This is a genomic window from Microbispora sp. KK1-11 (assembly GCF_006874435.1).
In the GTDB taxonomy this organism is placed as follows: domain Bacteria; phylum Actinomycetota; class Actinomycetes; order Streptosporangiales; family Streptosporangiaceae; genus Microbispora; species Microbispora catharanthi.
Map to the genome: position 1 here is coordinate 1 of NZ_VIRJ01000026.1, position 55571 is coordinate 55571.

The 55571-nt window shown below is 70.6% G+C and carries 56 protein-coding genes, 1 pseudogene and 1 riboswitch (1 of these 58 running past the window's edge); of the genes and pseudogenes, 34 read left to right on the forward strand and 23 right to left on the reverse strand.

Annotated features, from left to right (window positions below):
* Positions 1 to 123: 123 nt before the first annotated feature.
* From FLW16_RS30245 to FLW16_RS30260, 4 genes are all read right to left on the reverse strand, one after another.
* Positions 124 to 303: a hypothetical protein gene (locus FLW16_RS30245; RefSeq protein ID WP_142563545.1), complete on the reverse strand. Its 180-nt coding sequence runs from the start codon at positions 301 to 303 to the stop codon at positions 124 to 126.
* A 61-nt stretch (positions 304 to 364) separates the two neighbouring features.
* Complete coding sequence (locus tag FLW16_RS30250) at positions 365 to 901, reverse strand: YbhB/YbcL family Raf kinase inhibitor-like protein (protein WP_142563659.1); 537 nt, start codon at positions 899 to 901, stop codon at positions 365 to 367.
* Between the two features lie 19 nt (positions 902 to 920).
* Positions 921 to 1727 (reverse strand): ABC transporter ATP-binding protein, encoded by an 807-nt coding sequence (locus FLW16_RS30255; protein WP_396686879.1) that lies wholly within the window; start codon positions 1725 to 1727, stop codon positions 921 to 923.
* A 22-nt stretch (positions 1728 to 1749) separates the two neighbouring features.
* Entirely contained in the window at positions 1750 to 2655 is a 906-nt protein-coding gene (locus FLW16_RS30260; RefSeq protein ID WP_142563547.1) for an ABC transporter permease, read from the reverse strand.
* Positions 2656 to 3047: 392 nt separating this feature from the next.
* On the opposite strand from FLW16_RS30260, the gene FLW16_RS30265 reads away from it, so the two are divergent.
* From FLW16_RS30265 to FLW16_RS30285, 5 genes are all read left to right on the forward strand, one after another.
* Positions 3048 to 4733, forward strand: a complete 1686-nt coding sequence (locus FLW16_RS30265) for an ABC transporter substrate-binding protein (RefSeq protein WP_142563548.1) — start codon at positions 3048 to 3050, stop codon at positions 4731 to 4733.
* Positions 4734 to 4867: 134 nt separating this feature from the next.
* On the forward strand, positions 4868 to 5794 hold the full coding sequence (locus tag FLW16_RS30270; protein ID WP_142563549.1) for an ABC transporter permease: 927 nt from the start codon (positions 4868 to 4870) through the stop codon (positions 5792 to 5794).
* Positions 5787 to 6734, forward strand: a complete 948-nt coding sequence (locus FLW16_RS30275) for an ABC transporter permease (protein WP_142563550.1) — start codon at positions 5787 to 5789, stop codon at positions 6732 to 6734. The genes FLW16_RS30270 and FLW16_RS30275 overlap by 8 nt, the downstream gene beginning before the upstream one ends.
* A 13-nt stretch (positions 6735 to 6747) precedes the next feature.
* Positions 6748 to 7779: an ABC transporter ATP-binding protein gene (locus FLW16_RS30280; protein ID WP_185949654.1), complete on the forward strand. Its 1032-nt coding sequence runs from the start codon at positions 6748 to 6750 to the stop codon at positions 7777 to 7779.
* On the forward strand, positions 7763 to 8779 hold the full coding sequence (locus tag FLW16_RS30285; protein ID WP_142563551.1) for an ABC transporter ATP-binding protein: 1017 nt from the start codon (positions 7763 to 7765) through the stop codon (positions 8777 to 8779). The genes FLW16_RS30280 and FLW16_RS30285 overlap by 17 nt, the downstream gene beginning before the upstream one ends.
* A gap of 11 nt (positions 8780 to 8790) precedes the next feature.
* On the opposite strand, the gene FLW16_RS30290 is transcribed toward FLW16_RS30285, so the two are convergent.
* Positions 8791 to 9597, reverse strand: coding sequence for an S-adenosyl-l-methionine hydroxide adenosyltransferase family protein (locus tag FLW16_RS30290; RefSeq protein WP_260615724.1), 807 nt, complete (start codon positions 9595 to 9597; stop codon positions 8791 to 8793).
* Between the two features lie 106 nt (positions 9598 to 9703).
* On the opposite strand from FLW16_RS30290, the gene FLW16_RS30295 reads away from it, so the two are divergent.
* The 4 genes from FLW16_RS30295 to FLW16_RS30310 all read left to right on the forward strand — a co-directional run bounded on the left by FLW16_RS30295 (position 9704) and on the right by FLW16_RS30310 (position 12188).
* Positions 9704 to 9985: a DUF3263 domain-containing protein gene (locus FLW16_RS30295; protein ID WP_079319307.1), complete on the forward strand. Its 282-nt coding sequence runs from the start codon at positions 9704 to 9706 to the stop codon at positions 9983 to 9985.
* Positions 9986 to 10084: 99 nt separating this feature from the next.
* Entirely contained in the window at positions 10085 to 10906 is an 822-nt protein-coding gene (otsB, locus tag FLW16_RS30300) for a trehalose-phosphatase (RefSeq protein ID WP_142563661.1), read from the forward strand.
* A 10-nt stretch (positions 10907 to 10916) separates the two neighbouring features.
* Positions 10917 to 11516, forward strand: coding sequence for a hypothetical protein (locus FLW16_RS30305; RefSeq protein WP_142563554.1), 600 nt, complete (start codon positions 10917 to 10919; stop codon positions 11514 to 11516).
* A gap of 72 nt (positions 11517 to 11588) precedes the next feature.
* Positions 11589 to 12188 carry a hypothetical protein gene (locus FLW16_RS30310; RefSeq protein WP_142563555.1) on the forward strand — a complete coding sequence of 200 codons (600 nt, stop codon included), beginning with the start codon at positions 11589 to 11591 and terminating at the stop codon, positions 12186 to 12188.
* A 37-nt stretch (positions 12189 to 12225) separates the two neighbouring features.
* On the opposite strand, the gene FLW16_RS30315 is transcribed toward FLW16_RS30310, so the two are convergent.
* Together FLW16_RS30315 and FLW16_RS30320 are read right to left on the reverse strand one after the other, a co-directional pair.
* Complete coding sequence (locus FLW16_RS30315) at positions 12226 to 13386, reverse strand: sugar MFS transporter (RefSeq protein ID WP_185949655.1); 1161 nt, start codon at positions 13384 to 13386, stop codon at positions 12226 to 12228.
* Between the two features lie 152 nt (positions 13387 to 13538).
* Positions 13539 to 14963 carry a trehalose-6-phosphate synthase gene (locus FLW16_RS30320; RefSeq protein ID WP_142563557.1) on the reverse strand — a complete coding sequence of 475 codons (1425 nt, stop codon included), beginning with the start codon at positions 14961 to 14963 and terminating at the stop codon, positions 13539 to 13541.
* A 103-nt stretch (positions 14964 to 15066) separates the two neighbouring features.
* Between FLW16_RS30320 and FLW16_RS30325 the strand changes: the two genes are divergently transcribed.
* From FLW16_RS30325 to groL, 5 genes are all read left to right on the forward strand, one after another.
* Positions 15067 to 15618 carry an RNA polymerase sigma factor gene (locus tag FLW16_RS30325; protein ID WP_142563558.1) on the forward strand — a complete coding sequence of 184 codons (552 nt, stop codon included), beginning with the start codon at positions 15067 to 15069 and terminating at the stop codon, positions 15616 to 15618.
* Between the two features lie 96 nt (positions 15619 to 15714).
* Positions 15715 to 15854, forward strand: a riboswitch (SAM riboswitch).
* Entirely contained in the window at positions 15848 to 17131 is a 1284-nt protein-coding gene (gene thrC / locus FLW16_RS30330) for a threonine synthase (RefSeq protein WP_396686860.1), read from the forward strand. Its footprint overlaps the riboswitch before it by 7 nt.
* 45 nt (positions 17132 to 17176) lie before the next feature.
* Positions 17177 to 17452, forward strand: a complete 276-nt coding sequence (locus FLW16_RS30335; RefSeq protein WP_030509193.1) for a MoaD/ThiS family protein — start codon at positions 17177 to 17179, stop codon at positions 17450 to 17452.
* Positions 17453 to 17708: 256 nt separating this feature from the next.
* The gene (locus FLW16_RS30340) at positions 17709 to 17909 is read left to right on the forward strand and encodes a cold-shock protein (RefSeq protein WP_030509192.1); all 201 of its coding nucleotides are present in this window, start codon (positions 17709 to 17711) and stop codon (positions 17907 to 17909) included.
* 448 nt (positions 17910 to 18357) lie between these two features.
* Positions 18358 to 19980: a chaperonin GroEL gene (groL, locus tag FLW16_RS30345; protein WP_079319299.1), complete on the forward strand. Its 1623-nt coding sequence runs from the start codon at positions 18358 to 18360 to the stop codon at positions 19978 to 19980.
* A gap of 78 nt (positions 19981 to 20058) precedes the next feature.
* Here groL and FLW16_RS30350 read toward each other — a convergent pair whose 3' ends face one another.
* Entirely contained in the window at positions 20059 to 20487 is a 429-nt protein-coding gene (locus FLW16_RS30350) for a GNAT family N-acetyltransferase (protein ID WP_142563559.1), read from the reverse strand.
* Positions 20484 to 22469, reverse strand: a complete 1986-nt coding sequence (locus FLW16_RS30355; protein ID WP_142563560.1) for an AAA family ATPase — start codon at positions 22467 to 22469, stop codon at positions 20484 to 20486. Before FLW16_RS30355 ends, FLW16_RS30350 begins: the two co-directional genes overlap by 4 nt.
* A 137-nt stretch (positions 22470 to 22606) precedes the next feature.
* Here FLW16_RS30355 and FLW16_RS30360 point away from each other — a divergent pair, with 137 nt between their 5' ends.
* Positions 22607 to 22915, forward strand: a complete 309-nt coding sequence (locus FLW16_RS30360) for a hypothetical protein (protein ID WP_142563561.1) — start codon at positions 22607 to 22609, stop codon at positions 22913 to 22915.
* A 554-nt stretch (positions 22916 to 23469) separates the two neighbouring features.
* On the opposite strand, the gene FLW16_RS30365 is transcribed toward FLW16_RS30360, so the two are convergent.
* Positions 23470 to 24339 (reverse strand): SCO6745 family protein, encoded by an 870-nt coding sequence (locus FLW16_RS30365; protein WP_142563562.1) that lies wholly within the window; start codon positions 24337 to 24339, stop codon positions 23470 to 23472.
* Positions 24340 to 24436: 97 nt separating this feature from the next.
* Here FLW16_RS30365 and FLW16_RS30370 point away from each other — a divergent pair, with 97 nt between their 5' ends.
* Positions 24437 to 24976 (forward strand): CGNR zinc finger domain-containing protein, encoded by a 540-nt coding sequence (locus FLW16_RS30370; protein ID WP_142563563.1) that lies wholly within the window; start codon positions 24437 to 24439, stop codon positions 24974 to 24976.
* Positions 24977 to 24986: 10 nt separating this feature from the next.
* On the opposite strand, the gene FLW16_RS30375 is transcribed toward FLW16_RS30370, so the two are convergent.
* The 3 genes from FLW16_RS30375 to FLW16_RS30385 all read right to left on the reverse strand — a co-directional run bounded on the left by FLW16_RS30375 (position 24987) and on the right by FLW16_RS30385 (position 29707).
* Positions 24987 to 26642, reverse strand: coding sequence for a DNA repair helicase XPB (locus FLW16_RS30375; protein ID WP_142563564.1), 1656 nt, complete (start codon positions 26640 to 26642; stop codon positions 24987 to 24989).
* 72 nt (positions 26643 to 26714) lie between these two features.
* Complete coding sequence (locus FLW16_RS30380) at positions 26715 to 27272, reverse strand: MgtC/SapB family protein (protein ID WP_142563565.1); 558 nt, start codon at positions 27270 to 27272, stop codon at positions 26715 to 26717.
* A gap of 47 nt (positions 27273 to 27319) precedes the next feature.
* Positions 27320 to 29707, reverse strand: coding sequence for a helicase-associated domain-containing protein (locus FLW16_RS30385; protein WP_142563566.1), 2388 nt, complete (start codon positions 29705 to 29707; stop codon positions 27320 to 27322).
* Positions 29708 to 29913: 206 nt separating this feature from the next.
* Here FLW16_RS30385 and FLW16_RS30390 point away from each other — a divergent pair, with 206 nt between their 5' ends.
* On the forward strand, positions 29914 to 30312 hold the full coding sequence (locus tag FLW16_RS30390; protein ID WP_142563567.1) for a cold-shock protein: 399 nt from the start codon (positions 29914 to 29916) through the stop codon (positions 30310 to 30312).
* Between the two features lie 63 nt (positions 30313 to 30375).
* Here FLW16_RS30390 and FLW16_RS30395 read toward each other — a convergent pair whose 3' ends face one another.
* Positions 30376 to 31635, reverse strand: a complete 1260-nt coding sequence (locus FLW16_RS30395) for an MFS transporter (protein WP_260615727.1) — start codon at positions 31633 to 31635, stop codon at positions 30376 to 30378.
* A gap of 107 nt (positions 31636 to 31742) precedes the next feature.
* On the opposite strand from FLW16_RS30395, the gene FLW16_RS30400 reads away from it, so the two are divergent.
* Together FLW16_RS30400 and FLW16_RS30405 are read left to right on the forward strand one after the other, a co-directional pair.
* Positions 31743 to 32540 carry a DUF3027 domain-containing protein gene (locus FLW16_RS30400; RefSeq protein ID WP_142563569.1) on the forward strand — a complete coding sequence of 266 codons (798 nt, stop codon included), beginning with the start codon at positions 31743 to 31745 and terminating at the stop codon, positions 32538 to 32540.
* 2 nt (positions 32541 to 32542) lie between these two features.
* Entirely contained in the window at positions 32543 to 35503 is a 2961-nt protein-coding gene (locus FLW16_RS30405; RefSeq protein ID WP_142563570.1) for a sacsin N-terminal ATP-binding-like domain-containing protein, read from the forward strand.
* Between the two features lie 130 nt (positions 35504 to 35633).
* Here FLW16_RS30405 and FLW16_RS46280 read toward each other — a convergent pair.
* A pseudogene (locus FLW16_RS46280) lies at positions 35634 to 35702 on the reverse strand (hypothetical protein); the annotation flags it as partial.
* On the opposite strand from FLW16_RS46280, the gene FLW16_RS45485 reads away from it, so the two are divergent.
* Positions 35670 to 36014 carry a hypothetical protein gene (locus FLW16_RS45485; protein WP_260615728.1) on the forward strand — a complete coding sequence of 115 codons (345 nt, stop codon included), beginning with the start codon at positions 35670 to 35672 and terminating at the stop codon, positions 36012 to 36014. The pseudogene FLW16_RS46280 and the gene FLW16_RS45485 sit on opposite strands and share 33 nt — an antisense overlap.
* Before the next feature lie 61 nt (positions 36015 to 36075).
* On the opposite strand, the gene FLW16_RS30420 is transcribed toward FLW16_RS45485, so the two are convergent.
* On the reverse strand, positions 36076 to 36339 hold the full coding sequence (locus FLW16_RS30420; RefSeq protein ID WP_260615729.1) for a DUF2530 domain-containing protein: 264 nt from the start codon (positions 36337 to 36339) through the stop codon (positions 36076 to 36078).
* Positions 36340 to 36433: 94 nt separating this feature from the next.
* Between FLW16_RS30420 and FLW16_RS30425 the strand changes: the two genes are divergently transcribed.
* The 6 genes from FLW16_RS30425 (at position 36434) to thpR (ending at position 41355) form a co-directional block, all read left to right on the forward strand.
* Positions 36434 to 37939 (forward strand): NCS2 family permease, encoded by a 1506-nt coding sequence (locus tag FLW16_RS30425; protein ID WP_142563572.1) that lies wholly within the window; start codon positions 36434 to 36436, stop codon positions 37937 to 37939.
* 94 nt (positions 37940 to 38033) lie between these two features.
* Positions 38034 to 38516, forward strand: a complete 483-nt coding sequence (locus FLW16_RS30430; RefSeq protein WP_260615730.1) for a helix-turn-helix transcriptional regulator — start codon at positions 38034 to 38036, stop codon at positions 38514 to 38516.
* A gap of 9 nt (positions 38517 to 38525) precedes the next feature.
* Complete coding sequence (locus FLW16_RS30435) at positions 38526 to 38951, forward strand: VOC family protein (protein ID WP_142563573.1); 426 nt, start codon at positions 38526 to 38528, stop codon at positions 38949 to 38951.
* 169 nt (positions 38952 to 39120) lie between these two features.
* On the forward strand, positions 39121 to 39564 hold the full coding sequence (locus FLW16_RS30440; protein ID WP_139578712.1) for a MarR family winged helix-turn-helix transcriptional regulator: 444 nt from the start codon (positions 39121 to 39123) through the stop codon (positions 39562 to 39564).
* A gap of 5 nt (positions 39565 to 39569) precedes the next feature.
* On the forward strand, positions 39570 to 40823 hold the full coding sequence (locus tag FLW16_RS30445; protein ID WP_142563574.1) for an MFS transporter: 1254 nt from the start codon (positions 39570 to 39572) through the stop codon (positions 40821 to 40823).
* A complete protein-coding gene (thpR, locus tag FLW16_RS30450; RefSeq protein ID WP_142563575.1) occupies positions 40786 to 41355 on the forward strand; it encodes an RNA 2',3'-cyclic phosphodiesterase in 570 nt (189 codons plus the stop codon). Before FLW16_RS30445 ends, thpR begins: the two co-directional genes overlap by 38 nt.
* A 100-nt stretch (positions 41356 to 41455) precedes the next feature.
* Here thpR and FLW16_RS30455 read toward each other — a convergent pair whose 3' ends face one another.
* Together FLW16_RS30455 and FLW16_RS30460 are read right to left on the reverse strand one after the other, a co-directional pair.
* A complete protein-coding gene (locus tag FLW16_RS30455; protein WP_142563576.1) occupies positions 41456 to 42424 on the reverse strand; it encodes an aldo/keto reductase in 969 nt (322 codons plus the stop codon).
* Positions 42425 to 42557: 133 nt separating this feature from the next.
* Positions 42558 to 43127 (reverse strand): PadR family transcriptional regulator, encoded by a 570-nt coding sequence (locus FLW16_RS30460; protein ID WP_260615733.1) that lies wholly within the window; start codon positions 43125 to 43127, stop codon positions 42558 to 42560.
* Between the two features lie 55 nt (positions 43128 to 43182).
* On the opposite strand from FLW16_RS30460, the gene FLW16_RS30465 reads away from it, so the two are divergent.
* From FLW16_RS30465 to FLW16_RS30480, 4 genes are read left to right on the forward strand one after another with little or no spacing between them, the layout of a single operon-like run.
* Complete coding sequence (locus FLW16_RS30465; RefSeq protein ID WP_142563577.1) at positions 43183 to 44355, forward strand: NAD(P)/FAD-dependent oxidoreductase; 1173 nt, start codon at positions 43183 to 43185, stop codon at positions 44353 to 44355.
* 37 nt (positions 44356 to 44392) lie between these two features.
* The gene (locus FLW16_RS30470; RefSeq protein WP_142563578.1) at positions 44393 to 44974 is read left to right on the forward strand and encodes a TetR/AcrR family transcriptional regulator; all 582 of its coding nucleotides are present in this window, start codon (positions 44393 to 44395) and stop codon (positions 44972 to 44974) included.
* A gap of 43 nt (positions 44975 to 45017) precedes the next feature.
* The gene (locus FLW16_RS30475; protein WP_260615735.1) at positions 45018 to 46364 is read left to right on the forward strand and encodes an MFS transporter; all 1347 of its coding nucleotides are present in this window, start codon (positions 45018 to 45020) and stop codon (positions 46362 to 46364) included.
* Positions 46361 to 47113 carry an SDR family NAD(P)-dependent oxidoreductase gene (locus tag FLW16_RS30480; protein ID WP_142563580.1) on the forward strand — a complete coding sequence of 251 codons (753 nt, stop codon included), beginning with the start codon at positions 46361 to 46363 and terminating at the stop codon, positions 47111 to 47113. Before FLW16_RS30475 ends, FLW16_RS30480 begins: the two co-directional genes overlap by 4 nt.
* Here FLW16_RS30480 and FLW16_RS30485 read toward each other — a convergent pair.
* The gene (locus FLW16_RS30485; RefSeq protein ID WP_142563581.1) at positions 47105 to 48079 is read right to left on the reverse strand and encodes a YafY family protein; all 975 of its coding nucleotides are present in this window, start codon (positions 48077 to 48079) and stop codon (positions 47105 to 47107) included. The two genes, FLW16_RS30480 and FLW16_RS30485, sit on opposite strands and share 9 nt — an antisense overlap.
* A 62-nt stretch (positions 48080 to 48141) precedes the next feature.
* Here FLW16_RS30485 and FLW16_RS30490 point away from each other — a divergent pair, with 62 nt between their 5' ends.
* The 3 genes from FLW16_RS30490 (at position 48142) to FLW16_RS30500 (ending at position 51571) form a co-directional block, all read left to right on the forward strand.
* Positions 48142 to 49251, forward strand: a complete 1110-nt coding sequence (locus FLW16_RS30490; RefSeq protein WP_142563582.1) for an epoxide hydrolase family protein — start codon at positions 48142 to 48144, stop codon at positions 49249 to 49251.
* Between the two features lie 94 nt (positions 49252 to 49345).
* A complete protein-coding gene (locus FLW16_RS30495; protein WP_142563583.1) occupies positions 49346 to 50407 on the forward strand; it encodes a hypothetical protein in 1062 nt (353 codons plus the stop codon).
* Between the two features lie 240 nt (positions 50408 to 50647).
* Complete coding sequence (locus tag FLW16_RS30500) at positions 50648 to 51571, forward strand: pentapeptide repeat-containing protein (RefSeq protein WP_185949656.1); 924 nt, start codon at positions 50648 to 50650, stop codon at positions 51569 to 51571.
* On the opposite strand, the gene FLW16_RS30505 is transcribed toward FLW16_RS30500, so the two are convergent.
* The 4 genes from FLW16_RS30505 to FLW16_RS30520 all read right to left on the reverse strand — a co-directional run bounded on the left by FLW16_RS30505 (position 51555) and on the right by FLW16_RS30520 (position 55263).
* Positions 51555 to 53354: a tetratricopeptide repeat protein gene (locus tag FLW16_RS30505; RefSeq protein ID WP_142563584.1), complete on the reverse strand. Its 1800-nt coding sequence runs from the start codon at positions 53352 to 53354 to the stop codon at positions 51555 to 51557. The genes FLW16_RS30500 and FLW16_RS30505 overlap by 17 nt on opposite strands.
* A 6-nt stretch (positions 53355 to 53360) precedes the next feature.
* Positions 53361 to 54227: an SIR2 family protein gene (locus tag FLW16_RS30510; protein ID WP_142563585.1), complete on the reverse strand. Its 867-nt coding sequence runs from the start codon at positions 54225 to 54227 to the stop codon at positions 53361 to 53363.
* A gap of 175 nt (positions 54228 to 54402) precedes the next feature.
* Complete coding sequence (locus FLW16_RS30515; RefSeq protein ID WP_142563586.1) at positions 54403 to 54837, reverse strand: CBS domain-containing protein; 435 nt, start codon at positions 54835 to 54837, stop codon at positions 54403 to 54405.
* A gap of 63 nt (positions 54838 to 54900) precedes the next feature.
* Positions 54901 to 55263: a hypothetical protein gene (locus FLW16_RS30520; RefSeq protein WP_139578732.1), complete on the reverse strand. Its 363-nt coding sequence runs from the start codon at positions 55261 to 55263 to the stop codon at positions 54901 to 54903.
* 88 nt (positions 55264 to 55351) lie between these two features.
* Here FLW16_RS30520 and lhgO point away from each other — a divergent pair, with 88 nt between their 5' ends.
* A protein-coding gene (lhgO, locus tag FLW16_RS30525; RefSeq protein WP_142563587.1) for an L-2-hydroxyglutarate oxidase crosses the window boundary here: on the forward strand, positions 55352 to 55571 show its beginning. Its footprint extends 965 nt past the window's final position; only the first 220 of its 1185 coding nucleotides appear in the window; it begins with the start codon at positions 55352 to 55354; its stop codon lies off the right edge, out of view.

Below are 55571 nucleotides of genomic sequence, written 5' to 3' on the forward strand. Positions count from 1 at the left end.
CAGTCATCGATCTTGACGTACAGTGCGGTGAGAAGGGTGTTGATGTCTGTCGTCACAAACGGATCATCGACACCCTTCGCCCTTTCCCACAGCCCGCCTCACAGCGACTTAGGACTTACTCGTCTAGTTGGGCGAGGCCGGCGAGTCGAATCCGGCGCGCAGGTGGGTGCGCCTGGCGATCTGGGCCTGCAGGCGGGCCATCTGCCAGTGCAGCTCGATGAGCTGCTCGGCGATCAGCCCGACGGGAAGCTCCGAGGGATCTTCGGCGGCCAGATTGTCGATCGCCGTTGCCAGCTCGCTCATCCGCCCCTCCCCTATGTCGAATCTCCGTTCGAATCATAGTGGAACGAGCGGCCCTTTCGCATCAGGTTTCGTACACAGGTGCGATATAGCCGCGGGCGAGGCTGTTGGCGGTGATGTTGAAGCCGACCACGGCCGGCGGCGTGTCGGTGTCCACGCCCAGGGACTCCACGCTCAGGGCGTGCACGGCGAACAGGTAGCGGTGCGGGTGACCGGGGGGCGGCGCCGCCCCGCCGTACTCCTTGGTGCTGAAGTCGTTGCGCGCGTGCTTGGCGCCCTCCGGCAGCCCCTTGAAGTCGGGCCCGTTGCCCGCGCCCGCCGGCAGCTCGGTGACGGTGGCAGGGATGTCGTACAGCACCCAGTGCCAGAAGCCGCTGCCCGTGGGCGCGTCGGGATCGAAGCAGGTGACGGCGTAGCTCCTGGTGCCCTCGGGGGCGCCCGACCAGCGCAGATGCGGGGAGACGTTCTGCCCGCTCATGCCCCAGTCGTTGAACACGTGGGCCTCGGGGAGCCGCTCGCCGTCGCGTACGTCGTCGCTCTCGACGGTCAGCGCGGGCACCTCGGGCAGATGGTCGTACGGGATAGGTGGCGGCGTCGGCACGGTCACCCCTCCGTTTCTCTCAGGCCTTGTTGTACGCCTCCAGGACCTCCTGGGGGTCGCCTTCCATTCTGATCTTTCCCTTGTGCAACCAGATCACCCGGTTGCACGTCTCCTCGATCACGTCGAGGTTGTGGGCGACCAGGAAGACCGTGCCGGCGGAGTCGCGCATCTGCTTGATGCGCTGCTGGCTCTTCTTCTTGAACTCGCGGTCGCCGGTCGCGAGGGCCTCGTCGATGAGCAGCACGTCGTGCGTCTTGGCGGAGGAGATGGCGAAGCGCAGCCGGGCGCCCATGCCGGACGAGTACGTCGACATGGGGAACTGGACGAAGTCCCCGATGCCGGAGAAGTCCACGATCTCGTCGTACTTTTCGCGTACCTCGGCCGGGTTCATGCCCATGGCGTAGCAGCCGAGGATGATGTTGCGCTCGCCCGTCAGCTCCTTCATGAGGGCCGCGTTGACACCGAGGAGGGACGGCTGCCCGTTGGTGTAGACGGCGCCCTTGTGCGGGGGCAGGAGGCCGGCGATCGCGCGCAGCAGCGTCGACTTGCCCGAGCCGTTGCGGCCGATGATGCCGATGGCGTCGCCGTGGTGGGCGACGAAGCTCACGCCCTTGACGGCGTGGACCTCCTTCATCTGCGGCCGGCCCTGCCGCCGCAGGATGCGCATCAGCGCGCTGGCCGCGTTGCCCTTCTCGGCGTCGCTGGCCGAGCCGTACACCTTGTAGACGATGTGGAGGTCGTCGACGATGACGGTCGGGGTTCCGGCCTTGGGATTCTGCGGGTTCTGCGTCTCTTGGGTTTGCGTCTCTGGGGTTTGGGGCGCCACCTGCGACAGCTCCTTGGTCAGCTCAGCCACGGCCGTACCTCTCCTCGGCCCGCCAGAAGTACCAGAAGCCGACGATCAGTGCGAACACTGCCCAGAATAGACAGGTAACCCACGCCCAGCGCTCGGGAAACCGCTGGTAGATCAGCAGGTCGCGCATGAACTCGATGTAGGCGGCGGCCGGGTTGAACTCCAGCGCCCACCTGAGGAAGTCCGGCAGGTCCTTCGTGCGGTCGTCGATGGCGTAGAAGACGCCGGAGGCGTACAGCCAGGTGCGCGTGATGAACGGCAGCAGCTGGTTCATGTCCCGCATGAACGCGCCGAGGCGGGCCATGAACATGCCCATGCCGATGTTGAAGACGAGCTGCATGAGCAGCACGACGGGGATCAGCAGCCAGAGCCAGCTGATCGGCTCTCCGGTGACGAGCACCAGGAGGACGAGCACGGCCATGGAGTAGCCGAGCTGCTGGAGCTCCTGGATGGTGTACGCCAGGGGGAGCGCGCCCCGGGGGAAGTGCAGCGCCCTGATGAGGGACAGGTTGGACGAGATGGACTTCGCCCCGCTGATCACCGTGCGCTGGGTGAAGGTGAATACCATGACCCCGGTGATGAGGAACGCCGGGTAGTTGTCGATCTTCTTGCTCTGCCCGAGGATGACGCCGAACATCAGCCAGTACACCGCGGCGTTGAGCAGCGGGGTCAGCACCTGCCAGAGCTGGCCGAGCATCGACTCGGAATACTTGGAGACGTTGCGCGAGGTGGCGTAGGTGAGGATGAAGTGCCGCCGGTCCCACAGTTGGCGCAGGTAGGCGGGCATGCTGGGGCGTGCGATGGCGCGTCGTAGTCCGTGACGCTCGGCGAGCGCGGCCAGCGACTCCGGGGCTCGGCCGCCACCCTGGGCCTCCGCGAGCGCGGATTCCGGCTGGCTCATGGCATGGACTCTATTGGATGGAGGTCGGTGGGACGGCTGTCGCACCGAACGTGGCTGCGACTGGTCAAAGGTAGCCCAGGACATCCTGATCCGGGGACGGGGGCGTGAGTGTCGCCCTCACCCTCGGCCGAAGGACTGGCCGTCTGTCGGTATATGTACTCTAAAGGGGGCTTTGATGCCGTGCTGGGCATTTAAGGTTGGGCTCACAGGAATGTGTGTGACGCCCGACTGACGCACGTGTGACCGAACTGCAACGTGCCGGAGACTCCTCTGGTGCGTCCGGTAAGGGATGCTCCGGACGACTGGCAGGACGTCAGCTGGTTTGACGATGCCCGGCAAACCGGGTGCCAACCAGCGCGAACGCCCATCCTTAGAGGGAGGACCAATCCACTATGCGCGTGACTAAGGGCGCGAAGATCGCCACCGGCACCGCGCTGCTTGCGCTCGGCGTCGCCGCGTGCGGCGGGGGCGGCGGCTCCAGTAGCGGTGGCGGGGACAACCCCCGGGCCGCCACGGGAACCGTCTACATCCGTGGTTGTGAGCCGCAGACCGGCTTCGTGCCCGGAAACATCAACGAGACCTGCGGTGGCACGATCAACGAGTTCGTGTACAGCCGCCTCGTCAAGTACAACTCGGACACGGCCGCTCCCGAGCTGGACCAGGCGGAGTCGATCGAGACCACCGACAACAAGGTGTGGACGATCAAGCTCAAGCCGGGTCTGAAGTGGACCGACGGCACGCCGGTCACCGCGAAGAACTACGTCGACGCCTGGAACTACACCGCCTACTCGCCGAACGCTCAGCTCGGCAGCTTCTGGTTCGGTGACATCGTGGGCTTCGACAAGGTCAACACCGCCGACCCCGACGGTCCCGACGGGCCGAAGGAGGCCCCGAAGCCGGAGACCGACAAGCTGAAGGGCCTGGAGGTCGTCGACGACCTCACCTTCAAGGTCACCCTGACCGCGCCCGTCGCCGTGTTCCGCACCAAGCTCGGCTACACGAGCTTCGCGGCGCTCCCCGACGCCTTCTTCAAGGACCCGAAGGGCTTCGCGCAGAAGCCGGTCACCAACGGACCCTTCAAGTTCGTGCAGTGGGACCACAACTCGCAGATCATCGTCGAGGCGAACCCCGACTACCCCGGGCCGGAGAAGCCCAAGGTCAAGAAGATCGTCTACAAGATGTACAAGGACGACAACGCGGCGTACGCGGACCTGGTCTCCAACAACCTCGACTTCACCGAGCTGATCCCGCCGTCGGCCCTCGCCGGCGACAAGTGGAAGACCGACCTCGGCGACCGCGCGATCGACGGCCAGCAGGGCGTCATCCAGACGGTCACCTTCCCGCTGTACGACAAGGAGTTCGGCGGCAACGCGGACTTCCGCAAGGCCGTGTCGTACGCGATCGACCGGAAGACGATCACCGACAAGATCTTCAACAAGGGCCGTGTGCCCATCAACGGCTGGGTCTCCCCGATCGTCGAGGGCTTCAAGGACGGGGCCTGCGGCGACCTGTGCACCTACAACCCCGCCAAGGCCAAGGAGTACCTCGCCAAGGCCAAGGCCGAGGGCTACACCCCGCCGGCCGAGTTCCCGATCTGGTCCAACGCCGACGGCACTCACAAGGAGTGGATCGAGGCCACGGTCAACAGCATCAACCAGGCCTTCGGTCCCGACGCCGGCGTGAAGTTCGTGCACAAGGACATGCCCACCTTCGCCGAGCTGCGTGACACCATCACCCAGCACAAGATCAAGGGCGCGTTCCGCACCGGCTGGCAGATGGACTACCCGCACATCGAGAACTTCCTCAACCCGCTGTACAAGACCGGCGCCTCCTCCAACGACGGTCTCTACAGCAACAAGGACCTCGACAAGAAGCTCCACGAGGCCGACACCGCCACCGACCCCGCGCAGGCCAACGCCCTCTACCAGGAGGCCGAGGCTATGCTTCAGCAGGACATGCCCGCGATTCCGCTGTGGTCGTACGGTCTGCAGGCCGGCACCTCCAAGTGGGTGACCGGAGTGAAGGTCACCCCCTTCGGCGTGCTCGACCCGCTGTCGATCGCGATCAAGGAAGCGTAGGGACAGCTCGTAGGTGAAACCCCCCGAGGCCGGTTCCCCACCGGGGCCGGCCTCGTGGGCTGTCCATTCGCGACTTCCCGTGTTGACCCACGGGGGGCGCATGTACGACCTTTAGCGTCAGATCGGAGGTGCGCATGGGCCGATACGCGATCCGGCGCCTGCTGCAACTCGTGCCTGTCGTGCTGGGCACGACCTTCATCATCAACTACATGGTCTGGCAGCTCCCAGGTGATCCGTTCGCCGGGAGATGCGGCCAGCGGCCCTGTCCGGACAGCTATGTCACGACCATGCGCGAGCAGTTCGGCCTGGACCAGCCCATCCTGGTGCAGTACTGGAGCTTCCTGAAGAACCTCTTCACCGGCAACCTGGGCACCGACTTCAACGGCGTCTCTGTGGCGAGCCAGCTCGGCGACGCCTGGCCGATCACCATCAGGCTCGCGCTGATGGCGGTGCTGTTCGAAGCGATCATCGGAATCGGCGCCGGCGTGCTGTCGGGGCTCAAGCGCGGCGGCTTCCTCGACAACGTGGTGACGATCTCCACGCTGTTCCTGCTGTCGCTGCCGATCTTCGTCACCGGTTACCTGCTGCAGTGGATCCTCGGCGTGCAGTTCGGCGTGATCTCGCCGACCGTGACGGACGAGGCGACGATCCCCGAGCTGATCGTCCCGGCGCTGGTGCTGGCCAGCCTCAACATGGCGTTCACCGCGCGGCTCACCCGTACGAGCATCGTGGAGAACCTGCGCGCCGACTACGTGCGCACGGCCGTGGCCAAGGGACTGAGCAACCGGCGGGTGGTCGGGATCCACCTGCTGCGCAACTCGCTCATTCCGGTGCTGACGTTCCTCGGCACCGAGGTCGGCTCGCTGATGTCCGGCGCCATCATCACCGAGGGCATCTTCAACATCCACGGCATCGGCGGCCTGCTGTGGCGGGCCATCAACGGTCAGGACTACACGATCGTGGTCCCCGTGGCCACGCTGCTCGTGCTCGTGTACCTGCTCTCCAACCTGCTCGTCGACCTCCTCTACGGCGTGCTCGACCCGAGGATCCGCTATGAGTGACCCGACCGCGACGCAAGATCTGATCAAGGGGGCGGACGAGCCGACCGCGAGCCCGGTCGCGGTCCGGGGCAGCCAGCGCAGCCTCTGGCGCGACACGTGGGACATCCTGAAGCGACGCAAGATCTTCTGGATCTCGCTCGTGATGCTGGTCGTGTTCCTCCTGATGGCGGCCTTCCCGTCGCTGTTCACGCACAAGGACCCGGAGTACGCCACGCTCGCCAAGAGCATGGAGCTGCCGAGCTCGGACGCGTGGTTCGGCTACGACCTGCAGGGGCGCGACGTCTACGCCCGCGCGGTGTACGGCGCCCGCACTTCGATCATCGTGGGTGTGCTGGCCACGCTGGCCACCGTCCTGCTCGGCGGTCTGACGGGCGTGCTCGCGGCCTACTTCGGGCGCTGGATCGACGCGATCGTCTCCCGAGTCGGCGAGATGTTCCTCGGCCTGCCGTACGTGCTGGGCGCGATCATCATCCTCGGCACCATCGCGCCGGCCCAGTCGAACCCCGGCAAGGCCATGATCATGGCGGTCGTGATCATCGTGCTCGCGCTGCTGGGATGGCCGATCCTCATGCGCATCGCCCGCTCGGCCGTGATCCAGGCAAAGCACCAGGACTACGTGCAGGCCGCCAGGGCGCTCGGCGCGGGTCCGCTGCGGATCATCTTCAGGCACCTGCTGCCGAACTCGATGGCGCCGATCCTCGTGTACTCCACGATCACGATCGGCAGCTACATCGGCGCCGAGGCGACGCTGTCGCTGCTGGGCATCGGCCTGCGCTCGCCGGTGATCTCCTGGGGCATCGCGATCGCCGACCACGCCTCGTACATGAGGACCGGGGCGCACGCGTTGCTCTTCCCCGCGGCGTTCCTGTCCCTGTGCGTGCTGACCTTCGTCATGCTCGGCGAAGCCGTACGCGACGCCCTCGACCCGAAGCTTCGATGAGGAGGCACAGCGAGTGACGGAAGTGCTTTCCGAGCAGGTGGGCAGAGGCTCCCACAGCGGCGCCCTGCTGGAGGTGGACGACCTCCACGTCGAGTTCCGCACCCGGGCGGGTGTGGCCAAGGCCGTCAACGGCGTGACCTACAGCGTGGACGCCGGCGAGACGCTAGCCGTGCTGGGCGAGTCGGGCTCGGGCAAGAGCGTCACCGCCCAGACCATCATGGGCATCCTCGACATGCCCCCGGGGAAGATCACCGGGGGCGAGATCCGCTTCCGGGGCGTCGACCTGCTCAAGCTCCCGGAGGACCAGCGCAGGAAGGTCCGCGGGGAGGGCATCTCCATGGTCTTCCAGGACGCGCTGTCCGCGCTGAACCCGGTCTTCCCGGTCGGCTGGCAGATCGCCGAGATGTTCCGCATGCACCGCGGCACGTCGCGGGCCGAGGCCAAGAAGAAGGCCATCGAGCTGATGGACCGGGTCAGGATCCCGGCCGCCAAGGACCGGGTCAACGACTTCCCGCACCAGTTCTCCGGCGGTATGCGACAGCGCATCATGATCGCCATGGCGATCGCGCTCGACCCGGAGATCCTGATCGCGGACGAGCCGACCACCGCGCTCGACGTGACCGTCCAGGCCCAGATCATGGGCCTGCTCGCGGAGCTGCAGCGCGACAGCAACATGGGCCTGATCCTGATCACCCACGACCTCGGCGTCGTCGCCGACGTCGCGGACAAGATCGCGGTCATGTACGGCGGGCGGATCGTCGAGAACGCCCCGGTGCACGACCTGTACAAGAACCCGGCCCACCCCTACTCCAAGGGGCTGCTCGAGTCGATCCCCAGGGTGGACCACAAGGGCCATGAGCTCTACGCGATCAAGGGCCTGCCGCCCAACCTGCTGGAGATGCCGACGGGCTGCGCCTTCCACCCGCGGTGCCCGTACCGGCGGGACAACTGCGTGACCGACGTGCCCCCGCTGTACACGATCAGTGGCACCCGCGGCAGCGCCTGCCACTACTGGAGGGAGGTCATCGATGCAGACGAAAACTGAGTCGATCCTCGAAGTCCGCGACCTGGTCAAGCACTTCCCACTCACTCAGGGCATCCTCGTCAAGCGGCAGATCGGCGCGATCAAGGCCGTCGACGGGGTCTCCTTCGACCTGCACCGGGGTGAGACGCTCGGCATCGTCGGCGAGTCGGGCTGCGGCAAGTCCACCCTGGCCAAGCTGCTGATGGCGCTGGAGCGGCCCACGTCGGGCTCCGTGCGCGTCCACGGCAGGGACATCACCACGGCCAGGGGCGGCGAGCTCAAGCGGATGCGCCGCAACATCCAGATGGTGATGCAGGACCCCTACACCTCGCTGAACCCGCGGATGACCGTCGGCGACATCGTGGGGGAGCCGTTCGAGATCCACTCGGACGTCGTGCCGAAGGGCGGCAGGCGGCGCCGGGTGCAGGAGCTGCTCGAGGTGGTCGGCCTCAACCCCGACCACATCAACCGCTACCCGCACCAGTTCTCCGGCGGCCAGCGCCAGCGCATCGGCATCGCCCGCGGTCTGGCGCTCCAGCCTGAGATCATCATCTGCGACGAGCCGGTCTCCGCGCTCGACGTGTCGATCCAGGCCCAGGTCATGAACCTGCTGGAGCGGCTGCAGAACGAGTTCAACCTCGCCTACATCTTCATCGCGCACGACCTGTCGGTGGTCCGCCACATCTCCGACCGGGTCGCGGTGATGTACCTCGGCAAGATCGTCGAGCTGGGCAGCGACGCCGAGATCTACGACAGCCCGACGCACCCGTACACCCAGGCGCTGCTGTCGGCCGTGCCGGTGCCCGACCCCGAGGGCCGGGAGACCCGCCAGCGGATCATCCTGCAGGGCGACCCGCCCTCGCCCGCCAACCCGCCCTCGGGCTGCCACTTCCGCACGCGGTGCTGGAAGGCGCAGGACATCTGCGCCCAGCAGACGCCCGCGCTCGAGGCGCGCCCGGGCAGCGACCACCCCAGCGCCTGCCACTTCGCGGAGGTCCGCGACGTGGTGAACGCCCAGTAGGACCGGCCGGGTCAGCGCCCGGGCGACAGCCGTACGTGCGCGCCCGGGGGCAGACCCAGGCGTTCGGCGGCGTCCCCGGCGTTGATCGCCATCGCGACCAGTCCGGCGGAGTCGGCGAACGCCACCAGGTCGCCGGGCGGCACGGCGGTGAACGTCTCCCGGAACGGCACGGCGACCTGGCGGCGCCCGAGCCACACGGCGATGGTGTCCCCGAGCCGTACGCCGAGCTCGGCCAGGTCGGAGGCGGTGATCGACAACTGGACGTTGCCGTGCCTGTCCACCGACAGCACCTCGCCCTCGGCCGCGCCGTCCCGCAACCGGCAGGTCGGCGACGGCAGGGTCACCAGGCGCTCCACCGGCATCGGCGGCCCCACGTCGGCGACCGCGCGTCCGGTGCACAGGTGGGCGGCCACCGGGGCGTACAGGTCGCGTCCAGGGAAGGTCGGTGAGACGCTCGCCAGGAACAGGTCCTTGTTCGTGATGTCGTAGGCCGCCTCGGCGCCTCCCGCGGCGCGGACGGCCCACGACAGGATGCCGTTGTCCGGGCCGAGGAACACCCGTCCCCCGGCCTCCACGGCGACCGCGCGCCGGTTCACGCCCACGGCGGGATCGACGACCGCGAGATGGACGCCGGCCGGCAGGTAGGGCAGGGTCTGCGCGAGGATGGCCGCGCCGCGCCGTACGTCCCCGGCGGGGACGAGATGACCCACGTCGATGATCCGAGCCTGCGGAGCGATGCCCGCGATCACGCCGTGGCAGGCGGCGACGAACCCGTCCTCCAGCCCGTAGTCGGTCAGAAGCGTGATGACAGAGCTCACACCACGTGACATTACGTCTGTCCTGCCCGGCCTGAACACCCCGGGTTCGTCTCCCGGGCTTGGCATTACCATGGGACGGGCCCGCGAGCCGATCGAGGAGGAGCCGATGGACACCGAACCGGCCGGCGGAGACGGGCTCGACCTCTCGGACCGCGACCGCGAGATGCTCGCGTTCGAGCGCCAGTGGTGGCGTTACGCGGGCGCCAAGGAACAGGCGATCAGGGAGGCCTTCGGCATCTCGGCGACCCGGTACTACCAGTTACTCGGGGAGCTGATCGACCGGCCTGAGGCGCTGGAGCACGACCCCATGCTCGTCAAGCGGCTGCGCCGGATGAGGGCCGGCCGGCGGCGCGACCGCTCGGCCCGCCGCTTCGGGCTGAACTCCTGACCCCCCGTGCTTTCCCCACCGCATGCATGAGCCCCGCTCTCGGGGCATGAGGCCGTCGAGGCGTACGCACGTGACCCCCTTCGGAGTGAGGCCATGGCCATGACCCTGCCCGCGCACGCAGGACTCGACGCGATCGTCGCCGATCCGGCCGGCGCCGTGATCGGGCTCGACTACGACGGCACGCTCTCCCCGATCGTGCCCGACCCGGCCGCCGCCCGCGTGCATCCCGGCGTGCCCGGCGTGCTGGCCGCCCTCGCCCCGCTGGTGCGCGCCGTCGTGATCGTCACCGGCCGTCCGCCGCGTACGGCTCTCGCACTCGGAGAGGTCTCCGGCGGGCCGTCCCTCGCCGACGTGCCCGGCCTGGTGATCCTCGGCCACTACGGGCTGGAACGCTGGGAGGACGGCCGCCTGACGGCCCCGCCACCGCCGCCGGGGCTCGACCTCGTCCGCGCCCGGCTGCCCGAGCTCGTGGGGGGCCTCGACGGCGTGTGGATCGAGGACAAGGACCGGGCCGTCGCCGTGCACACCCGGCGGTGCGCCGACCCCGCGGGGGCGCTTGAGGCGCTGCGCGGGCCGGTCGTGGCGCTGGCCGAGGAGGCCGGGCTGGCGGTCGAGCCGGGCCGCATGGTGCTGGAGTTGCGGCCGGCCGGAATGGACAAGGGCAGGGCCCTGTCGGCCTTCCTCGCCGAGCGGGACGCCCGCTCGGTCATGTTCGTCGGCGACGACCTGGGGGATCTCGCCGCCTTCGACGCGGTCGAGTCGGCCGGGATCCCCGGTGTACGGGTGTGCAGCGGGTCGACGGAGGTGACCGCCCTGGCGGAGCGCGCCGATGTGGTGGTGGACGGGCCCGACGGCGTCGTGGCCTTCCTCGGCGACCTCGTGGCAAGTCTCGGCAAGCCGTCTGCAAGCGGCCGGGCGTAGTTTCCTGGGCATGAGGAAGACGATCTCGGCCGCGGCGGCCGGCCTGGCCGTGCTCGCGGCGTCCCTGGCGGCTCCGGCGGCGGCGTTCGCGAACGACAGCGCGGCCACCAAGCCGCTGCACCTGCGCAAGGGCCTGACTCTCAGGATCCCGTCGTCCTGGAAGGTCGACGACAGTCGCAAGGACTGGCTCCGGGTCATCACCGGCTCGTGCCCGACCAAGGGCACGGACATGTACGGCTTCCGCGACTCGGGCTGCCACAGCTTCTGGGTCATGGGACCCAAGGCCATCAAGATCGGTCACGAGCTGTTCCAGAAGTACACGCCGGACGGCCCGTTCTATCCGGCCACCGACGTCGGGCCCTGCCCGGTCAAGAAGAACCTCTACATCCACCAGACCAAGCTCGCGGAGAAGGGGCTGCGGCAGGTCGGGCCGGGGCACAAGGCGTACTACCGCGACTGGGCGGGCACCTGCGGGACCATGACCTCGGGCAAGGTGAAGGCCCGCTTCAACCAGCGCGAATGGTATCTGCCGACGTCGAAGATCCTGGTGATCGACCAGTGGAAGACGCCGGGCCTGAGCACGATTCTCGAGAACGCCACTTGGAACTGACGCCGCGTTCGGTGACCTTTCGCCTATCGGGCCGCAAGTCGTCCGCAAGCGACCGCGCCTAGTGTGCCGGGCATGTTCAGAAAGACGATCTCGGCCGCGGCGGCCGGCCTGGCCGTGCTGGCGGCCACCCTGACGGCTCCGGCTGCGGCGTTCGCGAGCGAAAGCGGCGGCACCAAGCAGGTCCGTCTGCGGGGCGGCCTGACCCTCACGATCCCCAAGTCCTGGAAGGTGGCCACGACCGGCAAGGACTGGGTGCGCGTCATCACCGGCTCGTGCCCCACCTACGGCACCGAGGACTTCGGGTTCCGTGACTGGGGATGCCACAGCTTCTGGGTGCTGGGCCCGAAGGCGCTCAAGATCGGGCTCCGCACGTTCCAGGCGTACAAGCCGAAGTACGGCTACGACCCGGCGACCGACGTCAGCATCTGCCCCAAGAGCTACAAGCTGTACAAGGGCGAGTGGAAGGTCGCGGACAAGGGGCTGCGGCAGGTCGGGCCGGGCCACAAGGCGGACTACCACAAATGGGCGGCGACCTGCGTGGACAAGAAGTGGCGGGTGAAGCTGCACTACAACCAGCGCGAGTGGTATCTGCCCACGTCGAAGATCCTGATCCTCGACCAGTGGGACCACCCGCAGCTGAACGCGATCCTCAAGAACGCGACCTGGAGCTGACCGGCCTTCCGAACGGCCTTCCGAGCGGCCCGGACGTTCAGGAACGCGTCCTGGACACGGCCGCTCCTCCCGCGGCCATCGCGATCAGGGCGGGCGCGAGCAGGAACGCCGTGTGCGTCCCGAAGCCGTCGCCCAGCGCGCCGAGCACGAACGGCCCGCTGCCCGAGCCCACGCCCGCCCAGATCGAGGCCGTGCCCGACGCCTGGTCCGGCCGGCCTCCCGACACATCGATCATGCGCGTGAGGCCCATCGGGAACTGCACCGAGATGCCGAGCCCGCTGAGCGCGAGTCCGGCGTAGCAGACCGGCGCCGAGGTCCCGGTCCAGAACAGCGCCCAGCCCGCCAGGGTCACCCCGAGTGAGGCCAGCAGCACCGATCCCGGCGCGAAGCGCAGGGCCAGCCGGGCGCCGCCGAACCGGCCCGCCGCCATGCCGGCCAGCATCGCGCTCAGCCCGGTCGCCGCCACGCCCGGCGACAGCCCGGTCCGCTGGGAGAGCAGCTCGGCGGCCCACAGGTTGAAGGCGAACTCGAGGGCCACGCAGCACAGCAGGACCACCCCGGCGACGTGGAAGCGCCAGCCGTACGGGATTCTGCGGGAGGTCGCGGACGACGGCGGCGGCGGGGCGGGCACAGGCGGCACCCAGACCCGGCCCATGAGCAGGGCCAGCAGGAGGGTGGAGGCCACCGGCACGAACAGCGCGGACCGCCATCCGGCCGGCGACTCGGCCACCACGCTGAAGGCGTAGGTGGTGGCGATTCCGGCGGTCACGGCGACCGCGTTGGCCTCGCTGATGACGGCCGCCCCCGCGGGACCGTGGTGATCGCTGAGCACCGCCATCATCACGTACAGCGCCGTCGAACCGCAGCAGCCGGCGAGCGTGAAACCGGTCAGTGTGAACGGGAGCGCGTGCCCGAACGCGACGAGGAGCACCCCGGCGTTCATCCCGGTCAAACCGGCCCAGGTGACGACACGGCGCCCGAACCGCCTGGTCAGCGCGGGCAGGGCCAGCCCGCCCGCGATGCCGCCGAGTGCCATCCCCGTGCCGTGCAGTCCGGCGACGGCCTGGGACACGCCGAGTTCGGCGCGCAGGAGGGGCAGGGCGGCCGACAGGCCGTAGAGGTAGGTGGCGAAGGTGGCGAGCTGGAGATAGATCAACCAGGTGGGGCTGTCCCTGGTGACCTTTATGTTGCGGTCCAAAACCAGGCAAGGGTAGCGCAACGGATCATCCGGGAACGAGACCCGAGCACCCGGTGTGGCGCTCAGCACAGGGCGCCGGCGCGGATCAGCACAGGGCGTCAGCCCGGAGCAGCACAGGGCGTCAGCCCGGAGCAGCACGGGCGCCGGCCCGGTCAGCGCAGCGCGGAGAGCTGGTCCTCGAACCAGCGCTGAGGCGGCAGGGCGGTGGCGGCCTTCCGCAGCCGCAGGCCGCGCGTGAGCCGCTCCTGCTCCGGCAGCGTCAGCGCCTCGTACAGCGCCGCCGCCGTGCCGGACACGTCGTAGGGGTTGACGAGCAGGGAGTCGGCTCCCAGCTCGGCCGCCGCGCCGGCCTCGCGGGACAGCACCAGCGCGCATCGGGGCGACAGGATCGGTCCCTCCTTGGCCACCAGGTTCATGCCGTCCCTGATCGGATTGACGAGCAGGACGTCGGCCAGCCGGTAGGCGGCCAGCGAGCGCGGGTAGTCGTCGTTCACGTTGAGGATCAGCGGGTCCCAGTCCTCGGTCGCGTACTCGTCCTCGATCTCCTTGGCGCAGCGCTGCACGGCCGCCGTGTACTCGCGGTACTCCGGCAGGTCGTGGCGGGAGGGGTAGGCGAACGCGAGGTGGACGACCCGGCCGTGCCATTCGGGATGGGCGGCCAGGAACTCCTGGTAGGCCCGCAGGCCGCGCACGATGTTCTTGGACAGCTCGGTGCGGTCGATGCGCACGATCAGCTTGCGGTCGCCCACGAGGTCCCTGATCACGGTCATGTGCGACTCGACGTCCTGCTCGGCCGCCCGGGTCAGCAGCGCCTCGCCGTTCACGCCGAGCGGGTGGACGCCGATCCTGGTGGTCCGCCCGTCGTGCGTCACCGTACGGGCGGCGTGGTCCACCCGGGCTCCGAGCAGCGTCTCGCAGCAGTCCATGAAGGCGCGGGCCCAGCGCCCGGTGAGGAATCCGGCGTGGTCGGCGCCGAGGATGCCGGTCAGCACCTCCGCCACGACGTCCTCGGGCAGCAGCGCGAAGTATTCCGGCGGCGCCCAGGGCGTGTGCGAGAAGTGGGCGATGCGCAGGTCGGGCCGCTCGACCCGGAGCATCGCCGGGGTCAGCGTCAGGTGGTAGTCCTGCACCATGACGCGCGCCCTGTGGGCCGCCTCCTCGGCCAGGGCGAGCGCGAAGGCGCCGTTGTACGTGCGGTACGACTCCCACTCCCGCCGGAACCGCGTGCCGAACTCGGGGGCGAAGGGCGTGTTGTAAAGCAGGTGGTTGACGAACCAGAGGGTCGAGTTGGCGACGGCGTTGTAGGCGCGGTGGAAGACCGCGGGCGGGATGTCCAGCATGCGGATGGGCCCCGTCTCGAAGGCCCGGTCGAGCCGCCCGCCCGGCGCCTGGCGCACCGCGCCCCTGTCGCCGTCCGACAGCGCCGCGCAGACCCACAGGACGTCGGTGTCTTTGACCACCTCGGACAGGCCGGAGACGAGCCCGCCCCCGCCCCTGCGCATGGTCAGGCCGCCGTCGTCCGACAGCGTGAAGGACACGGGGCCCCGGTTGGACGCGATCAGAACGGTGCTGCTCATCTTGGGGTTCCCTCGATCAGAGCGGGCGCGCATGCCGGAAGATTAATAAAAGCCGACCTCCGTCAATAGGATGTCAACCGATCGCGGGAGGGCTGAATACGGCATGGCACTGGACGACACGACCGAGGACCTGGCCCGATCGGCTGCCCAGGGGGACCATCGCGCGCTCGGTGAACTGCTGCGGCGCATCGAGCCCGACGTCCTGCGGCACTGTGAGCGGCTTCTACCGTATCGGCAGGACGCCGAGGAGGCCGCGCAGGACACGCTGCTCGCCGTGGCGCGCAACATCGCGAGGTTCGAGGGGCGGGCCAAGTTCAGCACCTGGCTGCACATCGTGACCGTGAACTGCGCCAGGACCACCTACCGCTCGCTGAAGCGGCGCTCGTCGGAGCAGGCGGAGGAGCTGCCCGAGCAGCGGCCCGATCCCCGGCGGGTGAGCGTCATCGCGGGGTCGCGGCTCGACCTGCTCGACGCGATGGAGGCGCTCGAGACCGAGCGGCCCGACCTGGCTCAGGCGCTCGTGCTGCGCGACATCTGCCAGCTCGACTACGCGGAGGTCGCCGACCAGCTGAAGATCCCCCTCGGGACGGTCAAGTCCCGTATCCACCAGGCGCGCAAGTACGTGCAGAGTGCCCTCGGTGAGGCGTACGGCTGATACAGATCGTCTCGCTATGTGAGACGCCGGAACGGACACCGGGGACGCCGGGGTACAGTGCTAGGGACCTTTCCCGGAAGGTCCTACAACTGAACATGCTCATCCAGAGGGGTGGAGGGACCGGCCCTGCGAAGCCCCGGCAACCTCCCCGGTGTCGAACTCGTGCCCACGAGGCCCGGCCGGGACAGGTGCCAATTCCGGCTCGCGGCCAAGGTGGTCGCGAGCGAAGATGAGGGAAAGGCCTCGCTTCATGGCGCACACCAGCACTGCCGCGAACACCGTCGAGTTCGGCCCCGCCACCGGTCTTTCGTGTCGCGAATGCGGCGCTCTCTATGACCTCGGCCCGATCTTCGCCTGTACGGAGTGTTTCGGCCCCCTTGAGGTGGCGTACGACTTCGGCGAGGTTCGCCGGGAGGACATCGAGTCCGGTCCGGCGAACATCTGGCGGTACCGCTCCCTGCTCCCCGTTCCCGCCGGCGCGGCGGCCAAGCCCAACCTCCAGCCCGGCTGGACCAAGCTCGTGAAGGCCGACAGGCTGGCGGCCGAGCTGGGCCTGCGGTCGCTGCACGTCAAGGACGACTCGGGCAACCCGACCCACTCCTTCAAGGACCGGGTCGTCGCGATCGCGCTGGAGGCCGCGCGCAACTTCGGCTTCCACACCCTGTCGTGCTCCTCCACCGGCAACCTGGCCGGCGCGGTGAGCGCGGCCGCCGCCCGGGCCGGGCTGGACTCCTGCGTGTTCATCCCCGCCGACCTGGAGCCGGCCAAGGTGACCATGGCCGCCGTGTACGGCGGCCGCCTGGTCGCCATCGACGGCAACTACGACGAGGTCAACCGCTTCTGCTCCGAGCTCATCGGTGATGAGCTGGGCGAGAAGTGGGGCTTCGTCAACGTCAACCTCCGGCCCTTCTACGCCGAGGGCTCGAAGACGCTGGCGTACGAGATCGCCGAGCAGCTCGGCTGGCGGCTGCCCGACCAGATCGTCATTCCGGTGGCCTCCGGCTCGCAGCTCACGAAGATCGACAAGGGCTTCCGTGAGCTGATCAAGCTGGGGCTGGTCGAGGAGCGGCCCTACCGGATCTTCGGGGCGCAGGCCGAGGGCTGCTCGCCGGTCTCGCAGGCGTTCAAGGCCGGGCAGGACGTGGTGCAGCCGGTGCGGCCCGACACCATCGCCAAGTCCCTCGCCATCGGCAACCCGGCGGACGGGCCGTACGTGCTCGACATCGCGCGGCGGACGGGCGGCGCGGTGGAGGACGTGAACGACCAGGAAGTGGTCGACGCGATCCGCCTGCTGGCCAGGACGGAGGGCGTCTTCGCCGAGACCGCGGGCGGCGTCACGGTCGGCGTGCTGCGCAAGCTGGTGCGCGAGGGCCGCCTCGACCCCGACGCCGAGACCGTGGTGCTCAACACCGGTGACGGGCTCAAGACCCTCGACGCGGTGGCCGAGCACGCCCGTCCCGCCGCCGTCATCCGTCCCTCTCTCGACGCCTTCCGTGCGGCATTCGCCAACTGAAAGCGTTTCAAAAGGCCCATCGGCAGTAACGAAAGCGAGCGAACAATGAGCGTTTCCGTGCGGATTCCGACGATTCTCCGGACGTACACCAACGGAGCCGCGGAGGTGAGCGGTGAGGGGGGAACGCTCCGCGAGGTCCTGCAGAAGCTGGACGCGGACTACCCCGGCATCGGCGGACGCATCCTGGACGAGACGGGTAAGATCCGGCGTTTTGTCAACGTCTACGTCGGGGAAGAGGACGTCCGATTCGCCGACGGTCTGGACACCGCCACGCCGGACGGGGTGCAGATTTCGGTCATCCCCGCCGTCGCCGGAGGCTGAGCCGCCGCGCCGGGGCCGAGCATCTGACATGCACTTCTATCGTCCAAGAAGTCATGCGATGCCATGGCAAATGGTGTAGCTCTCAACTATTCAACAGCAAAGTGAATATTCTTCGATCCCGCTTTGAGCGAACGCCAAGTAGTAGTTTGCGGATTGACTCTGTTGTCCTACGCCTTGACACGGGTATGGTCGAGGACGATCGACAAAACCGGGGGCTTCTTGGGTGTGGTCCCCAGCCCAGCAAGAGGAGTCGGAAGTGGCGCAGGGCACCGTCAAATGGTTTAACGCGGACAAGGGCTACGGCTTCATCGCGGTAGACGGTGGTAAGGACGTGTTCGTCCATTACTCGGCAATCATGATGGACGGCTACAAGGCCCTCGAGCAGGGTCAGCGGGTTGAGTTCGACATCACGCAGGGTCAGAAGGGCCCGCAGGCGGAAGCCGTACGGGCCGTCTGATCCCGTCATCGACCTTGGAAGGCCCGGCACGCGGATCCGCGTGCCGGGCCTTTCGCTTGCCGTGTCGCCCGCTTCGCCATCGCGGCGCTGATATCCGCCGGTCGTGCCGGAGGCGCGCCGGGAGCGCGGCCTTCGTCGCTCGGAGTCGCTCGTCCCTCGCTCCGCGCGTTCCTCAGTCCAGACCGGCGGCGCGCCCCTCGGGCTCGCTCGGTGTCTCCCCGCTGCGCCGTCGGCTCGCTGATCTGGACATAACGTCCAAGCTGGTCAGCATGGCTTCCGCTTGCACTCGCAGGGGTAGAGTGCTAAATACTTGTTTGGCACTCTGAGGTCGAGAGTGACAACAACCGGGATCGGGGCGATGGGGCCCGCGCAGGGATAGCGGGTCCGCGCCGTCGCGGGCGTCGGCTCGGTCCGTTGAAGACACCCTGCTACTGGGAGGTCTAGCCTAATGGCAGCCAAGATGATCGCGTTTGACGAGGACGCCCGGCGCGGTCTCGAGCGCGGTATGAACCAGCTCGCCGACGCCGTGAAGGTGACCCTCGGCCCCAAGGGCCGCAACGTCGTGCTGGAGAAGAAGTGGGGCGCCCCCACGATCACCAACGACGGTGTCTCGATCGCCAAGGAGATCGAGCTCGAGGACCCGTGGGAGAAGATCGGCGCCGAGCTCGTCAAGGAAGTCGCGAAGAAGACCGACGACGTCGCCGGTGACGGCACCACGACGGCTACCGTGCTCGCTCAGGCGCTGGTCCGCGAGGGTCTGCGCAACGTGGCCGCCGGCGCCAACCCGATGGCGCTGAAGAAGGGCATCGAGGCCGCTGTCGAGCGCGTCAGCGAGGAGCTGTCGAAGCTCGCCAAGGACGTGGAGACCAAGGAGCAGATCGCCTCCACCGCCTCCATCTCCGCCGCCGACACCGAGATCGGCGCCCTCATCGCCGAGGCGATGGACAAGGTGGGCAAGGAAGGCGTCATCACCGTCGAGGAGAGCAACACCTTCGGCCTGGAGCTGGAGCTCACCGAGGGCATGCGCTTCGACAAGGGCTACGTGTCCGGCTACTTCGTGACCGACCCGGAGCGCATGGAGGCGGTCTTCGAGGACCCGTACATCCTGATCGTCAACTCCAAGGTCTCGGCCAACAAGGACCTGCTGCCGCTGCTCGACAAGGTCGTGCAGTCCGGCAAGCCGCTGGTCATCATCGCCGAGGACGTCGAGGGCGAGGCCCTGGCCACCCTGGTCGTCAACAAGATCCGCGGCCTGTTCAAGTCCGTGGCCGTCAAGGCTCCGGGCTTCGGCGACCGCCGCAAGGCCATGCTGGGCGACATCGCCATCCTCACCGGTGGCCAGGTCATCTCCGAGGAGGTCGGCCTCAAGCTCGAGAACGCCACCCTCGACCTGCTCGGCCGCGCCCGCAAGGTCGTCGTCACCAAGGACGAGACCACGATCGTCGACGGCGCCGGTGACGCCGAGCAGATCGCCGGCCGGGTCAACGAGATCCGCGCCGAGATCGAGCGCACCGACTCCGACTACGACCGCGAGAAGCTCCAGGAGCGCCTCGCCAAGCTGGCCGGCGGCGTCGCCGTCATCAAGGCCGGCGCGGCCACCGAGGTCGAGCTCAAGGAGCGCAAGCACCGCATCGAGGACGCCGTCCGCAACGCGAAGGCCGCGGTCGAGGAGGGCATCGTCCCCGGTGGTGGCGTGGCCCTGCTGCAGGCCGGCGCCAACGCGTTCGACAAGCTCGAGGTCAACGGCGACGAGGCCACCGGTGCCGCGATCGTCCGCAAGGCTCTCGAGGAGCCGCTGAAGCAGATCGCCGTCAACGCCGGCCTCGAGGGCGGCGTCGTGGTGGAGAAGGTCCGCAACCTCCCGGCTGGTGAGGGCCTCAACGCCGCGACCGGCGAGTACGTCAACATGTTCGAGTCCGGCATCATCGACCCGGCCAAGGTCACCCGCTCGGCGCTGCAGAACGCGGCGTCCATCGCGGCGCTGTTCCTGACCACCGAGGCCGTCATCGCCGAGAAGCCCGAGAAGGAGAAGGCCCCCGCCATGCCCGGCGGCGGCGACATGGACTTCTGATCCATCTGCCTGCTTCGTCTCAACGGAAGGGCGGTTCCCCCCTCGGGGGAGCCGCCCTTTCCTTTGTGCGCCCCAGGCTCAGGTGAGGCGCCTGACCCAGCGGGCGCAGTCGGTCTGCATCGCGTATCCCGCGGCAGTCCAGGCGTGGTGGGCCAGGGCGTTGTCGTGCAGGACCATCGCGTCGGCACGGAACGCGCCGAACTTCCGGAACCGCTCCTCGGCGGCCCGGATCAGCAGCGATCCGATGCCCATGCGCCGGTGGGCGGGGTCCACGGCGAGCCGGTAGAGGTGGGCGCGCCAGCCGTCCCACCCGGCGATGAGCGTGCCGACCATGCGGCCGTCGATCTCGGCGACGAGCAGCGCCTCGGGATCGCGCTCGATCAGGGCCACGACCTTGCCGGCGTCGTCGTGCCTGTCGGTGTTCTCCGCGGCCTCCAGCCAGAACCGCAGCACGGCCGGGACGTCGCCGAGCGCTCCGTGGCGGACGTGTACGCCGGGCGAGGTCATCGCAGCTCCTCGGGAAGGTCGCGGGTGTGCAGGACGGTCAGTGACGTTACCGCCCGGGTGAGGACCACGTAGAGGCGGGCGAGGCCGCGCTCCTCGGCCTCCGCGATCGCGGCAGGCTCGGCGACGATCACGTGGTCGTACTCCAGGCCCTTGGCGAGCGTCGCCGGCACCAGCAGCACCCGGTCGTCGCCCGTCGAGTCGGGGCCGAGCACCGTGTGCGGCACCTCGGCGGCCTCCAGGGCCGCGGAGAGCGCGGGAAGGCCGGAGTCCGCCGCGATGACCCCGATGGAGCCCTCCTGCGCGAGGGCCTGCCGTACGGCCTCGGGGAGGGCGGCGGCGACGTCGCTCTCGCGGCGTACGGACAGGGAGCCGGCGCCGGGACGCAGCGAGCGCGGCGGGGCGAGCTCCGGCGCGACGGAGGGCAGCAGCCGCGCGGCGAAGTCGAGGACCTCGCGGGGCACGCGGAAGCCGAGCGTGAGCTCGGTGACCTCGCCCGAGGGCTGGCCGAGGTGGTCGAGCACGGTCTTCCAGGAACGCGCCGACCAGGGCGTGGTGCCCTGGGCGAGGTCGCCGAGCACGGTCGCGGAACCGGTGCGGCAGCGGCGTCCGAGCGCGCGCAACTGCATCGCCGAAAGGTCCTGCGCCTCGTCCACCACCAGGTGTCCCTGTGACGGCGTCCGCTCGATCAGGTCGCCGAGTTCGTCCAGCAGCGCCGCGTCGGCGGCCGTCCACTTGGCCGACCGGTGCGACTTGTACGGCTTGCGCCACACGATGAGCTGCTGCTCCTCCGGCGAGAGGTCCGACCGGGCCGCCCTGGTCAGGAACTCGGGGTCCGACAGCAACCGGAACAGCACCTGTTCGGGGGTGAGCTTCGGCCAGGCGGCGTCCAGCACGGCCTTGACCGGCTTCGACCGGGCCACCGCGTCCTGCACCCGGTCGTCGGGCGACTCGCCGCGCCGTTCCATCTGCACGAGCACGGCGTGGGCGAGCCGCTGGGCCAGGGTGGCGCGGCCGGGGCCGTACCTCGTCGTGCCGCGCAGCGAGGCGACGATCTCGCGGACCTCGTGATCGGGCACCCGGTAGCGGTTGATGCCCTTGGTGAACAGCACCCCTTCGGCCGGCTTGGTGACGTGCAGCCACAGCGCCCGCTTGACGACCTCGGCCATGCGGGCGTCGCCCTTCACCGCCGCCACCGCGGGGTCCTCGGGATGGGCGTGGTCGCCCAGGACGCCGGCCACCGTCGTCTGGTCGACCTTCACCTCGCCGAGCGCGGGCAGCACCGAGGAGATGTAGGAGAGGAAGGCCCGGTTGGGCCCGACGATCGTCACGCCCGACCGCGACAGCTTCTCGCGGTGGGTGAACAGCAGGTAGGCCGCGCGGTGCAGGCCCACGGCCGTCTTGCCGGTGCCCGGCGCGCCCTGCACGCAGACGGTCACGCCGAGGTCGGCGCGGACGATCTCGTCCTGGTCGGGCTGGATGGTCGCCACGATGTCCCGCATCGGGCCGGTGCGGGGCCGCTCGATCTCCTCGGTCAGCAGCCTGCTGTGCCCGAGCGCCCTGCCGTCGAGCGGCTCGTCCTCGTACGCGGTGAGGTCGCCGCCCTGGTAGCCGAATCTGCGGCGCAGTGCCACTCCCATGGGATCGGCGGGGCTGGCCTGGTAGAAGGCGCGCGAGATCGGGGCGCGCCAGTCGATCACGAGGGGCCTGCTGCTCTCGTCGTGGACGTGCCTGCGGCCGACGTAGACCGTGCTCGGCAGGTCGTCACCGGCCGCGCGGTCCAGTCGGCCGAAGAACAGCGGCGCGTCGGGGTGGTCGGCCAGTGCGGCCACCCGCTGGTCGAGCAGGCCCTGCAGAACCTGCTGCGACACCCAGTCGCCGGCGGCGTCCGCCGACAGCGACTGCGCGTGCTCGCGCATCGTTCGCAGCGCGGCGCGGGAGGCCGCGAGATGGGCGCGCTCGGCTTCGAGCACATTTTCGGGCATGCGGAAGCTCCTCCGGGCATGACGGGGACAGGACTGGTGGAAGCGGGAAGCACAAGAGCTTAGCGATGGGCAGCGCAATGCCGAAACGGTATTTCTCTCGCGTGTCGCCGTTTCCCGGGGCGGGTATCTGTACCCGGGTGACGCGCACCGTGGTTCCTCCGGCGATCCCGGCGGCGGCGAGCCTGCTGCTCGCCACGCTGTGGGGGTTCGCGGTCTTCGGCGACTGGAGCCGACAGGCCTTCTGCACGACGAGCCTGGGAGCGTCGCCGGACTGCGCGGACCGGATCGCCTCGGTGATCGCGCTGTCCGTGATGGTCGGGGTGGTCGCGGCGTGTGTCACCGGGGCCGCCTGGCTCGTCAGGCGCGAGTCCCTGTACGGCGTCGCCGTCGCGGCCTGGGTCGTCGCGCTGGTGGTGCTGTTCGTCGGCGGCCTGGCCGCCCAGTGACCGCGTCCCGATGACCGGCACGTGAAGCTTTGCGGCGGCGACGATGGAGCGCTCCATCGTCAGACCGCCGGGGAAAACGATATGCAGCAGTGGGGTGATTTGTCCTGATATGCCGCGTTGGGTGAGCCGTGAGCGCTCACCGGTGGGCGGGGTAACGGGCAGCGAGAAACCAGCAGTAAGACGAAAAATGCTCATATTGCGTGATTCGTCTTGTCTGCTGGGTATTGCCGCCATCACGACTGCATCATGTGAGGGTAAAGGCGCGAGGGGGTGATGTGGTGACAAGGCCCAAGGGCATCTCCTGGACCTAGGCCTCCCTAGGTCGTGTCTGACGAATCACGGCCCTGCTGCGCGTGGCCCAGGCGGCGGCTCGCCGCGTTGTCGCCCCACCCACGAAGATTCCTCGCAGGCTCGGAATCTCCGCAGGGGTCCACCGGGCTCGGGAGCGGAGCGGGCTTCGCGAGGACCGGAGGTTTCGCCCGGCGCGCTGACCGGCCCGGCCGACGTCGTGGACACCCCGCTGAGCGCCGGCCATGTGAATGGCCGGCCGTCCCTTACTCGGGAGCCTGGATCGTGCCGATGCCGAGTGTGGTGACGGTGGGCAGCAGACCCGACTCGAACACGGCCCCGAGCAACGGCCGGTTGAGCTCGGCCAGCCGCTCGGCCCCCGCCTCGCCGAGCGCCCGCCACGGGCCCGCCGCCAGCTCGTCGGTCATGCGCTCGACCTGGTCGCGCAGCGCCCGCCCCGCCGGGGTGGCCGTTCCCTCGTCGTCGATCAGCCCGCGTGCGGCGAGCCGGTCGCGCGCGGCGGACCATTCCTCGTCGCTCCAGCCGCGCCCGGCGAAGTTCTCCGCCGGGGCAGCCCCTACGGCGGCGAAGGAGACCAGGGCCTCGCAGGCGTCCAGACCGGCGGCGTGCAGGGCCGTCAGGTGCCCGTCGCCGCGGTGCTCGCGGAGCACCGTGTAGGCCTGCCACAGCGCGAGGTGCGGTTCCTCAGGCCAGGGGAGGTCGAGGTTGGCCGCGGCGAGCGGCCGGTGGGCGACGTCCACGCTCTCCGCCGCCCTGATCGCCAGCTCGGCCGCCTCCTTGAGACCTTCGTCGATCCGGTCGCCGAGGAGCCCGCGCACCGTCCGGTCCATCGCCCCCAGCCGCGCGTCGAGCACCTGCGCGGGCGTCGCGATCTCCCAGGCGCCCGGCACGTACCGCGCGATCATGCTCGGGCTGAAGCTGTAGTAGGTGGCGGCCACCAGCGCGGGTCCCGCCGCGCCCAGCGGCGCGGTGCGCCAGGCGAAGTAGCTCGGCCAGCGCGTCGTGACGTCGTAGCCGAGCGCGGCGGCCTCCTCGAATGCCTCCGGGCTGTAGTAGAGCGTGGCGTGAACCGGCTCGATCTGATGCCACATGGTGCGGGCCAGGCGTACGGACATCTCTCAAACCTCACTGTCTAGTTAAGCTACGACAGTGACGATAGAGCCGTGGCGCATCACTGGTCAACCAGAGATAGACAGTTATGTCGGGAGCAGGGTGGAGCTCGCCGTGCTCCTGGTGAACGCCCTCGCCGCCGGGTCGGCGCACGGCCGCCGTGTCACACCGCCGCGGACGGGCGGCGAACGGCTGGCCGCGATCCAGGCGGGCCTCGCCGCCGCCGGTCGCCCTCCGAGCGGTCTCACGACGGGCGACGCCGACCGGCTCGCGGAGGTCGCCGCCGAGCTGCACCCTTTGTACGGCGCGGGGGACCGCCTGCCCGAGGCCGCCGGGCGGCTCAACGACCTCCTGGCGCGGCACGGCGCCGTGCCCACCCTGCACGGCGGCCCCGGAAAGCCGCTCCAGCTCGCCTTTCACCGGCCGGACGCGCCGCTCGTGGACGCCTGGGCCGCCGACATGGGCACCGCGCTGGCCATGGTCATCGGGGTCGGCCAGGGGGCGCGGCTCGGCGCGTGCCAGGCCGCGACGTGCTCCCTGGTCTTCTTCGACACCACGCGCAACGCCTCGCGCCGCTTCTGCGACCTGTCGTGCCAGAACCGGGCGAAGGCCAGCGCCTACCGCGCCCGGCGCCGTACGTGACCGACGAGGGTCAGCGCGCCGGGTCCTCCTCGCCCACGTCGTCGGCGTCGATGATGTGGTAGGCGTATCCCTGCTCGGCCAGGAACCGCTGCCGGTGCGCGGCGAACTCCTGGTCGACCGTGTCGCGGCTGACCACCGAGTAGAACCGCGCGCCGCCGCCGTCCGCCTTGGGGCGCAGCACCCGGCCGAGCCGCTGGGCCTCCTCCTGACGCGAGCCGAAGGTGCCGGAGACCTGGATCGCCACGGCCGCCTCGGGCAGGTCGATGGAGAAGTTGGCGACCTTCGAGACCACCAGCACCCGGATCTCCTTGTCGCGGAACGCCTGGAACAGGCGCTCGCGCTCCTTGACCTTGGTCTCGCCCTTGATGACCGGCGCGTTCAGGTGCTCGCCCAGCTCGTCGAGCTGGTCGATGTACTGCCCGATGACCAGCACCTGCTCGTCCGCGTGCCGCCGCACCAGCGCCTCGGTCACCCTCGTCTTGGCCGGCGTGGTCGAGCAGAACCGGTAGCGCTCGTCGCTCTCGGCCATGGCGTAGGCCAGCCGCTCGTCGTCGCTGAGCGTCACCCGCACCTCGACGCACTCGGCGGGGGCGATGTAGCCCTGGTTCTCCATCTCCTTCCAGGGCGCGTCGTAGCGCTTCGGCCCGATGAGCGAGAAGACGTCGCCCTCCCGGCCGTCCTCGCGGACGAGCGTGGCGGTGAGGCCGATGCGCCGGCGGGCCTGCAGGTCGGCGGTCATCCGGAAGATCGGCGCGGGCAGCAGGTGGACCTCGTCGTAGACGACGAGCCCCCAGTCGCGGGCGTCGAACAGCTCAAGGTGCCGGTAGGTGCCCTGCCGCCGGGTCGTCATGACCTGGTAGGTGGCGATCGTGACCGGGCGGATCTCCTTCTTGGTGCCGGTGTACTCGCCGATCTCGTCCTCGGTCAGCGAGGTGCGCCTGATCAGCTCCTGCTTCCACTGGTGGGCCGAGACCGTGTTGGTGACCAGGATCAGCGTGGTCGCCCGGGCGTGCGCCATGGCCGCCGCGCCCACGATCGTCTTGCCCGCGCCGCACGGCAGCACCACGACGCCGGAGCCGCCGTGCCAGAACGCGTCGGCCGCCTCCTTCTGGTAGGGCCGCAGCGACCAGCCGTCCTCGCGCAGGTCGATGGGGTGGTGCTCGCCGTCGACGTAGCCGGCCAGGTCCTCGGCCGGCCAGCCGAGCTTGAGCAGCGTCTGCTTGATGTTGCCGCGCTCCGAGGGGTGCACGGCCACGATGTCGGCGCCGTAGCGCTCCCCGACCAGCGGCTGGATCTTCTTGGAGCGCAGCACCTCCTCCAGCACGGCGCGGTCGATGCTGGAGAGCACCAGGCCGTGGATGGGGTGCTTCTCCAGCCGCAGCCTGCCGTACCGCGCCATGGTCTCGGCGACGTCCACGAGCAGCGCGTGCGGCACGGGATAGCGGCTGAAGCCGATCAGCGCGTCGACCACCTGCTCCGCGTCGTGCCCGGCGGCCCGGGCGTTCCACAGCGCGAGCGGGGTGATCCGGTAGGTGTGGACGTGCTCGGGCGCGCGTTCGAGCTCGGCGAACGGGGCGATGGCCTTGCGGCACTCGTCCGCCCTGGGGTGGTCGACCTCCAGCAGCAGCGTCTTGTCCGACTGGACGATCAGAGGCCCGTCACTCAATGCCTGCTCCCCCTCGTACGGCTACCGCATATCAAACACGAGGCCGGGCCGAATCAGTCCCAGTCGCGGGAATCAGTCGTCGAGGTAGCCGTTGACCCCGGCCCAGATGACCGCGCCGATCCCGAGCACGAACAGGACGACGTTGATGCCGATGGCGATCCACGTCCACTTCAGCAGGTTGCGGGACTGGTCGGGCGCGGTGTCCACCTTGCTGAGCGCGATCCCGGACAGGATCGCGCCGGCGATGCCGCCCAGGGAGATGTAGCAGCTCAAGGCCAGCACGAGGCTGATGACGAGGGCCACGATCGCGTGCGTGCGCGGGCCCTCCTGCCTGGGCGGGTAACCGCCGGGCGGGTAGTAGCCGTACTGCTGCTGGTACGGATTCGGTCCCGGCTGCCCGTACTGGCCGGGCTGCCCGTACTGGCCCTGCTGGCCGTACTGGCCCTGCTGGCCGTACTGGCCCGGCTGGCCGTATTGCCCGTACTGCTGGTTGGGGTCGGGTCCCGGCGGCGGGCCGTACGGCCCGTACTGCTGCTGTCCGTAGGGGTTGGAGCCGGACGGCGGTCCATAGGGATTGGACGGGGTCTGCCAATCCTGGGGTCCCTGCCCCGGCTGCTCTGGAGTCGTCACCCTGAAATCCTTTACTACGGGGGAGCTCAAGGTTTACCACGGATATGTCATCGGCCGATCTCGGCGATGCCGGTGATGCGGTGCAGGGCGAAGCGGTGGACCGTCGCCCGGGTCTCGTCGTACGCGGTGAGGTAGCCGCCCTCCATCCTGGCCGGTTCGAGGATGCGACTGGTGGCGTGTCCCTGCGAGTCGAGGTAGCCGATCCACACCCGCGACCCCTGCCGGATGGCCTCCTGCAGCGCGCTGATCGTGGCGGTCGCGGGGGAGCGGGGCACCTGGCCCTCCGGCGCCTCCACGGGCCGCCGCCGCGAGTCCCCCGCCCGCATGGCCCGCACGGCCGCGGCGAGCACCTCCGGGTCGGGAGCGGTGCTCGCGGTCACCCGGGCGGTGGGCTGTCCCTCGGTCCGCCGGGCGTCGGCCCGCGCGACGACCACGTCACCCTCCAGCGACTCGGCCACCGGCGCGTACCCCATCGCCCGCAGCGAGTCGACCAGTGCGGCCCTGGACGTCTTGGAAGCCAGCACGGTCGGCGCGAGCCGCCGAAACCGCAGCAGGTGGGCCCGCTTGTCGGCGAGCACCTCGTCGAGCAGGGCCGGGTCGTCACACCGGACGTAGGCCGACGCCGTGCCGACCCGGAGGCGCCCGTGGCGGCGGGCGACATCGGTGACCAGATACCTCAGCGGCTGCGGGACCGGGGTCGCCGAGTGGCGTTCCAGCACGGCGAGCAGGTCGTCGGCCGAGTGCCCCGCGTCGAGCGCGCGGCGGACCGACTGCTCGGAGAAGCGGTACACCGTCGCCCCGCCCTTGCTCTCCACGTCGGCCATGAGCGCGAGCCTGCGGCCGAGGTCGGTGGTCAGCGGGCCCGGCGCCACGGCCGTGAGGTCGGCCTGCAGCAGCACGTGGTCGACCGGCTCCGGCAGCAGCGGCGCCAGCAGGCGGGCCGCCGTGCCGTCGCCTCGGGCCACGGCCCGGCCGTGCGTGGCCGGCACGCCGAGCCCGGTCACGCCGATGTGCTCGGCCTCGCGCAGCGCGAAGCGTACGAGCCGGTCGCGCAGCGCGGGGCGGCGGCGGGGCTGCTCCCAGGCGAGCCGGGCGAGCACGGACTCTGGCGTCGGCGCGAGGCCGGGCGGGGCCGGCTCCAGCACGGCGAGCGTGCGCGCCCGCGTCTGTGCGGCTCCCGGCCTGCGCAGGTCGGGGTGGAGGGCGTTCAGCGGCCGGTCGCGGTCGTCCCGCTCGCCGATCAGCCCGGGAGCGCGTTCCATCGCGGCCCACGCGACGGCGAGCACGGCCCAGCGGTCCTCGGTCGCCTTGATCCGCCAGCCGTCGTAGCCGCCCGTCGGCAGCCATTCCCCCTCGCCCGCCGCGACCAGCCCGGCCGCGTGCGCGACCTCGACGACCAGCCCCGCCGCCCACTCCGGCAGGTCGAGGAGCTGGGCCGTCCGCCTGAGGTCCCGTACGGCGAGGCCGCCCGCGCGCAGCACGCCCGGCGGGTCGACGCTCCACACCTCACACAGCTCCTCGACCGTGCGCACGAACGTGAACGCCTGCCCGGCGGCCGTGCGGTCGGCCAGGTCCTGGTCGCGTACGGGCCCCTCCAAGGCGGGCGGGCCGGGGGACAGATCGCGGTGCACCCGGCCGTCGCGCAGCACGAGGGCGACCTCACGGGGGAGCGCGACGGTCTCCTCCCCGGTCGCGCCGAGCAGCCCGCGGGCCAGCAGTTGCTCGATGGGCGACTGGGCGCTCGCGGCGTCGACCTCCCGGCGGGCGTTCGGCAGCCGTCCGCTCGACGGGCCCCAGACGAGCTCGTCCAGGGCCGCCCGCGCCTGAGGGGAGACCTCGCCGACGAGGCGCGCGACCGTCGCGGGATCGGCCAGCAGCGCCGCGAGCCGCTCCCCGGCCGGTCGTCCGCCCTCCGGCCGTTCACCGCCGGTCCGGCCACCGCCCTCGTACGCCGGGTCGATGTCCCGCAGGAGCACGTCGAGCCGTTCCTGCGGGTGGTGGCGGAAGACCTCGGCGACCGGCGGCCCCAGGGCGGCCGGGGGTTCGAGCGCGTCGGCCACCCCCGGCGCGGGCAGCAGCGCGTCGTCGGGCCCGTAGACCAGGGCGCGCGTGGTCAGCACGTCGAGCGCGGCGTCGAGGGCGGACCCGAGGGTCTTGTCGTCCCGATCGGCGGGAACGGCACGGCGGAGCAGGGCCAGCACCGTCTCGCGATCGGCGGGGCCGGGCCGCAGGGCCAGCGTCTCCAGCACGGCCAGCGAGAACCGGTCGAGCCGGTCGAGCGCCCGGCCGATGGCCGAGGGGCTGCAGGCGCGGGCGGCCAGACCGTCGATGTGCGCGGGGACGGGCGTCACGAGTTCGGGCCGCGCCGCCACGAGCGCCCGCAGTCGCTCGTCGGAACGGCCGCGCAGCCACTCGCTGAAGTCCGTGCCCGTCATTCTCTCCATGGTAGGGCGGGACCTTCATCCGGCCGCCTGAGCGCCCGTACGGCAGGGGTTTCGCGCGTTCGCGCGGCGCCGCGACGGAAGATCCACACGAATCTGGTCATGGGACGCTTCAATCGCCTCTGGGTGGGTCCACGGGCCTGTCTGTGGGCATAACCTACATCCATCACCTTCACGACAGTCTGAACGAGGTCACCCCTGTGCCGAGTGGCAAGGTCAAGTGGTACGACGCCGACAAGGGTTTCGGCTTCCTCACCCGCGACGACGGCGGTGAGGTCTTCGTGCATTCCTCCGCCCTGCCCAAGGGAGTCGAGGCGCTCAAGCCCGGGCAGAAGGTCGAGTTCGGTGTCGCAGAGAGCCGCCGCGGACAGCAGGCGCTCTCGGTGCGGGTGATCGACCAGCCGCCGACGCTGGCCAAGACCGTCAAGGGCAAGGCGAAGCGGAAGAAGCCCGACGAGATGGTCGTGATCGTCGAGGATCTGATCAAGCTGCTCGACGACATCTCGAACTCCTACCAGCGGGGCAAGCACCCGGACGCCGCGCACGCCAAGAAGATCGCAACCGTGCTGCGCGCCGTCGCCGACGACCTCGACGCCTGACCGCCTGGCGGATCCCGTACGTCCCCGCCGCCCGGCCAGGTCCCGGACGGCGGGCCCGGGAGTTCAGGTGGCCGTGGCGGCGCGGGCGGCGAGCCTGCGGCGGCGGAGCATGACGAGGCGGCCGAAGGAGAGCGCGAGGGCGGCGGACATCACGCCGAACCCGGCGGGGCCTGCCACGAACAGCGACATCACCAGGCCCAGCAGGCCACCGAGGACCCAGGCGATCTGGAGCAGCGTCTCGGCGACGCCGAACGCCGAGGAGCGCACCTCCTCGCCGATCTCGCGCTGCACGATGGCGTCGAACGCGAGCTTGCCGAGGCCTTGGGCGAACGCGCCCACGAGGGCCACGGCGGCGGCGGTCCACACGGTGAAGAAGAACGCCGCGGCGACGGTGGCGACCGTGGCCAGCGCGAGCGTGGCCATGACGGTCAGGTGCGGCGACCGGGAGCGGGACCAGGAGCCGGCGGCGGCCCCGGCCAGGCCGCCCGCGCCCGCGGCGGCGGCCAGCAGCGCCAGCGCGACCTTCGGGTCCACGCCGCGCAGGTGGCCGTCCTGCACGAGGAACAGCAGGAAGAACACGAGGAAGCCCGACTGCACCCGGATCGCGGCGTTGGCGCCCATCGCCTCGCCCACCACAGGGCCCAGGTTGAGCACGGTGCGCCATCGGGGGCGTGGCTCGGTCTCCTCCAGGTCGGGCGCGTCCACGTGCCGCGGCAGCCGTACGGCGAACACCCCGGACAGCAGGAACAGCGGCACGGCGCCGCGCAGCACCCAGTCGGCCCCTGCGGCGGCCGACAGGCCGGCGGCCACGCCGGCGCCCACGCCCGCCGACACCAGCGCGAACAACGCGACCCTGGCGTTGGCCGTCACCAGCGGGATGTCGGCGGGCAGCACGCTCGGCATGATCGCCGCCCGGGACACGTTGTAGGCCTTCGACAGGACCAGCACGGCGAGTGCCGAAGGGAACAGCGTGACCGCGTCGGAGGTGTGGATGGCGCCGGCCATCCCCCAGCACAGCAGGCCCCGCGCGAGCAGGGTGCCGGCCATGATGTAGCGGCGGCCCGAGCGGAGCCGGTCGAGCACCGGCCCGACGAAGGGCGCCACCACCGCGAACGGCAGCATGGTGATCAGCAGGTAGGCCGCGACCTGGCCGCGGGCCTGGCCGACCGGCAGCCCGAACAGCAGCGCCCCGGCGAGGGCCACGGTGACCAGCGCGTCTCCGGCGGAATGGGCGGCCGTCAGCTCGATGAGGTGGCCGAGACCGGTGCGGCCCGCTCCCTGGGCGTGCGTGAGCCGGCGCGTCGCCCGCGCCGGTGCTCTCACAACACGCGTAACTTTCGCCCAAATCTTCACCATAGGCACCGAGGGTCCTTCCATGATTTGCCCATCGAGCCGGTGCGGTCCGCTCGCGGCGTGGGTGAAAATGGAGTGTGAGTCGTACCCGAATCCGTAGCACTCCAGTCGACCAGGCCTGTGCGGCGGCGGTCGACCTCGCCCGCCGGGCCGCGGAGAGTATCGCGCGCCCCGGGGAGGTGGGAGAGCACCTGGGCTTCGACAACGAGGGCGACCGGGTCGTCACCCATTACTTCGAGTGCCTCGACCGCGCCTACCGCGGCTGGCGCTGGGCGGTCACCGTCACCCGGGCCTCCCGCGCCCGCGTCGTGACCGTGAGCGAGACCGTGCTGCTGCCCGGCTCGGGCGCGCTGCTCGCTCCCCGCTGGGTCCCGTGGAACGAGCGGCTGCGCCCAGGTGATCTCGGCGTGGGCGACCTGCTGCCGGCCGAGGCCGACGACGACCGGCTCGTGCCCGGGTTCGCCTCCGCCGACGAGGACATCGACAAGCAGACGCTCTTCGAGCTGGGTCTGGGACGCGCCCGCGTCCTGTCGGTGCTCGGCCGCGACCTCGCCGCGCGGCGCTGGGCCGCCGGTGAGGCAGGACCGCACACCCCGATAGCGCACGCCGCCCCCGCGCAATGCTCCACCTGCGGCTTCTACTGGCCGCTTGCCGGAGCGCTGGGCCTCGGCTTCGGCGTCTGCACCAACGAGTACGCGCCGGACGACGGCCGTGTGGTGTCCGCCGACCACGGCTGCGGGGCGCACTCCGAGGCGACCACCGTGCCCTCGATGGTCATGGATCCGGCGCCCCCGATCCTTGACGACATGGGATACGACATCATCGAGTCGGGCTCCGTGGACGAGGCCGGCTCCGAACCCCTGGGTCACGCCTGATCATGTTCGATACCGCGCGCCTGCGTGACACCGTTCTCGCGGCCTGGACGGCCTCGCCTGCCCGCTTCCGTGAGGACGCCAACGCTGAGGAGGACTTCGCCCTCGGCGGCTACCGCGACCGGCTGGTCGTGGAGCTCGCCCAGAACGCCGCCGACGCCGCGCTGCGGGCCGGCGTGCCGGGCCGCCTGCGGCTGACGCTCGCCGACGGTGTGCTGCTGGCCGCCAACGTCGGGGCGCCGCTCGACCAGAGCGGCGTCGAGGGTCTGTGCACCCTGCGCGTCTCGGGCAAGAAGGACGAGGTGGGAGCGGCCGGCCGGTTCGGCGTCGGCTTCGCCGCCGTGGTGTCGGTCACCGACGCCCCCTCGGTCGCCTCTCGCGCCACCGGAGGAGTGAGGTGGTCCCGGGAGGAGACCGCCGCGCTGGTCGCCGCCCGGCCGGAGCTCGCCGCCGAGCTGGAGGGCCGCGAGGGACACGTCCCACTGCTGCGGCTGCCGTTCTCCGACGACTCGCTCGACGTCCCCGAGGGATTCGACACCCTCGTCCGGCTCCCGCTGCGTGACCAGGCCGCCGAGCAGGCCGTACGGCGGATGCTGGAGGAGGCGGGGCCCGCGCTGCCGCTGTCGATGCCGGCGCTGGAGAGCGTCGAGATCGAGGTGGACGGGCGGACCCGCACGATCTCGGCCGCGGGCTGGCACGTGGTCGCCGAGTCGGGCACGTTCGGCCCCGAGCAGGTGGCCGAGTTGTTCGCCGACCGGCCGACCGAGGAGCGGGCCCGGCCCTACTGGGAGGTCCGCTGGGCCGTCCCCGGCGACCGCCGCGGCGACGTCCGCGGGGTCGTGCACAGGGTGGTGCACGCGCCGACGCCGAGCGACGAGCCGCTCGACCTGCCCGCCCTGCTGATCGCGTCGTTCCCGATGACCACCGACCGGCGGCATGTCGCCCCGGGGCCGCTCACCGACTTCCTGGTCGCCAGGGCCGCCGAGGCGTACGTACGGCTGCTGGGGGAGCTCCCCGCGACCCCGGACCTGCTCGACCTCGTGCCCGGCCTGATGGGCAAGGGCGCGCTCGACGCGGCGATCAGGCGCGAGATCGTCAAGGCGCTGCCGGACACGCCGCTGCTGCCGACGATCTCCGAAGGCGTCGTTGCAGGAAACCAGGCGCGGGCGGTCGAGGGGTCGGCCGAGTTCCTGGCGAAGATCGCCGGCATCGTCCCCGGGCTGCTGCCGGCGGGCTGGGCCTCCCGGCACCCGGCCCTGACCACGCTCGGCGTACGCCGGGTCGACCTTGCCGACGTCGTGGACATGCTGTCCGGCGAGGCGGTGGAGGACAAGGACCCGGCGTGGTGGCGGTCGCTGTACGAGGTGCTGCCCGCCGACGACCTGGAGGCGATCGGCGCCATCGCCGTGCCGCTGGCCGACGGCCGCCTGGTGCGCGGCCCGCGCGGCACGCTCGTGCTGTCGCAGGATTCGGGCACCTTCGACCCCGCCCTGCTGGCGCCGCTCGGGCTGCGGATCGTCCACCCGGACGCCGCCCACCCGCTGCTGCTGCGGCTGGGCGCGGCCGAGGCGACCCCGCGTACGGTGCTGGAGGACCCGCTCACCCACGCGGCCGTGTCCGAGTCGCTGAACAGCGCCGACCCCGAGCCGGTGGCCCAGGCCGTGCTGGCCCTGGTCGACGCGGCGGGCCTGACCGCGGGGGAGGCCCCGTGGCTGGCCGACCTGGCGCTGCGCGGCGCCGACGGCGAGCTGTACTCGGCGGGCGAGCTGCTGCTGGCCGAGGGCTCGCTTGCCGGGCTCATCGACCCCGAGGTGCCGTTCGGCGTCGCCGCCCCCGACCTGGTGGAGAAGTTCGGCCCGCACGTGCTGGCGGCGGCCGGGGTGCTCGACGGCTTCGCCGTGGTCAACGACTCCGACGTGCTGCTCGACCCCGCCGAGTGCGACCACGACCTCGACCTCGAGGACGAGTGGCTGGAGGCCGTGCTCGACCTGCTGCCCGATCTGCTGAACACCGGTCTCGACGTGCCGCCGGTGGTCCGGGAGTTCACCGCCGTACGCGACCTGGAGTACGTCGCCGACTGGCCGAACGCGCTCGCGCTGCTGTCGCGGCCCCCGCTGCGCGCCGCCCTGCGGCCCATGCGGGTGCTCGCGGCGGGGGAGACCGTCGAGGTGCCGTCGTACACGGCCTGGTGGCTGTCGCGGCACCCGGTGCTCGGCGGGCGCAAACCGACGGAGCTGCGGCTCCCGACGGGCGACCCGCTGCTGTTCGGCCTGTACGGCGAGGCGCCGGCGGGGATCGACGAGGACGCGCTGAAGATGATCGGCGTCCGCTCCACCCTCGCCGAACTGCTTGCCTCGCACGGCGGCCCGGAAGAGCTGCTCGACCTGCTGGCCGACGCGTCGCTGGAGGTCGACCGGGCCCAGCTGCGGTCCCTGTGGATCGCGCTGGCGGCCGTCGATCCCGCCCGGGTGAGCCCGCCCGAGGCCGTACGTGCCGTGCTGAAGGGCACGGTCACGGTCGCGGACGTCGAGGACGGCCCGGTCGTGGTGGAGGCGCCCGACCTGCTCGCCCTGGTCGAGGACCGGCCGCTCGTGCTCGCGCCGTTCGACCTCGCCGAGGCGCTGTCGGAGGTGCTCGACCTGTCGCTCGCCGGTGAGGTGGTGACCGGCGCGGTCACCTCGGCCGGCGCCGAGAGGCCCGTGCCGCCCGAGGTGCGCTCGCTGCTGCCCGGCGCCCCCGCGACGTACGTCGAGCACGACGAGCTGCTGGTGGACGGCAGGCCGGTGTCGTGGCGGTTCTTCGAGGGCGTGGTGCACGCGACCGGCGTCGACGGCCTGGCCAGGGGCCTCGCCTGGGCGGCCGGCCAGTGGGGCGACCGCCTCGCCGTGGCGGCCCTTCTGCGTGACCCCGCCCGGGTCCCCCTGCTGCTCGCCGAGGCCGACCTCGACCCCACGGCCTCGATCTAGGCGGGGTGCCCGGGAACGTCGAAGGAGGGTCGGCCGGGCGTGGCCGCGCGTCCTCGCGGCCCGCGCCGGGTGCCGGCAGCTCCTCGTAGAGCGCGGTCAGCTCGATGGCGCTGTTGGTCATCACGATGTTCCACCGGCGGTCGAGGACCGGCGCGGGGTACGGCTCGTGCGCCCGGAGGACCCTCCCGATCGCATCCAGGGCGGCCGGCAGCGCGTGCCCGTCGAGCGGCCGCTCGGCGTAGCGGGGGCGAAGCCGGCGGCGAGCAGGAGCCGGTTGCGCTCGCGCAACGGCACGTCGAGCTGTTCGGCGAGCCGCAGGATCATGTCGGCGCGGCTCGCGTCGTCGCTGAGCGACGACTTCGTCCACCACCGGCCGGACGCGACGAGGGGCAAGGCGGAGTGGCTCGCCGACGTCCGCGCGGCGCTCGTCCCGCTCGCCGGCATGCAGGTGGAGATCCGGCACGTGCCGGCGGCCGCCCACCTGACGTGGTGGGAACCCGCTGATCGCTGACCGGGGCGCGACCGCGGCTCGCACCTAACCAAGGCCGCGGCCCAACGGCGCGTTCGGCCCCTCAGGGGCGGCGGGGTTCCGACTCGTCGGCTTCTGCGGCGGCGGGGACGGACTCGCGCATCCGGGCGTCACGCCGGCGGATGTACAGGATCCCGAACAGGCCGAGGCCGATCCCGGCGACGCAGACCCAGACCGGCCGCGGGTCGGCCGGTCTGACCACCAGCAGCACGACGGCCAGGGCGATCACCCACAGCGCCGTCCCGACCAGGATCGTGAGGGTGTCCCTCGTCCTGAGAGGCATGGGGTCCGGTCGGCGCTCGCTCACGCCAGCCAGCTTAGAAGGTCGTGGCAGCGAGCCGGTATCTTCATGACAAACCGGTCACGAAAGGACAACGCTGCTCCCCTGGCTCTTTCCGCGGATGGTAAGGGCCTGCGACTCTGCGCGCGTGAATGCGAACCCCATGAACACCCCTAATTTTCTCGATCGATACTTCTCCATCTCAGCCCGTGGATCCTCCGTCGGACAGGAGGTCCGCGGCGGCTTCGCCACCTTCTTCACGATGGCCTACATCGTGGTGCTCAACCCGCTCATCATCGGCACCGTCGCCGACAAGACGGGCCAGTTCCTCGGCGACGGGAACAACCCCAACATCGCGCTGGTCGCCGCGGCCACCGCGTTCGCCGCCGGCATCCTCACGATCATCATGGGCGTCTTCGGCCGGGTGCCGTTCGCCCTGGCCACCGGCCTCGGACTGAACGCCTTCCTCGCTTTCGGCATCGCCAGCCAGATGTCGTGGGAGGACGCGATGGGCCTGGTGGTGCTCGAGGGCATCGTCATCGCGATCCTCGTGGTGACGGGCTTCCGGGTGGCGGTGTTCCACGCGATCCCCGCCCAGCTCAAGACCGCGATCAGCGTGGGCATCGGCCTGTTCATCGCGCTGATCGGGTTCGTCGACGCCGGGTTCGTCCGGCGCATGCCGGACGCGAGCAACACCACGGTCCCGGTCAAGCTCGGCGCGCTGGGCAACGGCTCGCTGACCGGGTGGCCCACGCTCGTCTTCGTCGTCGGCCTGCTCGTGACGGCCTTCCTCGTCGCCCGCAGGGTCAAGGGCGCCATCCTGCTCGGGATCGTCGGCACGACCGTGCTCGCCATGATCGTCGAGGCGATCGGCAAGATCGGGCCGCAGACTCCCGACGGGAGCAACCCCAACGGGTGGTCGCTCAACGTGCCCGCGTGGCCGAAGAACTTCATCGAGCTGCCCGACCTGTCGCTGCTCGGCCAGTTCAGCCTCTTCGGCAGCTTCGCCAAGATCGGCGGCCTGGCGGCCGTGATGTTCGTCTTCACCCTCATGCTCGCCGACTTCTTCGACACGATGGGCACGATCGTCGGCGTGGGCCGCCAGGCGAACCTGGTCCAGGAGGACGGGACCGTCGAGCGCACCAAGGAGATCCTGCTCGTCGACTCGCTCGCGGCGGCGGCCGGCGGCGCGGCCAGCGTCTCGTCCAACACCACCTACATCGAGTCGGCGGCCGGCGTCGGCGAGGGCGCGCGTACCGGTCTGGCGAGCATCGTCACCGGCGTGCTGTTCCTGCTGGCCATGTTCTTCGCCCCGCTGACGGAGATCGTGCCGTTCGAGGCGGCGACCCCGGCCCTCGTGGTCGTCGGCTTCCTCATGATGACCCAGGTCAAGGAGATCGACTTCAGCGACTTCGAGACCGCGATCCCCGCGTTCCTGACCATCGTGCTCATGCCGTTCACGTACTCGATCACCGCCGGGATCGGCGCGGGCTTCGTGAGCTACATCGCCATCAAGGCGTTCCGCGGCAAGGCGCGCGATCTCCACCCCCTGATGTGGCTGGTGGGCGCGCTGTTCGTCGTGTACTTCGCGCTGGAGCCCCTCAAGAGCCTGCTCGGCCTGAGCTGACCCGCGCCGTACGGAGGCCGCCGTGGCGACGCCGCGGCGGCCTCCCGCCTGCTGGCGGGCGGATTGTGTCGGGACCGGGCGCTAGTGTCGTGACGTGGCCGTGAGGGGACAGCGGACGGTGCCGGCGGAGTTGCTGCCGCGGCTGCGCCTGGCCAGGGACCGCATGGACCGCGACTACCGGAGCGAGCTCGATCTCGACCGGCTCGCGGCCGTCGCCGGAGTCTCCAAGTTCTACTTCGTCCGCTCCTTCGAGGCGGCGTACGGCGAGACGCCCATGCGCTACCTCACCCGGCGGCGGCTGGAGCGCGCCCAGGACCTGCTGCGTTTCGCCAACCTGACCGTGACCGAGATCTGCATGGCCGTGGGCTTCAGCAGCCTGGGGTCGTTCTCGGCCAAGTTCCGCCGGATGGTGGGGGAGAGCCCGAGCGAATACCGCGACCGGTGGGCGGCGCGCGGCGGCCCCCGCGTCCCCGGCTGCTACCTGTTCATGAACGGAGTGCTCCACCTCGGGGGCGCGCCGAAACGGGACGACGATTGCGCAATTTTGGAGAAGCCCAGGTCAGAGGGGTCGAAGTAGCGTCTCCACATGATTCGGAACGTCTCCTTGATCACGCTCTACTGCCGGGACCAGGACGAGGCCCGCGACTTCTACGTGGACGTCCTCGGCTTCGTCCCCAACACCGACGTCCAGTTGGACGGGTTCCGCTGGGTCACCATCAACCACCCGGACCAACCGGAACTCGAGATCACGCTGATGAAGCCGGGGCCGCCGCTCGACGACGAGGGCACCGACTTCTACCGCAGGCAGCTCGACAAGGGCCAGGCGGGCGGCCTGGGACTGCGTGTGGACGACTGCCGCAAGACCTGCCAGGAGCTCACGGCCAAGGGCGTGACGATCCTGCAGGAGCCCTCGGATCGACCGTACGGGGTGGAGGCGGTTATCCGCGACAACCAGGGCAACTGGCTCGTCCTGGTCGAGCCCAAGGAGTTCGCGCCGGAGGACTTCGCCTGACGGATGTACATACGAGGCCCGGCCCCCACGCGGGGGCCGGGCCTTGATCGTTCATGGGATCGTCCATGGCCGGGATCGCGCCGGTACGGTGTTTCGCGGTCAGCGTGCAGAGCAGGACGATTTGGAGGAATGCGGACATGCGCCATATAGTTAGCAAAGGTAATGAGTCATGCTAACGAACGCCCAGAACTTGCGCAGCGACGCCGCTCTCGCGTCCGCCTTGCGCGTGTCCCTCGCCCGGCTGACGCGACGGATGCGCAAGCAGGCCGCGCACCACTCACTGACGCCCACACAGCTCGCGACGCTCGTCGCCGTCGAGCGCCACACCGCAATGACCCCCGGCGAGCTCGCGGAGCACGAGAAGGTGCAGCCGCCCTCGATGACCCGCGTGATCGCCAAGCTGGAGGCCCGGGGTCTGCTGGAGCGCAAACCTCATCCGACCGACCGCCGGCAGGTGACGGTGAGCGTGACGCCGCAGGGGGCGGCGCTGCTCAAGGAGGAGCGCCGAACCAAGGAAGCCTGGCTGGCGCAGCGGCTCAAGGACCTGACGCCGGAGGAGAGGGCGACGCTGCGAGCGGCGGCGCCGATCCTGGAGAAGCTGTCCACGATGTAGGCGGCATGTTCCGCTCGCTGCGGAACTACAACTACCGCCTGTTCGCCTCCGGCGGCGTGATCTCCAACGTCGGCACCTGGATGCAGCGCACCGCCCAGGACTGGCTGGTCCTCGACCTCGCGCACGGCCGCGGCTCGGCGCTCGGCGTCACCGTGGCGCTGCAGTTCCTCCCGACGATGCTGTTCGGGATGTTCGGCGGGGTGATCGCGGACCGCTACCCCAAGCGCCGGATCCTCATGGCGGCCCAGACGCTCATGGGGCTGCTGGCGCTCACCATGGGCGTGCTGGTCATCACGGGGACGGCCCAGGTCTGGCACGTGTACGCCATGGCGTTCACGCTCGGCCTGGTGTCCTGTGTCGAGGTGCCCACGCGGCAGTCGTTCGTGGTCGAGATGGTGGGCCGGCGGGACCTGCCGAACGCCATCGCGCTGAACAGCTCGACCTTCAACCTCGCCCGCGTCGTCGGCCCGGCGGTGGCCGGCCTGCTGATCTCCTGGATGGGCACCGGCCCGATCTTCGTGCTGAACGCCGCGTCGTTCGCCGCCGTGATCACCGGGCTCGGGCTCATGCGGGTCTCCGAGCTGCGCTCGCCGGAGCCCGTGCCGCGGGGCAAGGGCCAGTTGCGGGAGGGCCTGCGCTACGTCGGCGGCCGGCCCGACCTGCTGCTGCCGCTGCTGCTCGTGGCGTTCATGGCGATCTTCGCCCAGAGCTTCTCGACCAGCATCGCGCTGATGGCCAAGCAGGCGTTCGGCGCGGGCGCGTCCTCCTTCGGCGTGGCGTCCAGCGCGTTCGCCGTCGGAGCGTTCGGCGGGGCGCTGCTGGCCGCGCGCCGGGTCAAGCCGAGCCGCAGGTTCCTGATCGCCGGGGCGCTGTGCTTCGGGCTGTTCCAGGTCGCCGCCGGGCTCGCGCCCGCGTACGCGGCGTTCCTGCTGATGCTCGTCCCCGCGGGCATGGCGATGATCACGGTCAACACGACCGCGAACACGATGGTGCAGCTCGGCGCCTCGCCCGAGATGCGCGGCCGGGTCATGGGCATCTACGTGCTGGTCTTCACCGGGGGAGCGCCGATCGGGGCGCCGCTGGTGGGCTGGCTCTCCGAACTGGCCGGTCCCCGGCTCTCGGTCGTGGCCGCCGGTGTGCTGAGCATGTGCGGCGTCTGCCTGGCGGTGCTGGTGACCCGGATGGTCGCGGCGCGCGTGGCGGCCAGGGAAGAATCGTCACGTGAGCAGATTGTTCGTGGCGCTGCTGCCGCCGCCTGAGGCGCTGGCGGAGATCGCCACGGCGATCGAGCCCGTGCGTGCCGAGTGGACGGAGCTGCGCTGGGTCGATCCCGCGCTGTGGCACGTGACCGTGGCCTTCCTCGGCGAGGTGCCCGACCAGGTCCTGCCCGAGCTGCGCGTGCGGCTGGCCCGCGCGGCGGCCCGGTATTCCCCCGAGACGGTCTCGTTCGGCGGTGCCGGGGCCTTCCCCTCCGCCTCCCGGGGACGCATCTTCTGGGTCGGCCTGGACGCCGGACCGGCCCTGACGAGGCTCGCCGGGTCGGTGGCGGCCGGCGCCCGGCGGGCCGGGGCGGCGGAGACGGACCGCAAGCGGTTCCATCCCCACCTCACCCTGGCCCGCTCCAGGACCCGGTCACGCCACGGCGACGATCTGCGCCCCCTGGTCGGCGCCCTCGGCGCCTTCGGCGGGCGGCGCTGGGAGGTGTCGTCGGTGCACCTCGTACGCAGCCACATCGGGGCGAGCGTGCGGTACGAGCAGGTCGAGGCGTACCCATTGGCAGTTCGCGACTAGGCTCCATGGCGTGGATCGTCCTCGTCGCTGGCTGCTGCCCACGGTGCTCGCGCTGCTCGTGCTCATCGTGATCGTCGGCGCGCTGCTCAACAACGCCTGATCACCAGGCGTACTCCTCCGGGGCGGTCTTGAAGCCGGGGAAGATCTCGTCGAGCCGGGCGAGCGCCTTGTCGTCCAGCTCGATCTCCAGCGCCCGGATCGTGCCGTCGAGCTGCTCGACCGTGCGGGGGCCGATGATCGGCGCGGTGACCGCCCGCTGGTGCAGCAGCCACGCCAGGCCGACGTTGGCCGGGTCCTCGCCGAGCTCGTCGCAGAACGCCTCGTACCGCTCGATCTTGTCGCGGTGCTTGTCGAGCTGGGCGACGATGTGGTCGGCAGCCGAGCGGCCCTTGTCGATCTTGCGCAGGATGCCGCCGAGCAGGCCGCCCGCCAGCGGGCTCCACGGGATCAGCCCGAGGCCGTAGTCCTCACAGGCCGGGATGACCTCCAGCTCGGGCGCGCGGACGATCAGGTTGTAGTGGGACTGCTCGCTGACCAGGCCGAGGGTGTTCCGGCGGCGGGCCGACTCCTGGGCCTTGGCGATGTGCCAGCCGGCGAAGTTCGACGAACCGACGTACAGGATCTTGCCCTGCTGCTTGAGGATGTCCATGGCCTCCCAGAACTCCTCGAACGGGGTGTCCCGGTCGACGTGGTGGGCCTGGTAGACGTCGATGTAGTCGGTCTGCATCCGCCGCAGCGAGGCTTCCGCCGCCCGCCGGATGTTCAGCGCGGACAGCTTCTCCTCGTTCGGCCAGTCGCCCATCGAGCCGTACAGCTTGGTGGCGATGACCGTACGCTCACGACGGCCGCCGCCCTTGGCGAACCAGCGGCCGATGATGTTCTCGGTGATCCCCTCGCCCTTCACCCAGCCGTACACGTTGGCGGTGTCGAAGAAGTTGATCCCGAGCTCGTGGGCGCGATCCATGATCGCGAAGGAGTCCTCTTCCGTGGTCTGCGGACCGAAGTTCATGGTCCCCAGGCAGAGCTTGCTGACCAGCAGGCCGGTGCGGCCAAGGTGTCCGTATTCCATGCCCTCCACCCTAGGTACCTGGAGTGGACTCCAGGCGAGCCGGCGCTGCGATTCGCGCGGCGCCGGAAAGTCGCCGGACCGCCTCACCGGGCTCAGGCGTGCCCGGCAGCGAGCCGGCCGAGGGGTGATCGCGTCAGATCTGGAAGTCCCAGGTGAGGCGGCCCTCGCTCAGGTCGTCGGCGAGGCCGCGCGCGAACTCCAGCTCCGTGGCGACCTGGGCCCGCTGATACTCGGTCTCCACGAGGAAGAGGCGGGCCACGAAGCTCAGGCTGTCGGCTATCTCGGTGTCGAGCGCGGACAGCCGTGCCTCCAGCGCCGCGATCCGCTGCCGCAGCGCCGCCAGCGCCTCCTCGGGCGGCAGCACGGGCAGGAAGGCGAGCGCGGCGGGGAACTCGGGGAACTCCCTGGCCGGGGTGGACAGCATGGTCCGCATCCACTGCTTGAGCGTCTCCCGGCCCGTCTCCGTGGCCTCGTAGACCGTCCGCTCCGGCCGGTTCTCCTCGCGGGTGGTCTCGCGGACCGTCAGCAGCCCGTCGCGGAGCAGGCGCTCGATCGTCTGGTAGACGCTGTTGCGCTGCGCGACGTTGACCACGTCGTCCTGGTGCCGTTCCTTGATCAGCTGCTGCATCCGGTACGCGTGCATCGGCGACTCGCAGACCAGGGCGAGCACGGCCGTGGCCAGGGGAGAACGCCGTGTCGACATGGCGCCCATCATAGGGGCCTTGCCAGCGAATAGTCATAATATGTATAGTCATTGCATGACCAAGAGAGCTCTGATCATCGGCGGTGGGATCGCGGGTCCCGTGACGGCCATGGCGCTGCAGCGCGCCGGAATCGACAGCGAGGTCTTCGAGGCCTACGACAGAGGCGCCGAGGGCGTCGGCGCCTTCCTCACGCTCGCGGTCAACGGGCTGGAGGCCCTGCGCCTGCTCGACCTGCACGATCTCGTCTGTGACCTCGGCATGGACACGCCGGTCATGGAGATCCGCAACGCGCGCGGCAAGGTGCTGGCGACCACGAGCCAGCCGAGCCGTACGCTCAGGCGCGCCGACCTCTACCAGGCGCTGCGCGACGAGGCCGTACGGCGGGGCGTGCGGATCCACTACGGCAAGCGGCTCGCCGACGCCTCGGCCGCCTCCGGCGGGGTGCGGGCCGTCTTCGCCGACGGCGGCGAGGCCGAGGGCGACCTGCTGGTCGGCGCGGACGGGCTGCGCTCGCGCACGCGCGCGCTCATCGACCCCGGCGCCCCCCGCGCCCGGTACGTCGGGCTGCTGAACACCGGCGGCTTTGCCGAGGGTGCGCGGGTGCCGGGCAGGCCGGGGGTCTGCTACTTCATCTTCGGCAGGCGGTGCTTCTTCGGCTACATGATCCACCCGGAGGGGCGGGTGTGGTGGTTCGCCAACCCGCCGAGCCGCAGGGAGATGACCCCCGAGGAGCTCGCGGCGATCACTCCGGAGAAGTGGCGGGCCAGGCTCATGGACCTGTTCGAGGGCGACGCGGGGCCGATGCGGGAGATCATCGCCGCGACCCCGCACATCCTGCCCGGCTGGAACACCTATGACTTCCCGAGGGTGCCGACGTGGTCCGGCGAGCGCATGGTCCTCGTCGGAGACGCCGCGCACGCCACCTCGCCGTCCTCCGGGCAGGGCGCGTCGATGGCGATCGAGGACGCCGTGGTGCTCGGCAAGTGTCTGCGCGACCTGCCGGACACCGCGGACGCGTTCGCGGCCTTCGAGCGGTTGCGGCGCGAGCGGGTCGAGCGCGTCGTGGCGCATGGCAAGCGCAACGGGGACGGCAAGGCGCCGGGCGCCGGCGGGGCCTTCGTCCGCGACCTGGTCCTTCCGGTGATCATGCGACAGGTGGAGAAGCGGAACTCGCTGGCCTGGATGCACGACTACCGGATCACCTGGGACGACCGCGTGGCGGCTTAATTGACCGATCGTTCCTGATTGGTCTAGGGTCGAGGGCATGGCGAGGACCAAGGAGTTCGACCCCGACGTCGTGCTGGAGCGGGCCCTGGATCTGTTCTGGCGGCGCGGCTATGAGGCCACGTCGATGGCCGACCTGGTCGAGCACCTCGGCATCGGCCGCGCCAGCCTCTATGCCACCTTCGGCGGCAAGCACGACCTCTACGTGAAGGCGCTGGAGCGATACGTGCAGATCCGCGACCCGAACCCCATCGAGATGCTGTCGCAGCCCGGCCCCGCCCTGCCGGCCGTACGGACCCTGGTCGAGCGCTACACGGAGGAATCGATCCGCGACCGCGACCGGCGGGGCTGCATGATCGTGAACGCGGCGACCGAGCTCCTTCCGGACGACGAGCCGGTCGCCCGGCTCGTCGAGACCAGCTGGACGGGCCTGGAGACGGCGCTGACCTCGGCGCTCATCCGTGCTCGCGCCCAAGGGGAGATCTCCGCCGGGTCCGACCCCCGGGCGCTGGCGCGGTTCGTGCTCGTCTTCATCCAGGGGCTGCGGGTGATGGGGAAGGGGCACGGCGACCCGGCCCGCCTCCGCGACGCCGCCGCCCAGGCCCTCGCGGTGCTCCGCTGATCTCTCCACGGGAAGAGGAGTGCGCTTTTTCATGCCCTCATTCTTGACTGATCGATCCAGAAATGTGGCGGCGTTCGCCGTGCTCGGCGGGGCGCAGGTCACGCTCGTCGCGGCGATCACTCTTCTCACCGTGCCGCTGCCGGCCATCCAGCGGGAGTTCGGCCTCGGACAGGGGGACCTGGCGCTGCTGACCTCTGCGTACGGGCTGACCTTCGGCGGGCTGCTGCTCCTCGGGGGCAGGCTCGCCGACCGGTGGGGCGCCCGGGAGGTGTTCCTCGCCGGGATGGCCCTGCTCGCGGTGGCGTCGGCGGCGGGCGGGCTGGCTCCGGACCACGCCGTCCTGCTCGCCGCGCGCTTCGCGCAGGGAGTGGGCGCCGCGCTGGCCGCCCCCGCGGCCGTCTCACTGGTGACGCGGCTCCGCCCGGACGTCCGGGAGCGCGAGCGTGCTCTGGCGGTGTGGGGCACCCTGTCGGTCACCGGGGCCGTCACCGGCAGCCTGCTGTCCGGCCTCGTCGCCGCCGCGTCCTCGTGGCGCTGGTCGTTCCTCCTGCCCGCCGCCGTCGGCGTCGCGGCCGTGGCGACCGGGATCTTCCTGCTGCCGCCCGCGCCGCGTACGGCGGCCCGCCTCGACGTGCCCGGCGCGCTGCTCGCCACGGCCGGGCTGATCGCGTTCGCCTACGGCCTGCTGGAGGGCGCGACGGCCGTCACCGTCATCGGCCTGCTGCTGACGGCCGGGTTCGTCGTCCTTCAGGCGAGGACGCCGCATCCGCTGCTGCCGCTCCGGCTCGTGGCGCACCCGCGCAGGGGCGCCGCCCTGCTCGTCGTCTTCGTCACGGCGGCCGCCAGCGCGACGACCACGTTCCTGCTCAGTCTTCACATGCAGCAGGTGCGCGGGCTGTCGCCGATCTCCACCAGCCTGGCCTTCCTGCCCTTCCTCCTGGTCGTCGTGATGGGCCCGGTGAGCGGCCGCCTGCTGCGCCGAATCGGCGTGCGGCGCGTGCTGGTCGCCGGGTCGCTGCTCGCGGCGGTGTCGATGCTGCTGCTCGGCCGTGTCGCGTCCGGGGGAACCGTGCTCGCCGGGCTGCTGGTCTTCCCGGTCGCCTCGGGGCTGGCCTTCTCCGGCGCCACCGTGGCCGCCCTCGACGGCGTGCGCGCCGAGGACGCCGGGGCGGCCGGGGGACTGGTCAACACCGCCATGGAGGCGGGGCCGACGGTGGGCCTCGCCGTGCTCGTGGCGCTCGCCGCCGCCCGCGCGGGCGACGTGCCCGCCGGCGGCGCCCGGGCCATGACCGAGGGCTACGGATTCGCCCTCACCGCCATGGTCCCGGTCTTCCTGCTCGCGGCGGCGACGGTCGCCGCCGCGTTCGCCCGGACAAGGAGCGATAGATGAGGTTCGCGGACAAGGTCGTGCTGGTCACCGGGGCGGGTTCCGGCGTCGGCCGGGCGGTCGCCCGGGGGTTCGCCCGGGAGGGCGCCACCGTGGTGGCGGCCGGGCGGGGGCGGGAGTCGCTGGAGCAGACCGTCAAGCTGATCGAGGCCGGGGGAGGCCGAGCCGCCGCGCTCACGGTCGACGTGACCGACTCGGCCGCTGTGGCCCGGCTCGTCCGGGAGATCGTCACCCGGTTCGGCCGCCTCGACGTCGCGGTCAACAACGCCGGGATCTTCGCCGGAGGGGCCGTCGCGGACATGCCGGAGGAGGACTGGGCGCGTGTCCTCCAGGTCAACACGACGGGCGTCTTCCTCGCCCTGAAGCACGAGATCGCCGCGATGCGCGCCCAGGGGTCCGGCGTGATCGTGAACATCGCCTCGAACATCGGGGCTCACATCCGGATGCCCGGGGTGGGCGCCTACGCCGCGTCCAAGGCCGCCGTGAGCGCCCTGACCCGCACGGCCGCGCTGGAGAACATCAGGGCAGGTGTGAGGATCAACGCGGTCAGCCCGGGCGCGCTGGACACGACGATGTCCCTGCGCCCCGGCGAGACCGAGGACGACCGGGCCGCCCGGTTGCGGGAAGCGCTGCCGATCGGCCGCGTCGGCGACCTCGACGAGATCACCGGCGCCGTGCTCTGGCTCGCCTCGGACGACGCCGGCTTCGCGGTGGGGCTCGACCTGGTGCTCGACGGCGGCGCCTCAGCCTGACCCCTCTGCCGAGGTGGCGGTCGCGCGGGCGTAGCGGGCGGTGAGGGCGCGCAGATGGCCGACCAGCTCCGGCGGGCCGGTGACCTCGAAGTCGAGGTCGAGCAGGCCGAGGTGGACGGCGAGCGAGTTCACGGTGTCGGCCCCCGTCGCGAGCACGCAGGTATGGCCGTCGACGTCCTCCACGACGCCGACGGCGGGGTTGATCCGCGCGGCGACCACCTCGGCGGGGGCGTGGACGAGCACCCGCGCGTGGTGCCGCCAGGCCGCCGACGACACGCCGCGGGCGACGTACGCCGCCGCGCCGCCCTCCGGCGGGTCGCGGGGCGGGAAGCGCGGGCCGGTGGGAGTGCGCGGCGCGATCCGGTCCACCCGGAACGTGCGCCAGTCGTCGCGGTCGACGTCCCAGGCCACGAGGTACCACCGGCGGCCCCAGGACACGAGCCGGTACGGCTCGGCCACCCTGACGCCGGAGGAGCCGTCGTGGCCGCGATAGTCGAACCGCAGCCGTTCGCGGTCGCGGCACGCCGCCGCCAGCACGCTCAGCACGGCGGGGTCGACCGCGGGACCCGGCCGGTCGGGCGGCACCGGCTCGGTGTACGCCTGCAGGGCGGCGACGCGGCGGCGCAGGCGCGAGGGCAGCACCTGTTCGAGCTTGGCGGCGGCGCGCTCGGCCGCCTCCTCGACGCCCGCCACGCCGGCGGCGGCCCCCAGCCCGATCGCCACGGCCACCGCCTCCTCGTCGTCGAGGAGCAGGGGTGGCATCGCCGCCCCGGCGACCAGCCGGTAGCCGCCGTCCGTGCCCCGGGAGGACTCCACCGGATAGCCGAGATCGCGCAACCGGTCGACGTCGCGGCGTACCGTCCGCTCGCTCACGCCGAGTCGTTCGGCCAGGATCGCGCCGGGCCAGTCGCGTCTGGCCTGGAGCAACGACAGCAGGCGCAGCAGCCGCGCCGAGGTTTCCAGCATGTTCTCAGTCTTGCGGAACTTCAGGACAGAAGCTGTCCTGAAGGGTCCGTAACGTCGGTGTCATGAGCGAGAACACGCAGATCAGGCCCTTCCGCATCGACGTTCCGCAGGCCGACCTCGACGACCTGAAGGATCGGCTCGGCCGGACCCGCTGGCCCGACGAGATCCCGGGCGCCGGGTGGGAGTACGGCATGCCGGTCGCGTACGTGAAGCGGCTGGCCGAGTACTGGCGGGACGGGTACGACTGGCGTGCCCACGAGGCCGAGATCAACCGGTATCCGCAGTTCGTCACCGAGATCGACGGGCAGGACATCCACTTCCTGCACGTGCGGTCGCCGCACGAGGACGCCCTTCCGCTGATCCTCACCCACGGCTGGCCGGGCTCGATCGTGGAGTATCTCAAGGTCATCGAACCCCTGACGAACCCCGAGGATCCGGCGCAGGCGTTCCATCTGGTGATCCCGTCGCTGCCCGGCTTCGGCTTCTCCGGCCCGACGAGGGAGCGGGGCTGGAACCGGTTCCGTACGGCCCGGGCGTGGGCGGAGCTGATGCGCAGGCTCGGCTACGACCGGTACGGCGCGGTGGGCAACGACGGCGGCTCGTTCGTCTCGCCCGAGGTGGGCCGGGTGGATCCCGAGCACGTGGTCGGGGTCCACGTCACGCAGATCTTCTCCTTCCCCTCCGGCGACCCGGCGGAGATGGCGAACCTCACCGACGAGGAGCGGAAGGGGCTGGAGGTGCTGCAGTGGTTCTACGAGAACAAGATGTCGTTCAACATGGTCCACTCGCAGCAGCCGCAGACGTTGTCGTACGGGATCTTCGACTCGCCGGCCGGGCTGCTGGGCTGGAACACCCAGTTGTTCGGTGAGGACGTCGACGACGACTTCATCCTGACCAACACGATGCTCTACTGGGCGACCGGCACCGCCACGTCGGCGACGCGGTTCTACTACGAGGACGCGCACGCCGAGCACCCGAAGGAGCCGACGACGGTCCCGCTCGGCCTGGCGATGTTCGAGGGCGACTTCGTGTCGATGCGCACCTTCGCCGAGCGCGACCACAAGAACATCGTCCACTGGCGGTCCTATGACGCGGGCGGCCACTACGCCGCCCACCTGCGGCCGGACGTGCTCGCCGCCGACCTGCGCGACTTCTACGCCGCCCTGCGGTGACGGGCCGCCCGCAGACCCGCTCCTGACCGATTCCGGGACGACCGGGGGCATGTCGCCCGCCGCACGCGGGACGGGCATCGGGAATGATGGCCGCATGGGGAGCGCAACGGGGCGGACGCGGACGATAAGGATTCCGCGGGCCGTCCTGGCTCTCCTCGCGGTCGCGGGCGCGGTACTACCGGCGACGGCGACGGGCACGGCGGCAGCGACGGCGGCGCGGGCGGACGACGGGGAGCGGCTGCTGTTCCGGATCCGGGACGAGCGCGTCGGCGAGTCGAGCGGCCTCGCCGTCTCGCCCACCCACAAGGGCATCGTCTACACGCACAACGACAGCGGCCATGGACCGCAGATCTATGCGATCGGCCCGGACGGCCGCACGCGGGCGACCTTCACGATCGGCAACGCCGAGGCCAGGGACTGGGAGGGCATCGCGGCCTCCACCGACCGCGCGACCGGGCGCGGCGTGCTGTGGATCGCCGACATCGGGGACAACATGGACGGCGCCTGGCCGGACGTGTCCGTCTACAAGGTCGTCGAACCCAGGACGATGGAGGACGCGACGCTGCGGGCCGTCCGGTATCGCTTCCGCTACGCCGACGGCCCCCGCAACGCCGAGGGGGTGATGGTCGATCCCCGCACGGGCCGGCTGTACATCGTCAGCAAGGAGTTCTCCGGGGGCGTCTACGCCGCTCCCGCGAAGCTGCGCACCGACAAGGTGAACGTCCTGCGCCGGGTGGGGCCCGCGCCCCTCATGGCCACCGACGCGGCGTACGCCCCCGACGGGTCGAGCTTCGTCATCCGCACGTACTTCTCGGCGTCCGTCTACCGCTCGCCCGGCAAGCTGATCGCGCACGTCACGATGCCGCCCCTCCGGCAGGCCGAGTCGATCGCGTACACGCGGGACGGCGCGGCCCTGCTCACCGGGAGCGAGGGGAAGGACAGCCCGGTCTACCGGGTGCCGCTGCCCGCCGCCGCCCGGCCGGCTCCGTCGCCCAGCCCGTCCAGGACCTCCGCCCGGCCGAGGGCGGTCAAGGCGACGAGCGGGGCGACCGCCGGGGACGGCGTGTTCGGCGTGCCGATGGCGGTGTTATGGGTGACGGTCGCTCTCGGGGCGATCGGGACCATCGGGTTCATCGCCTACCGCGCGGGCCGCTGAAGGCCCTCGGGCGACCTCCCGTGGGACGGGGTGATGGGACCCGCTGACGGCGGTGCGTCCGCTGGAACGACCCGGCCCGCAGCGCCGATTACCGACGTGTGCGACCGTCAGTGGAGGCGAATCGTGGGCGTGCGGCCGAGAGGTTCCAAAACGAGCGGAGACCGGAAACGCTCAGACGCCCGAGATCTGCGACTGACGCCCATTTGGGCGGCGCTTGTTCTCGCGGGTGCCGCGGCGCTGGTGGTGCTGGCCGTCCTCGTGCTGACAGGGCTCCGGCTGTTCGCGGTCACTTCCGTGCAGCCCCAGCCGGCCCTGACGGGTACGACCATGTTCGATTTGCTGAAGGTCGCGTTCGCCGTAGTCGCAGGCGGCGGCGGTCTGGTCGCGCTGGTGACGGCGTATCGCCGACAGCGGGTGGGGGAGGCGGCGGAGGCCAGGGAACGCACAGCCCTGTTCAACGAGCGGTTCGCCACGCTGACGGACAAGCTGGGGCACGCGGAGGCAACTGTCAGGCTGGCCGGAGTGCACGGCTTGGCCGGGCTCGCGGACGACGCCCCCAGCCGAGCCCTGCGGCAGACATGTATCGACGTACTGTGCGCTTACCTGCGCCTTCCTTTCGACCCCGATGACGACGGGCTCGCAGGGCAGTGCATGCGCGAGGTCCGGCGTACCGTCGTCCGCTGTGTCGCCGCCCACCTGCGAGACGGGGCCCGGACATCCTGGCAGGGGTACGACTTCGACTTCACCGGAGCGATTTTCGACGGCGGAGACTTCGCCCTGGCCACGTTCGGCGGCGGATCGGTCGTCTTCGCGCAGGCTCGCTTCTGTCTGGGGCGCGTGTCCTTCCGCGGTGTCCGCTTCGCCGGCGCGAGCGTGGACTTTCGCGACGCGGCATTTTCCGGTGCGGATGTGGACTTCACCGAGGCGCGGTTCACTGCGGGATCGGTGGACTTCGGCCAAGCCGCGTTCACAGGCGGTTCTGTGGTCTTCTCAGGTGCCGTGTTCGAGCCGGGCGTCGCGGACTTCCGCAGGGCGGCCTTCGCCCAAGGGTCCCGAGCGGATTTCCAGACGGCGACAGGTCCGGCTCCGGAAGGCCTGCTGGAGGGCACGCGCAGGCTGAAGGAAGTGCTCCTTCCCCGGACCTGGCTCAGTTCCTCCCGCTGATCCGCTGGAGGGCGGTCTGGCGCAGACCGTCGGCTCGCGCGGTCGACCAGGGATCCGGCGCCGCCGTGGCGGCCCGCCGGGTCATGTCCGCCGCTTCACGGTCGCGCCCCAGGTCGATCAGGATCTCGGCGGTGGCGACGAGGGCGTCGTACGAGCCGGGGTCGAGGTGGAGACCGGCGGCGTACGCGTCCAGGGCCTCGTGGCGCTTGTCCGCCGCCAGCAGGCTCGCGCCCAGTTCGAGCAGGGCTCGCGCATCCCGGGAGTTCAGCTCCACAGCTCGCCGATGTCGTGTCAGTGCCTGGCTCACTTGGTGGCCGCGGCGAAGGAGCCGGCCGAGAGCGAGCTCCATCCCCGCGACGCGCAGAAGGTCGCGCGTCTGCTCGGCCAGCCGCAGCGCCTCCACATAGTGGCTCTCCGCGGCGCCGTCCTCGTCGGCCTCGGCCATCAGCCCCAGCATGCCGTGCAGGTCGATCCTCGTCGCCAGACCCGCGGCTGCTTTCAAACCCTGCGCGCACTGGTATTTGGCCGCCGGCGCGGCGCCCTGGCTCCACGCGTCCTCGGCCGCGGCCAGATGGCGCCATTCGCTGAAGTGGTCGCCGTGACCGGCCGTCACCGCTCTACCCGCCGGACGCGCCAGCAGGGCGTGACCGAGGCCGTACCATCGGGCGCCGAGACGCCGTTCGGACACCAGCACGTGCTCTCTTTCCAGCGCGGCCGGGACCGCGTTCGGCATCCCTCTCGTGGCCGCGGGACCTTCGACGGCGCATCGCGGCCGGCCGTGCGGGCCGAGGAAGGTGCCGGCGATCCACGTGAGCAACCACGGACAGGACACATCCAGCTCGCGCGCGACCGTCGCGACCGCCGTCAGGTACCAGTCCTGAAGCTCGGCGTGCGGCTCGCTCAGCGGCGGAAGGTGAACCTTCTCGATCTGATGCAGATCCTCTTCCAGCCGCGTCCAGTACGTCGCACACGCTGTTTGGAGCCGGATCGGGTCGATGTGCGTCGCGGGGATGGTGAGTGATGATCCCAGCCCGTCGTCGACGCTACGTGACGCAAGTCGCGAGATGAAGACCTCGACCAGGCCAGGGGCGAGGAAGCGCCCTGTGCTGCCGAGCGGCCCCGTGATCGCTTGCCTGGCCTCGTCCGGTGTGAGAGGTGACAGTCTCCTGCGTGCCAGTTCGAGCCGGGGGAGCCGGTCCTCGTACGCGAGAAGGTCCGCGAAGTGTTCGTCCCTGAGAACGATGAGGACATGCAGGTTCGGCGACATCCGCATCGCCAGGTCCAACTGGTCGATGAAGTCGTCGCGGTCTGCCTCGCGTCCAGGGTAGGCGGTGAAAAGCTCCTCGAATTGGTCGATCGGGGCCAGGACGGTCAGCTGGTCGCCGTATGCGTCGGTGGTCACGGAAAGCGCCTGGAAGTAGTCGGCCAGAGTGAGGTCCCGCAGCTCCGACGGGCGTTTGTCACGGCACCAGCACGACAGGAGCGAGTAGGTGTGCACATTCCTGATGCCGTCGTCGGGCGTGACGCAGCCAGCGCCGAGGGAGATCCGGCCGATCGGCAGGAGTTGGACGTTCGATGTGTCGATGATCGGCAGCACACCTGCCGCTAGCAGAGAGGACTTTCCCGAGCCGGGAGGGCCATGCAGGATCAGGAGGCGCGAGCCCTCCCACAGGTCGCGTACCCACTTGCTCTCCCGGGTCCTGCCGAAGAACCGCGAACGTTCCCGCCACCCATACGGCCGGGGCCCGACGTACGGGTTGCCGCGGAGATCGAGAGGGGCCATGGAGGACTACCCGGCCATCCGATTCCGCAGTTCCTCGCAGAACTCAGACACCGTGCCCAGGAACAGGGTGGTGTTCAGCCCCTCAAAGTACCTGGTCAGATAGTTCCTCGCCTGCTCCTGTTCGTGCTCCGTCGCCGCGTAAGGCAGCAACTGGACGCTGACATGCCGTCTGCGCAGCACCGACGGCATCACCTGCAACAGTCCGCGAAACAGCGTCCGGAACGACCAGTCCTGCATGCTGTACCCAAGGAACAGCAGCGGCTTCTGCGTGAGCGCCCGTGTCACCGCTGGAGGAATCAGATCGCTCTTTCCGGCACCGCGGTCCTCCGTGAGGCGGACCAAGAATTCCAGGTAGTCGTCCTCCGAGAGGACCATCGACCTCGGGTCGTGGAGACTGCCGTGCAGATGGAACACGAGCGGGCGAGCGGGGCGCGGGTCCAGGTCGTGCGAGGGATACGTTTCGCCGGGGTACGTGTACCACGGGGACAGGGCGACGGTGGGATCCTTCCCCGCGGCTTTGAGTGCCTGACTGACGAGGTCGTCGTAGTTGGTGGTGATGTACAGGGGAAGTGGAAACCCCGCCATCACCGAGTGCACGTTCGACTGGTCGAACGGCTGCTGGGGAACTTCGCTGAGTCGGCGCGCCAGGGCCGACTTCACATATGTCGAATCGCCGTAGCGGATCGTGGCGAACTGCACGACGTGCGACAGATCGTGTCTGTCACCGAAGGGGTAGTCGTACTTCTCCGCCAGTTCACGGGCGAGGGCATGTCCCGTAGGGAGCCGGCCGGCCACCGCCCCCGCACCGAAGAACGGGATGCAATCGCCATGGCGCAACTGGGTGATCAGCCGTTCCCAGTCAGATGTCTCCACGGGACGCTCCACGGCGGGGCCCTACCCCAATGATCCTCGTCATGTCTCAGTATGCATGGCAGAAGCCGATCTGCCATGCGGTGCTCGTGTTTCACCCGGTGAGCATCGCCGGGAGACGACGAAAGGGCCGGGCCGCCGTTCCCGGCGACACCCGGCCCGGAGATCGCCGCGAGAGTCAGCCCCGCGCGTAGACGCGGTGGACGAACTCCGCGAGCTTGCTGTCGGGCAGTTCCTTGGCCAGGTCGGCCTCGGTGATCATCCCGACGATCCGGTGGTTGTCGATCACCGGCATGCGCTTGATCTGGTGCTCCTCCATCTTCGTCAGGGCTTCTTCGACGCTGGCGTTGGCGTCCACCCAGACCAGCCCGCGGGCCAGTTCGCTCGTCGTGGTCTGGTCGAGGTCCTTGCCCTCGGCCACGCACTTCACCACGATGTCGCGGTCGGTGATGATGCCCTTGAGCCGGTCGTCGTCCCCGCAGATGGGAAGGGCGCCGACGTTCATGTCCCGCATCATCTCCGCAGCCCTGCGCAGGCTCTCGTGCTCGCCGATGCATTCCGCGCCCTCGTGCATGACCTCACCGGCGGTCTTGCTTACTCCCTCTGTGGTCATGGCTAACCCCCGATTCCCTCTTTTATGCTGTTATGCCCCATTTGTCCGGAAATAAGAGTGGGTTCACAGCCGGGGAAGGAAGTGCTCGCCGCGCAGGGCTCGTTCCACGAGCGCGACCGACTCGGCCAGCCGTACGAGCCGGGGGCCCTCCTGCCGGTAGGCGTCCAGGACGGCCTCGATCGCGTGCGGGGGCAGGTGCTCCTTCAGGTCCACCGCCGCCCCCCGGTATCCCTCCCTGGCCGCCTGGATCGAGGCCGCCACCTGCTGGCGGGCCATCCGGGCGAGCGCGAGCGGGTGACGGCGCAGCACGCCGTACGCACGGTAGTCAGGGGGCACCGCGTCGAGCAGCCACGACACGGCCGAGACCTCCCAGTCGGGGCTGCCAGGAGGGCGCACCTCCGGTGGCCAGCCGGGTGGCACGTACACGCCGCCATCGTACCGAACACAGGTTCGATCACCGTGGAGCGGCTCCGGCTGCGACAATGTCCGGCATGCTGTCGAGAACCGTACGGACATGAGGATCGGGATCGTCGGTGCCGGGATCCTCGGTCTGGCCGTGGCCCGGCAGATGGCGCGGGCGGGCGCCGAGGTGACCGTGCTGGAGAAGGAGCCCCGGATCGCCGCCCACCAGACCGGGCACAACAGCGGGGTCGTGCACGCCGGGATCTACTACCAGCCCGGTTCGCTCAAGGCGACCCTCTGCCGGGAGGGCGCCGCCATGCTGCGCGAGTACT

Excerpts from the sequence above, each read along its gene's own strand:
- FLW16_RS30245 (WP_142563545.1), bottom strand. The coding sequence starts at position 303 with ATGAGCGAGCTGGCAACGGCGATCGACAATCTGGCCGCCGAAGATCCC.
- FLW16_RS30260 (WP_142563547.1), bottom strand. The coding sequence starts at position 2,655 with ATGAGCCAGCCGGAATCCGCGCTCGCGGAGGCCCAGGGTGGCGGCCGA.
- FLW16_RS30265 (WP_142563548.1), top strand. The coding sequence starts at position 3,048 with ATGCGCGTGACTAAGGGCGCGAAGATCGCCACCGGCACCGCGCTGCTT.
- FLW16_RS30270 (WP_142563549.1), top strand. The coding sequence starts at position 4,868 with ATGGGCCGATACGCGATCCGGCGCCTGCTGCAACTCGTGCCTGTCGTG.
- FLW16_RS30275 (WP_142563550.1), top strand. The coding sequence starts at position 5,787 with ATGAGTGACCCGACCGCGACGCAAGATCTGATCAAGGGGGCGGACGAG.
- FLW16_RS30285 (WP_142563551.1), top strand. The coding sequence starts at position 7,763 with ATGCAGACGAAAACTGAGTCGATCCTCGAAGTCCGCGACCTGGTCAAG.
- FLW16_RS30295 (WP_079319307.1), top strand. The coding sequence starts at position 9,704 with ATGGACACCGAACCGGCCGGCGGAGACGGGCTCGACCTCTCGGACCGC.
- otsB (WP_142563661.1), top strand. The coding sequence starts at position 10,085 with ATGACCCTGCCCGCGCACGCAGGACTCGACGCGATCGTCGCCGATCCG.
- FLW16_RS30305 (WP_142563554.1), top strand. The coding sequence starts at position 10,917 with ATGAGGAAGACGATCTCGGCCGCGGCGGCCGGCCTGGCCGTGCTCGCG.
- FLW16_RS30310 (WP_142563555.1), top strand. The coding sequence starts at position 11,589 with ATGTTCAGAAAGACGATCTCGGCCGCGGCGGCCGGCCTGGCCGTGCTG.
- FLW16_RS30320 (WP_142563557.1), bottom strand. The coding sequence starts at position 14,963 with ATGAGCAGCACCGTTCTGATCGCGTCCAACCGGGGCCCCGTGTCCTTC.
- FLW16_RS30325 (WP_142563558.1), top strand. The coding sequence starts at position 15,067 with ATGGCACTGGACGACACGACCGAGGACCTGGCCCGATCGGCTGCCCAG.
- thrC (WP_396686860.1), top strand. The coding sequence starts at position 15,848 with ATGAGGGAAAGGCCTCGCTTCATGGCGCACACCAGCACTGCCGCGAAC.
- FLW16_RS30335 (WP_030509193.1), top strand. The coding sequence starts at position 17,177 with ATGAGCGTTTCCGTGCGGATTCCGACGATTCTCCGGACGTACACCAAC.
- groL (WP_079319299.1), top strand. The coding sequence starts at position 18,358 with ATGGCAGCCAAGATGATCGCGTTTGACGAGGACGCCCGGCGCGGTCTC.
- FLW16_RS30350 (WP_142563559.1), bottom strand. The coding sequence starts at position 20,487 with ATGACCTCGCCCGGCGTACACGTCCGCCACGGAGCGCTCGGCGACGTC.
- FLW16_RS30355 (WP_142563560.1), bottom strand. The coding sequence starts at position 22,469 with ATGCCCGAAAATGTGCTCGAAGCCGAGCGCGCCCATCTCGCGGCCTCC.
- FLW16_RS30365 (WP_142563562.1), bottom strand. The coding sequence starts at position 24,339 with ATGTCCGTACGCCTGGCCCGCACCATGTGGCATCAGATCGAGCCGGTT.
- FLW16_RS30385 (WP_142563566.1), bottom strand. The coding sequence starts at position 29,707 with ATGACGGGCACGGACTTCAGCGAGTGGCTGCGCGGCCGTTCCGACGAG.
- FLW16_RS30405 (WP_142563570.1), top strand. The coding sequence starts at position 32,543 with ATGTTCGATACCGCGCGCCTGCGTGACACCGTTCTCGCGGCCTGGACG.
- FLW16_RS30425 (WP_142563572.1), top strand. The coding sequence starts at position 36,434 with ATGGTAAGGGCCTGCGACTCTGCGCGCGTGAATGCGAACCCCATGAAC.
- FLW16_RS30435 (WP_142563573.1), top strand. The coding sequence starts at position 38,526 with ATGATTCGGAACGTCTCCTTGATCACGCTCTACTGCCGGGACCAGGAC.
- FLW16_RS30440 (WP_139578712.1), top strand. The coding sequence starts at position 39,121 with ATGCTAACGAACGCCCAGAACTTGCGCAGCGACGCCGCTCTCGCGTCC.
- FLW16_RS30445 (WP_142563574.1), top strand. The coding sequence starts at position 39,570 with ATGTTCCGCTCGCTGCGGAACTACAACTACCGCCTGTTCGCCTCCGGC.
- FLW16_RS30455 (WP_142563576.1), bottom strand. The coding sequence starts at position 42,424 with ATGGAATACGGACACCTTGGCCGCACCGGCCTGCTGGTCAGCAAGCTC.
- FLW16_RS30460 (WP_260615733.1), bottom strand. The coding sequence starts at position 43,127 with ATGTCGACACGGCGTTCTCCCCTGGCCACGGCCGTGCTCGCCCTGGTC.
- FLW16_RS30465 (WP_142563577.1), top strand. The coding sequence starts at position 43,183 with ATGACCAAGAGAGCTCTGATCATCGGCGGTGGGATCGCGGGTCCCGTG.
- FLW16_RS30470 (WP_142563578.1), top strand. The coding sequence starts at position 44,393 with ATGGCGAGGACCAAGGAGTTCGACCCCGACGTCGTGCTGGAGCGGGCC.
- FLW16_RS30480 (WP_142563580.1), top strand. The coding sequence starts at position 46,361 with ATGAGGTTCGCGGACAAGGTCGTGCTGGTCACCGGGGCGGGTTCCGGC.
- FLW16_RS30485 (WP_142563581.1), bottom strand. The coding sequence starts at position 48,079 with ATGCTGGAAACCTCGGCGCGGCTGCTGCGCCTGCTGTCGTTGCTCCAG.
- FLW16_RS30490 (WP_142563582.1), top strand. The coding sequence starts at position 48,142 with ATGAGCGAGAACACGCAGATCAGGCCCTTCCGCATCGACGTTCCGCAG.
- FLW16_RS30495 (WP_142563583.1), top strand. The coding sequence starts at position 49,346 with ATGGGGAGCGCAACGGGGCGGACGCGGACGATAAGGATTCCGCGGGCC.
- FLW16_RS30505 (WP_142563584.1), bottom strand. The coding sequence starts at position 53,354 with ATGGCCCCTCTCGATCTCCGCGGCAACCCGTACGTCGGGCCCCGGCCG.
- FLW16_RS30515 (WP_142563586.1), bottom strand. The coding sequence starts at position 54,837 with ATGACCACAGAGGGAGTAAGCAAGACCGCCGGTGAGGTCATGCACGAG.